At 59.1% G+C, this 56,145-nt stretch carries 53 protein-coding genes, 1 pseudogene and 1 riboswitch (1 of these 55 only partly in view); of the genes and pseudogenes, 18 read left to right on the plus strand and 36 right to left on the minus strand.

Going from position 1 to position 56,145, the window contains the following annotated elements; all coding sequences use genetic code 11:
* Positions 1–505: glycine betaine ABC transporter substrate-binding protein (locus CKF42_RS05120; protein ID WP_304598453.1), on the minus strand; the 505-nt coding region annotated here is incomplete at its 3' end.
* A 304-nt stretch (positions 506–809) separates the two neighbouring features.
* Here CKF42_RS05120 and CKF42_RS05125 point away from each other — a divergent pair.
* The gene (locus tag CKF42_RS05125; protein ID WP_111207696.1) at positions 810–2,285 is read left to right on the plus strand and encodes an MFS transporter; all 1,476 of its coding nucleotides are present in this window, start codon (positions 810–812) and stop codon (positions 2,283–2,285) included.
* Between the two features lie 55 nt (positions 2,286–2,340).
* Here the strand turns inward: CKF42_RS05125 and idi are convergent, their stop codons facing one another.
* The 3 genes from idi to CKF42_RS05140 form a co-directional block, all read right to left on the minus strand.
* Positions 2,341–2,883, minus strand: coding sequence for an isopentenyl-diphosphate Delta-isomerase (idi, locus tag CKF42_RS05130; RefSeq protein WP_009091282.1), 543 nt, complete (start codon positions 2,881–2,883; stop codon positions 2,341–2,343).
* A 146-nt stretch (positions 2,884–3,029) separates the two neighbouring features.
* Positions 3,030–4,925, minus strand: a complete 1,896-nt coding sequence (locus CKF42_RS05135) for a methyl-accepting chemotaxis protein (protein ID WP_046101475.1) — start codon at positions 4,923–4,925, stop codon at positions 3,030–3,032.
* 191 nt (positions 4,926–5,116) lie between these two features.
* Positions 5,117–6,226: a suppressor of fused domain protein gene (locus CKF42_RS05140; protein ID WP_009091285.1), complete on the minus strand. Its 1,110-nt coding sequence runs from the start codon at positions 6,224–6,226 to the stop codon at positions 5,117–5,119.
* A 217-nt stretch (positions 6,227–6,443) separates the two neighbouring features.
* Between CKF42_RS05140 and CKF42_RS05145 the strand changes: the two genes are divergently transcribed.
* Positions 6,444–6,893: an NUDIX hydrolase gene (locus CKF42_RS05145; protein WP_111207697.1), complete on the plus strand. Its 450-nt coding sequence runs from the start codon at positions 6,444–6,446 to the stop codon at positions 6,891–6,893.
* Between the two features lie 76 nt (positions 6,894–6,969).
* On the opposite strand, the gene CKF42_RS05150 is transcribed toward CKF42_RS05145, so the two are convergent.
* The 6 genes and pseudogenes from CKF42_RS05150 to CKF42_RS21495 form a co-directional block, all read right to left on the minus strand.
* Positions 6,970–7,428 carry a GNAT family N-acetyltransferase gene (locus CKF42_RS05150; RefSeq protein WP_111207698.1) on the minus strand — a complete coding sequence of 153 codons (459 nt, stop codon included), beginning with the start codon at positions 7,426–7,428 and terminating at the stop codon, positions 6,970–6,972.
* Between the two features lie 48 nt (positions 7,429–7,476).
* Entirely contained in the window at positions 7,477–8,751 is a 1,275-nt protein-coding gene (locus tag CKF42_RS05155; RefSeq protein ID WP_111207699.1) for an MFS transporter, read from the minus strand.
* Positions 8,726–9,796, minus strand: coding sequence for an amidohydrolase (locus tag CKF42_RS05160; protein ID WP_111207700.1), 1,071 nt, complete (start codon positions 9,794–9,796; stop codon positions 8,726–8,728). The genes CKF42_RS05155 and CKF42_RS05160 overlap by 26 nt, the downstream gene beginning before the upstream one ends.
* Positions 9,797–10,187: 391 nt before the next feature.
* Positions 10,188–10,658, minus strand: coding sequence for an OsmC family protein (locus CKF42_RS05165; RefSeq protein ID WP_111207701.1), 471 nt, complete (start codon positions 10,656–10,658; stop codon positions 10,188–10,190).
* 131 nt (positions 10,659–10,789) lie between these two features.
* Entirely contained in the window at positions 10,790–11,017 is a 228-nt protein-coding gene (locus CKF42_RS05170; protein ID WP_046101469.1) for a hypothetical protein, read from the minus strand.
* Between the two features lie 16 nt (positions 11,018–11,033).
* Positions 11,034–11,168 (minus strand): annotated as a pseudogene (locus CKF42_RS21495) (suppressor of fused domain protein); the annotation flags it as partial.
* An 80-nt stretch (positions 11,169–11,248) separates the two neighbouring features.
* On the opposite strand from CKF42_RS21495, the gene CKF42_RS05175 reads away from it, so the two are divergent.
* On the plus strand, positions 11,249–12,055 hold the full coding sequence (locus CKF42_RS05175; protein WP_111207702.1) for a DUF4225 domain-containing protein: 807 nt from the start codon (positions 11,249–11,251) through the stop codon (positions 12,053–12,055).
* Between the two features lie 2 nt (positions 12,056–12,057).
* On the opposite strand, the gene CKF42_RS05180 is transcribed toward CKF42_RS05175, so the two are convergent.
* From CKF42_RS05180 to bglX, 3 genes are all read right to left on the minus strand, one after another.
* Complete coding sequence (locus tag CKF42_RS05180) at positions 12,058–12,372, minus strand: hypothetical protein (protein WP_111207703.1); 315 nt, start codon at positions 12,370–12,372, stop codon at positions 12,058–12,060.
* 247 nt (positions 12,373–12,619) lie between these two features.
* Positions 12,620–13,495, minus strand: a complete 876-nt coding sequence (locus CKF42_RS05185) for an oxygenase MpaB family protein (protein ID WP_111207704.1) — start codon at positions 13,493–13,495, stop codon at positions 12,620–12,622.
* An 88-nt stretch (positions 13,496–13,583) separates the two neighbouring features.
* Entirely contained in the window at positions 13,584–15,881 is a 2,298-nt protein-coding gene (gene bglX / locus CKF42_RS05190) for a beta-glucosidase BglX (RefSeq protein WP_009091300.1), read from the minus strand.
* A 156-nt stretch (positions 15,882–16,037) separates the two neighbouring features.
* Here bglX and dld point away from each other — a divergent pair, with 156 nt between their 5' ends.
* Both dld and CKF42_RS05200 read left to right on the plus strand, forming a co-directional pair.
* Positions 16,038–17,741: a D-lactate dehydrogenase gene (gene dld, locus CKF42_RS05195; protein WP_046101465.1), complete on the plus strand. Its 1,704-nt coding sequence runs from the start codon at positions 16,038–16,040 to the stop codon at positions 17,739–17,741.
* Positions 17,742–18,026: 285 nt separating this feature from the next.
* On the plus strand, positions 18,027–18,521 hold the full coding sequence (locus CKF42_RS05200; protein ID WP_233501028.1) for a carbohydate-binding domain-containing protein: 495 nt from the start codon (positions 18,027–18,029) through the stop codon (positions 18,519–18,521).
* 17 nt (positions 18,522–18,538) lie between these two features.
* Here the strand turns inward: CKF42_RS05200 and CKF42_RS05205 are convergent, their stop codons facing one another.
* The 3 genes from CKF42_RS05205 to CKF42_RS05215 form a co-directional block, all read right to left on the minus strand.
* Positions 18,539–20,980, minus strand: coding sequence for a DUF3772 domain-containing protein (locus CKF42_RS05205; protein WP_009091303.1), 2,442 nt, complete (start codon positions 20,978–20,980; stop codon positions 18,539–18,541).
* A 215-nt stretch (positions 20,981–21,195) separates the two neighbouring features.
* Positions 21,196–22,143: a D-alanyl-D-alanine endopeptidase gene (gene pbpG / locus CKF42_RS05210; protein WP_009091304.1), complete on the minus strand. Its 948-nt coding sequence runs from the start codon at positions 22,141–22,143 to the stop codon at positions 21,196–21,198.
* Between the two features lie 177 nt (positions 22,144–22,320).
* Positions 22,321–22,908 carry a Yip1 family protein gene (locus tag CKF42_RS05215; protein WP_009091306.1) on the minus strand — a complete coding sequence of 196 codons (588 nt, stop codon included), beginning with the start codon at positions 22,906–22,908 and terminating at the stop codon, positions 22,321–22,323.
* 204 nt (positions 22,909–23,112) lie between these two features.
* Here CKF42_RS05215 and CKF42_RS05220 point away from each other — a divergent pair, with 204 nt between their 5' ends.
* The 4 genes from CKF42_RS05220 to CKF42_RS05235 all read left to right on the plus strand — a co-directional run bounded on the left by CKF42_RS05220 (position 23,113) and on the right by CKF42_RS05235 (position 28,675).
* Positions 23,113–23,691: a DedA family protein gene (locus CKF42_RS05220; RefSeq protein WP_009091308.1), complete on the plus strand. Its 579-nt coding sequence runs from the start codon at positions 23,113–23,115 to the stop codon at positions 23,689–23,691.
* A gap of 76 nt (positions 23,692–23,767) precedes the next feature.
* Positions 23,768–25,582 (plus strand): glycoside hydrolase family 15 protein, encoded by a 1,815-nt coding sequence (locus tag CKF42_RS05225; protein WP_009091310.1) that lies wholly within the window; start codon positions 23,768–23,770, stop codon positions 25,580–25,582.
* A gap of 197 nt (positions 25,583–25,779) precedes the next feature.
* Positions 25,780–26,889 carry a L,D-transpeptidase family protein gene (locus CKF42_RS05230; protein WP_009091312.1) on the plus strand — a complete coding sequence of 370 codons (1,110 nt, stop codon included), beginning with the start codon at positions 25,780–25,782 and terminating at the stop codon, positions 26,887–26,889.
* 187 nt (positions 26,890–27,076) lie between these two features.
* Positions 27,077–28,675 carry an inorganic phosphate transporter gene (locus CKF42_RS05235; protein ID WP_111207705.1) on the plus strand — a complete coding sequence of 533 codons (1,599 nt, stop codon included), beginning with the start codon at positions 27,077–27,079 and terminating at the stop codon, positions 28,673–28,675.
* Positions 28,676–28,687: 12 nt separating this feature from the next.
* Here the strand turns inward: CKF42_RS05235 and CKF42_RS05240 are convergent, their stop codons facing one another.
* The 4 genes from CKF42_RS05240 to CKF42_RS05255 all read right to left on the minus strand — a co-directional run bounded on the left by CKF42_RS05240 (position 28,688) and on the right by CKF42_RS05255 (position 32,874).
* Positions 28,688–29,878, minus strand: coding sequence for an MFS transporter (locus CKF42_RS05240; RefSeq protein ID WP_111207706.1), 1,191 nt, complete (start codon positions 29,876–29,878; stop codon positions 28,688–28,690).
* A 70-nt stretch (positions 29,879–29,948) separates the two neighbouring features.
* Complete coding sequence (gene dusC / locus CKF42_RS05245; protein WP_111207707.1) at positions 29,949–30,899, minus strand: tRNA dihydrouridine(16) synthase DusC; 951 nt, start codon at positions 30,897–30,899, stop codon at positions 29,949–29,951.
* A 2-nt stretch (positions 30,900–30,901) separates the two neighbouring features.
* The gene (rhlE, locus tag CKF42_RS05250) at positions 30,902–32,263 is read right to left on the minus strand and encodes an ATP-dependent RNA helicase RhlE (protein WP_111207708.1); all 1,362 of its coding nucleotides are present in this window, start codon (positions 32,261–32,263) and stop codon (positions 30,902–30,904) included.
* A 218-nt stretch (positions 32,264–32,481) separates the two neighbouring features.
* Complete coding sequence (locus CKF42_RS05255; RefSeq protein ID WP_111207709.1) at positions 32,482–32,874, minus strand: YbhQ family protein; 393 nt, start codon at positions 32,872–32,874, stop codon at positions 32,482–32,484.
* Between the two features lie 179 nt (positions 32,875–33,053).
* Here CKF42_RS05255 and CKF42_RS05260 point away from each other — a divergent pair, with 179 nt between their 5' ends.
* Genes CKF42_RS05260 through CKF42_RS05270 form a run of 3 tightly spaced genes read left to right on the plus strand, consistent with a single transcriptional unit; the run spans position 33,054 to position 36,024 of the window.
* Positions 33,054–33,815: an endonuclease/exonuclease/phosphatase family protein gene (locus CKF42_RS05260; RefSeq protein WP_009091319.1), complete on the plus strand. Its 762-nt coding sequence runs from the start codon at positions 33,054–33,056 to the stop codon at positions 33,813–33,815.
* On the plus strand, positions 33,812–35,056 hold the full coding sequence (gene clsB / locus CKF42_RS05265; RefSeq protein WP_058958320.1) for a cardiolipin synthase ClsB: 1,245 nt from the start codon (positions 33,812–33,814) through the stop codon (positions 35,054–35,056). Before CKF42_RS05260 ends, clsB begins: the two co-directional genes overlap by 4 nt.
* Positions 35,056–36,024 carry a lysylphosphatidylglycerol synthase domain-containing protein gene (locus CKF42_RS05270; protein ID WP_009091322.1) on the plus strand — a complete coding sequence of 323 codons (969 nt, stop codon included), beginning with the start codon at positions 35,056–35,058 and terminating at the stop codon, positions 36,022–36,024. The genes clsB and CKF42_RS05270 overlap by 1 nt, the downstream gene beginning before the upstream one ends.
* A gap of 84 nt (positions 36,025–36,108) precedes the next feature.
* Here the strand turns inward: CKF42_RS05270 and CKF42_RS05275 are convergent, their stop codons facing one another.
* Positions 36,109–36,816: a Bax inhibitor-1/YccA family protein gene (locus CKF42_RS05275; protein WP_046101458.1), complete on the minus strand. Its 708-nt coding sequence runs from the start codon at positions 36,814–36,816 to the stop codon at positions 36,109–36,111.
* Positions 36,817–36,919: 103 nt separating this feature from the next.
* On the minus strand, positions 36,920–38,014 hold the full coding sequence (locus CKF42_RS05280; RefSeq protein WP_058958322.1) for a DUF1615 domain-containing protein: 1,095 nt from the start codon (positions 38,012–38,014) through the stop codon (positions 36,920–36,922).
* A 106-nt stretch (positions 38,015–38,120) separates the two neighbouring features.
* On the opposite strand from CKF42_RS05280, the gene CKF42_RS05285 reads away from it, so the two are divergent.
* Positions 38,121–38,906 (plus strand): OBAP family protein, encoded by a 786-nt coding sequence (locus CKF42_RS05285; protein WP_046101456.1) that lies wholly within the window; start codon positions 38,121–38,123, stop codon positions 38,904–38,906.
* Positions 38,907–38,913: 7 nt separating this feature from the next.
* Here CKF42_RS05285 and moaE read toward each other — a convergent pair whose 3' ends face one another.
* The 5 genes from moaE to moaA form a co-directional block, all read right to left on the minus strand.
* Complete coding sequence (gene moaE / locus CKF42_RS05290; protein WP_009091326.1) at positions 38,914–39,366, minus strand: molybdopterin synthase catalytic subunit MoaE; 453 nt, start codon at positions 39,364–39,366, stop codon at positions 38,914–38,916.
* 1 nt (position 39,367) lies between these two features.
* Entirely contained in the window at positions 39,368–39,613 is a 246-nt protein-coding gene (gene moaD, locus CKF42_RS05295; protein ID WP_111207710.1) for a molybdopterin synthase sulfur carrier subunit, read from the minus strand.
* On the minus strand, positions 39,606–40,091 hold the full coding sequence (moaC, locus tag CKF42_RS05300) for a cyclic pyranopterin monophosphate synthase MoaC (RefSeq protein WP_111207711.1): 486 nt from the start codon (positions 40,089–40,091) through the stop codon (positions 39,606–39,608). Before moaC ends, moaD begins: the two co-directional genes overlap by 8 nt.
* Positions 40,092–40,093: 2 nt before the next feature.
* On the minus strand, positions 40,094–40,609 hold the full coding sequence (moaB, locus tag CKF42_RS05305; protein WP_111207712.1) for a molybdenum cofactor biosynthesis protein B: 516 nt from the start codon (positions 40,607–40,609) through the stop codon (positions 40,094–40,096).
* Between the two features lie 14 nt (positions 40,610–40,623).
* The gene (moaA, locus tag CKF42_RS05310) at positions 40,624–41,610 is read right to left on the minus strand and encodes a GTP 3',8-cyclase MoaA (protein WP_111207713.1); all 987 of its coding nucleotides are present in this window, start codon (positions 41,608–41,610) and stop codon (positions 40,624–40,626) included.
* Positions 41,600–41,733: riboswitch (molybdenum cofactor riboswitch) on the minus strand. It overlaps the preceding gene by 11 nt.
* A gap of 204 nt (positions 41,734–41,937) precedes the next feature.
* Here moaA and yvcK point away from each other — a divergent pair.
* The gene (gene yvcK, locus CKF42_RS05315) at positions 41,938–42,861 is read left to right on the plus strand and encodes a uridine diphosphate-N-acetylglucosamine-binding protein YvcK (RefSeq protein WP_009091333.1); all 924 of its coding nucleotides are present in this window, start codon (positions 41,938–41,940) and stop codon (positions 42,859–42,861) included.
* Here the strand turns inward: yvcK and uvrB are convergent.
* Entirely contained in the window at positions 42,845–44,866 is a 2,022-nt protein-coding gene (uvrB, locus tag CKF42_RS05320) for an excinuclease ABC subunit UvrB (protein WP_009091335.1), read from the minus strand. The two genes, yvcK and uvrB, sit on opposite strands and share 17 nt — an antisense overlap.
* An 893-nt stretch (positions 44,867–45,759) precedes the next feature.
* Here uvrB and CKF42_RS05330 point away from each other — a divergent pair.
* Positions 45,760–46,482 carry an ABC transporter ATP-binding protein gene (locus CKF42_RS05330; protein WP_009091339.1) on the plus strand — a complete coding sequence of 241 codons (723 nt, stop codon included), beginning with the start codon at positions 45,760–45,762 and terminating at the stop codon, positions 46,480–46,482.
* 63 nt (positions 46,483–46,545) lie between these two features.
* Here CKF42_RS05330 and bioD read toward each other — a convergent pair whose 3' ends face one another.
* From bioD to bioB, 4 genes are read right to left on the minus strand one after another with little or no spacing between them, the layout of a single operon-like run.
* The gene (gene bioD, locus CKF42_RS05335) at positions 46,546–47,217 is read right to left on the minus strand and encodes a dethiobiotin synthase (protein ID WP_046101450.1); all 672 of its coding nucleotides are present in this window, start codon (positions 47,215–47,217) and stop codon (positions 46,546–46,548) included.
* A complete protein-coding gene (bioC, locus tag CKF42_RS05340; protein ID WP_009091341.1) occupies positions 47,214–47,969 on the minus strand; it encodes a malonyl-ACP O-methyltransferase BioC in 756 nt (251 codons plus the stop codon). Before bioC ends, bioD begins: the two co-directional genes overlap by 4 nt.
* On the minus strand, positions 47,953–49,104 hold the full coding sequence (gene bioF / locus CKF42_RS05345; protein WP_111207714.1) for an 8-amino-7-oxononanoate synthase: 1,152 nt from the start codon (positions 49,102–49,104) through the stop codon (positions 47,953–47,955). The genes bioC and bioF overlap by 17 nt, the downstream gene beginning before the upstream one ends.
* Positions 49,104–50,135, minus strand: a complete 1,032-nt coding sequence (gene bioB / locus CKF42_RS05350; RefSeq protein WP_111207715.1) for a biotin synthase BioB — start codon at positions 50,133–50,135, stop codon at positions 49,104–49,106. The genes bioF and bioB overlap by 1 nt, the downstream gene beginning before the upstream one ends.
* A gap of 85 nt (positions 50,136–50,220) precedes the next feature.
* On the opposite strand from bioB, the gene bioA reads away from it, so the two are divergent.
* Positions 50,221–51,525 (plus strand): adenosylmethionine--8-amino-7-oxononanoate transaminase, encoded by a 1,305-nt coding sequence (gene bioA / locus CKF42_RS05355; RefSeq protein ID WP_111207716.1) that lies wholly within the window; start codon positions 50,221–50,223, stop codon positions 51,523–51,525.
* Positions 51,526–51,599: 74 nt separating this feature from the next.
* Positions 51,600–52,076, plus strand: a complete 477-nt coding sequence (locus CKF42_RS05360; RefSeq protein ID WP_009091345.1) for a kinase inhibitor — start codon at positions 51,600–51,602, stop codon at positions 52,074–52,076.
* Positions 52,077–52,212: 136 nt separating this feature from the next.
* Here CKF42_RS05360 and pgl read toward each other — a convergent pair whose 3' ends face one another.
* Positions 52,213–53,214 carry a 6-phosphogluconolactonase gene (pgl, locus tag CKF42_RS05365; protein WP_111207717.1) on the minus strand — a complete coding sequence of 334 codons (1,002 nt, stop codon included), beginning with the start codon at positions 53,212–53,214 and terminating at the stop codon, positions 52,213–52,215.
* A gap of 155 nt (positions 53,215–53,369) precedes the next feature.
* On the opposite strand from pgl, the gene CKF42_RS05370 reads away from it, so the two are divergent.
* A complete protein-coding gene (locus CKF42_RS05370) occupies positions 53,370–54,188 on the plus strand; it encodes a pyridoxal phosphatase (protein WP_111207718.1) in 819 nt (272 codons plus the stop codon).
* On the opposite strand, the gene modC is transcribed toward CKF42_RS05370, so the two are convergent.
* The 3 genes in view from modC to modA are tightly spaced (each overlapping or abutting the next) and all read right to left on the minus strand, a layout consistent with a single transcriptional unit that may run on beyond the window.
* Positions 54,189–55,247, minus strand: coding sequence for a molybdenum ABC transporter ATP-binding protein ModC (modC, locus tag CKF42_RS05375; protein WP_046101443.1), 1,059 nt, complete (start codon positions 55,245–55,247; stop codon positions 54,189–54,191). It abuts the gene before it with no gap.
* The gene (modB, locus tag CKF42_RS05380; RefSeq protein WP_111207719.1) at positions 55,247–55,936 is read right to left on the minus strand and encodes a molybdate ABC transporter permease subunit; all 690 of its coding nucleotides are present in this window, start codon (positions 55,934–55,936) and stop codon (positions 55,247–55,249) included. The genes modC and modB overlap by 1 nt, the downstream gene beginning before the upstream one ends.
* Positions 55,933–56,145 carry the 3' portion of a molybdate ABC transporter substrate-binding protein gene (gene modA / locus CKF42_RS05385; RefSeq protein WP_111207720.1) on the minus strand. The gene runs 561 nt beyond the window's last position, so 213 of the gene's 774 nt are visible here — the last part of the coding sequence; the start codon falls outside the window, past its right edge; the stop codon is at positions 55,933–55,935. Before modA ends, modB begins: the two co-directional genes overlap by 4 nt.

The following is a 56,145-nucleotide window of genomic DNA, read 5'->3' on the forward strand; positions in this document are numbered from 1 at the left end:
CAATAAACTCTGCCGACGCCGCCAGTTTGAAGGTCCCGCCCTTTTTCAGCCAGGCACTGAGGTCGGCCAGAGAGGTAAGCTGATTCTTTTCGGCCAGATCTTTTCGCACAGCGATGGTCCAGGTGTTGTTAGCCGGTGCCGGTGTCAGCCAGACCAGATGGTTTTTCTCCGCATCGAGCTTTTTCACTTTTTCATAGCCCTGGGCGGCATTCTTCCAGGCGCTGTCTTTTTCATCGTTAAAGAAAAACGCGCCGTTGCCGGTATATTCCGGATAGATATCCAGTTCGCCCGCCGTGATCGCGCCACGCACCACCTGAGTGGTGCCGAGCTGGATTTTATTCACGGTTTTCACGCCATGCTTTTCCAGCACCTGAAGAATCACATTTCCCAGCAGCGAGCCTTCCGTATCAATTTTTGAGCCGACCCGCACCGGATCGGCTGCCTGTGCTACCCCGATGCTGAGCAGTAAGGCGCTGACGCCGATCCAACCCCGAATTCTGACCATGACCTTTTCCTTATCGCATTATCGCGTGTTGTTATAGCGTGATGTTTTCGCGAGGCGTCAATGGTGCGCCTGAGCGATCAGACTGCTCTCCTGCTTTGTGAGTCGATGCTGGCAGGGCGCGAAGCGGTAAATTCTCTGCCTTAAAAGCGTAGCCTGGCGCGGCGGTGATGCCGCTGACTTTCTCGCAAGCTGATAACGATTTGAGATTATAAAATAATTTTATATAACTCAAATGAATTTACGTCTGGGCGTCTAAACGGCTATTCTCGAAAATCTGTTTTTATAATAAAAGACGCATAACATCATGTCCGACCTGACTTCTTCTGCCCATGTGGCGACTGCCGGGCGTTCGCCCGCCGGGGAAACGCAATGGATTCGCAGCGCCGCTGACGTCTCCCGTTTAGTGAACAGCGGCGACAGCGCCCGCAATAATGCCCGCATCGTGGTGGCGATTGCGCTGGGAGGCGTGTTTCTTGACGCCTACGATCTGGGTGCGCTGGCTTTTGGCATCAAAGATGTGACGCGCGAATTTCATCTTACGCCGACCGGCACCGGCATGATCGCCTCCGCGATTACCTTCGGGGCGATCGTGGGTGCGCTGCTCGGCGGCTACCTCACCGATAAGATTGGCCGCTATCGGGTCTTTATGGCCGATATGTTCTTTTTCGTCGTCGCGGCTATCGCCTGTGCTTTTGCTCCCAATGAGTATGTGCTGGGTGCAGCGCGCTTTGTGATGGGCCTGGGTGTCGGCATCGATCTGCCGGTGGCGATGGCCTTCCTGGCGGAGTTTTCGAAGCTGCGCGGTAAGGGGAATAAAGCCGCCAGCGTGGCGATGTGGTGCCCGACCTGGTACGCAGCGATCAGTATCTCATATCTGCTGGTGCTGCTGCTCTATGCGGTATTGCCGGAGAGCCATACCGACTGGCTGTGGCGGCTGATCCTGGGGTTTGGAGCCGTGCCGGCGATAGTCATTATCGCTATCCGCAGTCGTTACATGAGTGAGTCGCCGGTCTGGGCGGCCAATCAGGGCGACCTGAAAGGAGCGGCGGCGATCTTACGCAGCGCATGGAATATCAACGCGCAGGTGGCACCCGATGCCGCGCTGACGCCGGTTACGCCGGTGCGCAGGGCGAGCTGGCGCAACTATGGTGCGCTGCTGCAGGGCGTCTACCGCCGCCGCACGTTGCTGGCGACCATTACCTCTATCGCCTCATCCTTTGCTTATAACGCCGTCGCATTTGGCCTGCCGGTGATCATCACCAGCTTTTTTGCCCAGTCGATGCTGACCACGATTCTGGTGTCGCTGGCGCTGAATCTGCTGTTCGCCTTTGTGGGCGGGCTGCTGGCGGTGCGTCTGGTGCCGCGTCTGGGTGCCTGGAAGATGTCGGTGGCGGGTTACAGTTGTCAGTGTGTGGCGCTGCTCGGGCTGGCGCTGATTGGTCGCCCGGAAGGGGGGCAGGAAGCGGCTGTCGCGATCGGGATGCTGGCGCTGTTCCTGTTTGGTCAGGGATTCGGGCCCGGCTCGCACACCATGACCTTTGCGTCACTCAGCTACCCTACGTCGCTGCGGGGTGTGGGCGTCGGCTTCAATCAGACGCTGATGCGCGGCAGTTCGACCGTTTCACTGTTTCTGTTCCCGGTGCTGGTTGCGGCGCTCGGCACCGGCGTGTTCTGGGTGATCTTCCTGGCCCCGCTGGCCGGACTGCTGGCCCTGCTGGCCATCCGCTGGGAACCATCGGGTTATGATGTGGATGCAGAGGATTTTGAGCTGCCGCGATAATCCGCGCTGCGGGCGTGGACAGAGCGCAGGAAAACCGCACCTCAGTGCGGTTTTTTTATGCCGTAACGGCCGGGAAAGGAAACTGCTCCAGATAGTCCGGGATACGCGGGAAGGTATGCAAAAACCACGGCGTGAACTGCTCTGGCTGCTGCTGCATCTGCTCTTCAATCAACGCCATCGGGCGATAATCGAAGGCGTCCGCTTCCTGCGGATTGAGCTGCGGCAGGCTGTCGCAGACGGCAAAAAAGACGTGACCATATTCATGCTCGGTCAGGCCATTACTCAGCTTCAGGTTGTAGCTCAGCTCAAACACCGGCGTCAGCGTCACCACCATGCCCATCTCTTCGCGCAGGCGGCGTTCAGCGGCGTCACGGGTCGATTCATGAGGATACGGATGCCCGCAGCAGGTATTACTCCACAAGCCACCACAGTGATATTTATCGCTGGCGCGCCGCTGCAGTAACAGCTCCTGCCGGGAATTGAAGACGTAGACCGTCACCGCGCGGTGCAGTAGTCCTTTTTCATGCACTTCCAGCTTTTCCATTTTGCCGGTGGGACGATCGAGGTGGTCAACGAGGATAACTTCAATAGCAGACATGGCGTTTCCTTGAGATTATTCTCAACTATTCTGGCACAAGATTCGCGGTTTGGGCGTAACAGAAAGGAATTTTTACCCTTATCGGGCAGAGGTAAGCGGATGACGCCAGACGAAAATCAGGCCAGCAACGCTGGCCTGAGGAAGAATTACAGCCGGAAGCTCTGCACCACCTGCTCAAGCTGGGTACTCTGCGCCTCCATCGCCTGAGCCGCAGCAGAAACCTGCTCCACCAGAACGGCGTTCTGCTGGGTAGTGCCATCCAGCTGCGTAATCGCCACGTTAACCTGCTCGATCCCCATGCTCTGTTCGCGGCTGGCTGACATGATCTCGCTCATCAGCGTCGTTACGCTGCTGACGCCCTGCATCAGCTCATCCATCGTCTGACCCGCCTGCTCTACCAGCGCGCTGCCGGTATCAATGTTCGCCACGGACTCTTCAATTAACTTTTTAATCTCACGCGCCGAATTGGCTGAGCGCTGCGCCAGGTTGCGCACTTCTGACGCCACCACCGCAAAACCGCGCCCCTGCTCACCGGCACGGGCTGCCTCGACGGCGGCGTTCAGCGCCAGGATATTGGTCTGGAATGCGATGCTGTCGATCACGCTGATGATGTCGACCACTTTACGTGACGAATGGTGGATCTCGCCCATGGTGGTGACGACCTGACGCACCACTTCTGAACCGCGTGCGGCAACCTGCGAGGCATCGCCCGCCAGCTGGTTGGCGTGAGTGGCGTTATCGGCGTTCTGACGCACGGTGCCGGTCAGCTGCTCCATCGACGCCGCCGTTTCCACAATCGAGCTGGCCTGATCTTCAGTGCGCGAAGAGAGATTGGCGTTGCCGCTGGCGATCTCGCGCGACGCGGCAGTGATCGCCAGCGCGCTGTCGCCCACCTGCTGGATTAACCCCTGCAGATAGCTGATGAACTGGTTAAAGCTCTGCGCAACGGCGTTGAACTCCGGGCTGTTGCTGGCGGGCAGACGCTGGGTCAGGTCCGCGCCGCCGGTCGACAGCGCTTCGATGTTGCTGTTCAGCACGCTGAGACGCTTCATCATGGCGCGGACAAAGCCCAGCGACACCAGCAGCAGGATCACCGCCAGCGGAATCTGCACCAGGCCCAGACGCGTCAGCATGTTATGCGACTGCGCTTTCAGCAGGCTGGTCGGCAGGCTGCTGGCGAGAAACCATGGGCTGCCGGGAATGGCCTGCAGAAACAGCGTCTGCTCGCCTTCGCTGCTGTCATAGGTGGTTTCCAGTGGCTGGGTGCCCGCCCCGCTCAGCAGCGCTTTCAGGGGCGCTGCCATCGGCGTCTGCACATCGGCCAGGTTCTCCAGCTTCGGCGCGGCATTCACCAGCGCACCGTTACCGACAACTTTGCCATCCGCTTCGACGATCAGCACGTTGCCCTGAATGGTTTCGCCCATCTGCTTCGCCAGCTGGTTAAAGAATCCCAGCGTCACGTCGATGGTTGCCACCCCCCAGACGGTTCCGTTGCGGTAGATCGCCATGGCACAGTTGGTTCGCGGCTGTGGGCTGGCGGCATCCTGATAGGCTTTTGCCCAGGCGCACTGCCCTTTCGGGGCGGCCAGGCCATCCTTGTACCAGGGTTGCTCCCAGTATTTGTCGGCGGCATCGGAGTTCCAGTAGGTATTGACCTGCAGTTCGTTGCTGGCATTGCGGGCAAAGAAGCTGCTGTTTTTCTCTTTGGCGGGATCGCGACGATTTGGCAACGGCCAGATGCCGCCGCCGAAGACATTACTGTCCTGATACTGGTTAACCAGCGTCGGTAACAGGGTGTCAATGGTGGCGCTGTCCATGACGGAGGCCGCTTCGGTAATCGCACGCTGCTGAGCCTGAACACGGTTCATCTGCTCGACAATACCGGAGGCCAGTGAATCGACCTGATAACGCACCAGACGGCTTTCGCTGTCGACCAGCTGCGGTGCGACAAACTGATTGATGACCCAAACTGTAACGAGTAAAAGCGCAACAAAGAACGCGATCATTGTTGCGGTAAAGCGGGATTGTGTTGTTTTAAACATCTTTGTTCCCCTGAACCTGGTATGGCGCGATTGCCTGATCCGGGTTAACGGCTCGCTTACGGGGAACTTGAGGTGAGCGGGATCACAGAATTAATAAATGTTTAATTTTTGTGAAAATTTAATTTCATTGAGGGATTATCACCTCCCCGGCCCGAGCCGGGGAAGGGGCGGAGAGGCCTGTTTTGCCTGGCCTAGCCTTCTGAATCGACAACCTCCTGACGCGGACGGAAGATGTGGTTACTGCCGCCAGCGGTTAACAATTCCCGTAACTTCTGACCGCCATGCTCATCCGCCTGGGCGAACTGCCGCTCGGCTTCGGTGATCGGCGTGGTCCAGAGCAGTGTGGGACGATCGCCATCGCGCTTGGGCAGTTTAAACTGTGCCGGTTCGCTGGCCAGCTCATTTGCCAGCAGGAAGCTCTCAAAGCCGACCGGCGCGACTTCTGATGCCAGCGTATGCCCCTCCCCCAGCCAGGTGAGGCGCGCCCACGGCAGATGCACAAACTCCGCCAGAGCACTCGCCATCTGCACCGCATTGCCTTCGGTCATGACCTCGCCATCCACCGCCATCCCCAGCTCGATACGGCGATACTGCGGTGCCAGCTCATCAAATAGGTAGTCGACCTGCGGCATCGGCCGGATGCTCATGCCAATGGTCAGGAAGTACCAGACGCCCTGATGCCAGTGCTGGGAGATCGCCATCGGCGGCCAGCTCCCCTGATCGATCGCGTAATATTTCACCGACTCGCCAAAGCGGCTCTGATAGCAGGCCATGAGATCCTGCTGAACCTTGTCCCACTCGCTGCCATCGTGCCATTCGCGCCAGAACTGACGCTGCTGCTCTGCACGGGCATAGTAGTCATTGGTCGAAGCCGAACCCAGCGGGGCCGTCAGCCGGTTCTTTTTGATGCAGCCCGCAGAGAAGCTGACCTGCTTATCCTGGTAAAGACTCCAGCCGGGGATCACCGCCAGCAGCTGACCGTAATACCAGAGCGCCGCGCCATCATCGCTCGGCTCCCAGAGAACCTGCAGCCCGGCGGGATTCAGTGCAGGCTCCGCTTCCAGGTTACGGCAATACTCGGCGCTGAGCAGCGGCGCAATGCCCTGCTCCATCGCCTCGCGATCTTCCTGCGCCGGTGCGGGCAGCAGGTTTCGCAGCCAGCAGCCGCGCACCGCATACTGACTGCGGAACAGGTCGGTGGGCCAGATGTAAAAATAGGCGGTGCGCGCATCCTGTTCGACAATAGCGGTGAGGGTGCGCTGCTGATTGTGGACTTCAGCAATCAGGGATTTGTACGTCATAGTGCCTCGACAAAGCCTGGAGGAATCCATTTTCCCCGAGAATAGAGCAGGATCGTGACTGCTGCACGCGGAGACAAGGGTAATAGTCTCAAAGTGGCCTGCGATCACTATTTACACCCGGGATAAATAATCCTGCCATTGTCGGGCGATTAAGACGCTCATTTATGTTCAGATAGCAGGAAAAGTTCGTTTACCGCGTTTTCAGCAAGGAGGTCTTATGCGTCGTCGTCCCTCATCCCGCCTGATTGTTCTGTCACCGGAAAAGCATGTTCTGCTGTTTTATTTTTCTCGTCACGATGATGCGTTAAGTGGCCGATCATACTGGGCGACACCTGGCGGTGGGCTTGAATCGCAGGAAACCTTTGAGCAGGCCGCGCTACGGGAGTTGCGGGAAGAAACCGGGCTGATTCGCCACTCAGCAGGCGCGGCTTTCGCGTCCCGAACATTTCCGATGACGCTGCCCGATGGAGAGACCGTGCTCGCTGAAGAGCGCTTCTTTCTCATTCGTGCGGAAGAGACAGAGATTGATTGTTCAGGGTGGAGTCAACATGAAAAGCGCGTCATACAGCATTACCACTGGTGGACAGCAGAAGAGCTCAGAGACACCGCCGACACCATTTTTCCCCATGATTTGCTAAGCGACATCCTTTCCGGCGATCGGGTATGAGCAGCAGCAGCATCAGCAACATCAGAGGCTGCCATGGCGTTAGCGTAAGCCAGCGCGCTTGAGTGGCGAGATGGCCTTATAAAAGTCGTTTGCGCATAAACAGACTTAACGGGTCGGGCATATAGGGTGGGAACGCCTCGCATAGTGCGTACCCGCATCGGCGATAGAGTGCGATAGCCGGTTGCTGATGAATCCCGGTTTCAAGCCGCAGTTCGCGCGAACGGTTTTCTGAAGCTATCGTCTCGATGGCGGCGATGATCTGCTCGCCGAGCTTCCTGCCCCGGTAGGCCGGCCGGATATAAACCCGCTTGATCTCTGCAAAGCCCGCCTCCTGAAAGAGTAAGGCCCCACACCCTGCCGGCAAGCCCTGCTCATCACGAACGATGATGCACTTCAGCTGCTCATCACCGACGGTTGAGAGATCCAGACAGTGATTGCTTTCTGCCGGATAGAGTTCGCGCTGAAAAGCATCAAGTTCGCCGACCAGGCGCACCAGGTCGCTATCTCCTTTATCGACTTCTGAAATGCTGAACATCTGTTCTCCCCGTCAAAGGTCGCTTCCGGAACGACTCTGCCCGTTGATTTACTTCAGCTTAACGCCTTTTGTTTCTGGTGCCATCCAGACCACAATCATCGCGGCGACGAAGGCCAGCACGGTGGTGGCCAGCCCGGCGGTGAAGCCGCCAATGCTGGCCACATAGCCGATGAGCAGCGGCGCGATAAAGCCGCCCAGACGCCCCCCGTTGTAAGCCAGGCCCATCAGAAAGCCGCGTGACTGGGTGTCGCCAATAATCTCGGCCAGGAAGGGGCCGGAACCGGCGAAAATACCGTTAACCCCGAAACCGGCCATAAAGATGGCCACCATGAGAATCAGCGGCTGCGTCGTCACCAGATATAATCCGACCGCGACCGCACCGATCAGGAGATAGAGCAGAAACATCGGCCGGCGTCCCCATTTATCGGCCATGAGTGAGAACACCAGGAAGCCCGCAATCGCACCGGTCTGCAGGGCCAGCACAAACTTCAGGCTGTGAAGAAAATCGAGATGCTTTACTTCACGAAGGTAAGTGGGCGTCCAGGTGAAGACCCCCCAGAACAGATACTGAATGAAGAAGATAAAGGTAAACGCCAGCAGCAACCCTTTGATGTTCGTGTTGCCGGCGCTGGCCTTTTTAGTCTGCCGCTGTGCGCGTTCCTGCTGGCGCGCCAGCCATACCGGCGATTCGGGCGTAATGTACGCAATAACCATCATGATAAAAACCGGTAAGGCGCCAATCATGAACAGGTAGCGCCATCCCCCGTGTTCCAGCCCCCCGGTCATTGCCGTGACCAGTGCCGTCAGGCCAATCGCCAGGATTGCGCCCACCGGTAGCCCCATCTGCATCAGTGCGCCGCCACGCGCACGGCGCTCCGGACGCCAGGTTTCAGCGATGAGCGCCGCGCCTGATGTCCACATCCCGCCCATCCCGAGCGCACCGCAGAATCGCAGCAAGGTAAAGATCTGCTGATTGTGGGAAAACGCCAGCAGACCGGAGAAAAGCGAATAGATGGCGATGCAGATCAGGGCCGTTCTTACGCGTCCGATTTTATCGGCCACCAGCCCGAACAGGATGCCGCCAATAATCTGCCCGCCAGCCGTGGCGCTGATAAACACGCCAAGTTCCGTTTTGCCGAGGCCAAATACCACGCCCAGCACGGGTAAGAGCAGAGAGAGCAAAAAAGAGTCGTAGCTTTCAAATGTCCACCCTAACCCGCCCAGCGCCAGGGTCCTTTTTTCAGCCGAGGAATAGGAGAGCACTGAACCGGAGGCGTCCGCATCGAGAGGATGCGCCTCATGCACTTTTGATTTCATATTCATCCATATTCTCCAGGGAGGATAAGCGATAGGTTGATGCCGCGGTGCGCCAGAAGAGATGCGCCTGTTCGGCCGCAGAAGCCTGCTCCGCCAGCCTTTTGCAGGCATTCCAGAACACACCGTAACTGAACATGCCTTTGTCGACCGGGAAGTTGCTGGCAAACATGCAGCGCTGCACGCCAAATGCCTCAACCAGCGTTTCAAACAGCGGTTGCCAGGCCCGGGAGAGCGTCAGGGAGTCAGGTGGTGTGTCGTGTTGTGCAAAGGGATAGCCCATGACCGTCATGCCAAAACCGCTGATTTTGATGCGCACGTTGGGCAGCGCCGCTAGGGCGATAATCCCCTTTTTCCACGCCTGAAAAACGGCATCCTGTTTACCGGCATAAGGCCCCGTTCCAATCGGTCCGCCGCAGTGATCCACAATCACCAACAGATCGGGCTGCGCGCGGGCCAGTCCGGCAATTTCATCGAGCTGAGTGTGATAAACCCAGACATCCAGCGAAAGTCCGTTGCGGGCAAGGCAGGCTGCTCCGCGCCGGAATGCGTCACTGGCCGCCAGACCGGCAGGCGGCGTGACGGGACTGGAGCTGACGCGGGGATCAGGATGCCAGGCCAGCGGATTCCGCATCCCGCGCAGTCGTCCTCCCGATCGCGCCAGCATGAGTTCCACGACGGGCAGCAGGTCGTCCCCAGCCAGCAGGCTGGCACCGCCAACGATGGCTTCACAACCTGCGGCTTCGCCATAGTGACCGCTTTCAAACATCGCGGCACAACCGCCTGCAAACTCGACCTCTCCGACGGGTCTGAACGCTTCAGGCCCGTGACGGCGCAGCATGGAGCGGCACTGAACATACACCGTCGAGAGAACCCGGTGACCGGACTGTTCGATATCCTGGCTGAGCTCCGGTGCCAGGTAGCGGCCTGACTGGCGATCCCACAAATGATGATGCGCATCCACGACCGGAAGTCCGGGCATCAGCGCCTCTTCATGATGACGCGCAAGCCACGCTTCCCGAACGGGCAGATGCGGTGCATTAACAATCTCCATAACGTCCTCTTAACCTTCTGATTAAAATCAGATCCCGACATTTTTTCGCGTGGCGGACAGGTGAACAGACCCGAACCGCATTGTTTTGCCTGATAAAACTCAGTTTTACTGAATAAATTCACTATAGGCTCAGCGGATAAAGTTCAGCCAGCAAAAAAAGGAGGCGCTTAATGTAAATACGATGTTAATCACAAATATTTTACTTTCAGGACACGCCGCGCTTCAGAGCCAGCTGTTGCTCAGCGGCGGTGCACTGATGACCGGGAACGGGAGAGAGGATGCGGTTCAGGGACGCCCCGTTTCGGAAGACGGGAAAGAGAGCGATGAAGAAAAGTCGCGGTGTGAAATCAGTAAAAACCGCGACGTTTCAGAACAGGCACAGATGCGTGTTCTACGCCTGACGGATGATAAATTCTGGTTCACAGGAGACAGGAAAATTCACCGATCTGGCGATAAAACAGACTTTATGGATCTTATGGTGAATAGCCGTGGCTGCATCAAGATTTGTCCCCTCTGCTACCGTGATCGTCGGTCTCAGCACCGCCGAAATAAAGCGCCCCGCCCCGCCTTTTGATATTTCACCTGTCGCTAAGGGAGAGTCTTCATAGCCGAGAACCGTGATCCCGGCATCGGAAGCCAGATGCAGATACCAGAGCATATGGCATGCCGAAAGAGAGGATATCAGGAGGTCTTCAGGATTCATTTTACTGGCGTCGCCACCCAGCAGGGGATCATTGGAGCAATGGATGACCTCTTTCCCGCTGATGGCGATATCCCACGTCCTTGCATACGCTTTATAACCCGACGTCCCCGTTCCCAGATTGCCGGTCCAGAAGATGCGCGATGTGTAGTGATGTTCCATTATTCTGACTCCTTTATTGAGGATAAAACGGGGAAAACAGAGAGGGAGCTTCGGCTGTTTACTAAACCACACTCTGTCGGGTGATAAAATCAGCACAATGAAAACGCGTGCAGGTACGTGTACAACCCTGCTCAATGCTTTCTGAAAATACGTTTCAGCATCCATAAAAGCGCAACAGACATCAGGACAGAAACAACGATATTGGCTGTGAGTACAAAGTCGGGGATTGCCTCATCGCCATTGATATGAAAAACATCTGCAATGGCATAAAAGAACTCTACAGGCACGATGAGAGCAATAGCTTTTGATATGGCGATGACACAAAAAACAAAAATAAAAACAGGTAAAATAAAGCGCATTATCAGTACCCCTTTAATTTCGTAGCCAGCAGACGCACACCGCATACTGACTAAGGAACAGGTCGGTGAGCCAGATGTAAAAACAGGCGTTGCGCGCATCCTGTTCAATAATGACGGTCAGGGTACGCTGCTTATTATTACCCCTGCTGATGACCGACGGAGCAACCTGCCGCTGTTTACAGCTAATAATCAAAGAGTATTATCGAAGATGCGATGCATAGGGAGATAAAAATGGACGCAGTCTTGCTTGAAATGATGCGCTCGGGTGGGAGGAATAAAGCCTGGGCTGAAACAATGGTCAACCTTGAAGCCAGAAAGCTAATCAAAACAGCTAATAGGCTGTCTGCTTTCCATCTCAAGGATGGGCTTACCCGTATACAATTTGTTCAGGAAATAAAATCGGTTATCGACAAGCAGTTCACTGCTGCCCGTCAGGCTAAGTCTGATGAAGAATGCCTGGAGTGCGTCAGGAACCTCAGATCTGAAACAGAGAACCTTGAAGAGCAGGGGCGATTATTGCGTTCCAGGACAGCAGAACTCTACGCCAAAGTAGAATTTTTGCGTGAAAACAACAAAATTGTGGGTTACTTGATTTCCGCTGTTCGTGTCGTGATTTCAGGTTTTGCTGTTGTCGGCGGTGGTTTGATGATCTCGACAATGACACCTGTCGGCGTACTGGCTGGTGCCGTTCTCGTTGTGGACGGGCTTAATGGCCTGTCCAAAGAACTTATTACCAGCCTGTCTGACGTGCAAACAGAAGGTATGTTTGCCGATGGTGTAATGCAGGCTGCGAAATTCATGGGATTTAAAGCAGAGTCAGGACTGGCTTTTTACAATATGGCAACGCTTTCAGCCAGTATTTACAGCGTCTGGGGGCTGGCGAGAAAGCCCGGCGCATGGCGACTATACAGATGGATGGCCCGTGATTACACTCGTGAAATTGACACCATAAGTCGCCCAAAGCTGACCATGAAAATAATCGGCTGGGGTGTAACAGCTAAGGTGACATTCGATTTACTCAGCGTAAGTAACCGATGACACTAAGCCTTTTTCAACCGCCAGTAGCGCCATGACTTCCAGGCCAGAACTGGCGGTTGAATAAACGTCACTAAGACTATCCCGATAAGCAGTGACAGGCCACCGCCTAAGATGTATGGCTTAGTTGAGAAACTGAGAAGAAATATAAATACGAGCGTGCAGGCGGAAACAATCCACAATAGCACTCTGAATCTGTTTTTTAAATCCACTACAGCCTCATCCAGCGTACCACCGTAGCTTTCAAGATTATTTTTGATTTTTTTCAAATCAGCATCAGTAAAGCCCGACTTCAACAGATCTGATTCACTAACTATCATAGTGCACTACCTTTCATCTTTAAAACGTGCAGTCATTCTAACGCAATTATATACGTGTTTGCTTCTCAAGCGGCAACTTGCTCTGTTGGCAAAAACGGACATTACTATCTTTACTATCAGTCAGAGGTGGCTAACGCCATTTAAATGACCGTCTGAACGAAAGCCTTTACTTAAAACTTTTTATTAACGACTACGGTTAGATGATCTTCTTATAAACGGCAATAACCCGCTTTTTCTGGTGAACCTCTCACCTTACCTCCCTCCCCATCCTCACCATCGCCCGATACCAGGCTCCTCTCTGAATCGACCAGCGCAACCCGACCGCAATCGCATTAATCTTTCGATCAATCATCGCCTGCTGAAAGCGCCCTGTCTCACGGCCGGACATCGCCTGCGCCCATGCTGGCATCAGCCCGTACCCCGACATCAGCATCACTTTCATCACCGGCTTCGCCTGCCAGCTCGGGGCTGGCGCATTCATCAGCAGTCGCGTCACTTCAGCGGTGCGCGCATCAAAGCGTAATTCCGGACGCATCTGCTGCAGATAATCCGCCACATCGACGACGCTTTTCGGCACCCGCTCCGCGCCCAGCGACTCAGCAATGAGCGCCGCTTCCTGATAGTACCGATCCTGTTCGGCGCGCGTGAGGTGGGGATTTTTGTAGCGCAGATGGGCCGCCAGGAAACGGCTGGTCTCCGCCACATGCACCCAGGTCAGCAGATGCGGATCGCTGGCGGCATAGGGTTTGCCTTCGCTGTCGACGCCGCTGACTTTAAGGTGAATGCGTTTCACCCGGTCGATCAGCGTCTGCGCATCCTGCTGATTACCGTAGGTGGTTACGGCGATGAACTGACTGGTACGCCGCAGCCTGCCCATCATATCTTCGCGGAAATTGGAGTGATCCCAGACGCCCGCCAGCGCCGCCGGATGCAGCATCTGCAACAGCAGCGCGCTGATCCCGCCGCACATCATGGAGGTGAAGTCGCCGTGAACGCGCCAGATTACGCTGTCCGGGCCAAACAGGCCGGGATCGCCAGGCGGCTGGGAGAGGTCAAACTCATTCATCGACAGGCCGTTAAGGCGAAAGACCTGCTGCTGAATACGGTCTCGCAGATTTATCATGGTGGCTCTGATAGTGAAATGACGCGGCGCGCCGTAGCAGGACGCTAACGACGCGCCGCACCCCCTTTCACAGGAGAAAGGCGGGCGGTTACAGATAGTTGAACTGCGCATCCTGAGTACGAACGGAATCGAGTCCAATCATCACGTTGAACTTGCCGGGCTCCGCCACATGCTGCATCTGCTGGTTCCAGAACTTCAGCGCATCGACGTCGATCTTAAAGGTCACGGTCTGAGACTCGCCCGCTTTCAGCATGATGCGTTTGAAACCACGCAGCTCCTGCACCGGACGGCTGATGGAGGCGACCGGATCGTTGAGATACATCTGCACCACCGTCGCACCGTCGCGCTGACCGCTGTTGGTCACCGTCACGCTGGCTTCGATGCTGCCGTTACGCGGCATGGTCGGCGACGACATTTTCACCGGAGACACGGTAAAGCGGGTGTAGCTCAGGCCGTAACCAAACGGATAGAGCGGGCCGTTAACCGCATCATAGTAGTGCGACGTATATTTGTTCGGCTTAGCAAAGTTGTAAGGCCGGCCAGTGGGCAGATGGTTATAGTAGATCGGAATCTGCCCCACGGAACGCGGGAAGGAGACCGGCAGCTTGCCCGACGGGTTATAGTCGCCAAACAGGACATCGGCGATGGCGTTACCGCCTTCCGTCCCGCTGAACCAGGTCTCCAGCATCGCATCGGCCATACGATCTTCATTCACCACCGACAATGCGCGTCCGTTCATCAGCACAATCACCAGCGGTTTGCCGGTGGCTTTCAGCGCGGCCAACAGCTTCTGCTGGCTCGGCGGGATCACCAGGTCGCTGCGGCTGGAGGCTTCGTGGGCCATACCCTGCGCTTCACCCACGGCGGCAACGATGACATCCGCCTGCTTCGCTTTGGCGACCGCGTCATCGATCATCTGCTGCGGTGAACGCGTGTCGATGGAAACCGCCGGTTCATAGAGGTTCAGGAAGTCCTGAATGCCCTTATTATCGGAAACGTTGGCGCCCTTCTCATAGAGCAGCGTCGCTTTGCCTTCGGTGGCGTTGCGCATCCCCTGCAGCAGCGAGACGGATTGTTTCGCCACGCCGGCCGCGGACCAGCTGCCCATAATGTCGCGCTGGCTGTCGGCCAGCGGCCCGATCAGCGCAATGGTGCCCGATTTCTTCAGTGGCAGCGTCTCCAGCCGGTTCTTCAGCAGCACGATACTCTTGCGCGCTACGTCGCGCGCTTCGGCGCGATGCAGACGGCTCTCCGCGTTGGTGTCCTGCGGGTCGCTCTCTTTCGGCCCTAAATGGCTGTAGGGATCGTTGAACAGCCCCATATCATATTTGACGTTGAGCACATGACGCGCCGCATCATCAATTTCGGCCATGCTGACTTCGCCGCGCTTCACCAGATCCGGCAGATATTTGCTGTAATACTCGTCGCTCATGCTCATGTCGACGCCCGACTTCAGGGCGATGCGCACCGCGTCCTGCGGATCGCTGGCGACGCCATGCTTAATCAGCTCTTTAATGGCGCCGTGGTCGCTGATGGTAATGCCTTTGAATTTCCACTGACCGCGCAGCAGATCCTTCAGCAGCCAGCTGTCCGCCGTCGCCGGTACGCCATTAATGGAGTTCAGCGCCACCATGACGCCGCCGCTGCCCGCATCCAGAGAGGCTTTATAAGGCGGCAGATAGTCCTGGAACATGCGCTGCGGACTCATATCCACCGTGTTGTAATCCCGGCCGCCTTCGACCGCGCCATAGAGCGCGAAATGCTTGACGCTGGTCATCACGCTGTAGCGATCGGCGGCGCTTTTACCCTGCATCGCCTGCACCATGCTGCGGCCCATCTCGCTGGTGAGATAAGTATCTTCACCAAACCCTTCCGAGCCCCGCCCCCAGCGCGGTTCACGGGTGACATCCACCATCGGTGCCCAGGTCATATTCAGGCCATCGTCGGCCGCCTCATAGGCGGACACGCGCCCGACCTCTTTCACCGCATCCAGATCCCAGCTCGACGCCAGCGCCAGGGGAATAGGAAAAATGGTGCGCTGGCCGTGGATGACGTCGAAGGCGAAAAAGAGCGGGATCTTCAGCCGGCTGAGCTGCATCGCCTGATCCTGCATGGCGCGGATATCCGGGCGGGTCACCGTGTTAAAGATCGCACCAACCTGACTCTTCTGAATCATGTCGCGAATCGCTTCTTTGGGATTATCCGGTCCGACGCTGATCAAACGCAGCTGACCGATCTTTTCGTCCAGCGTCATTTTTTTCAGCAGCTGGTTAACGAAGGCATCCCGCGCCTGTTCGGTCATCGGGTGGTGACCTGGCACGGTCTCAGCCAGTGCCGGTTGCATCGCGAGGGAAACAGCGAGACTAACAGAGTAAATCCATTTCATCAGGTTGGGTTCTCTTAAGTAACTGCGCAATATCGTATTAACAGGCGGCAGTGTGCCACAAGATGAGAATAGCAGGTAGCCTGCCGCTGTCACACTGCGAGGAGATGAGCGGACGTGCTACAGTTAAGGCGCACTGATAAGACAAGGGAATTGCTCATGATACCAACCTCTGCCCTGCTTTCTGACCTGCGCCGCCTCGTCGGCCCCTCTCATCTGCTGACTGAACCTGAACAGACCGCCCGCTATCGCAAAGGCTTTCGCTCCGGCGAAGGGGATGCGCTGGCCGTGGCGTTTCCCGGAACGCTGCTGGAGCTCTGGCGGGTTCTGCAAACGCTGGTCAGGGCGGATGTTATCATTCTGATGCAGGCGGCGAATACCGGCCTGACTGAAGGCTCGACGCCGCACGGCGACGACTACGACCGCCCGCTGGTGATTGTCAGCACCCTGCGGCTGGATAAGCTGCAGCTGATCGACAACGGCCAGCAGGTGCTGGCTTTCCCCGGCAGCACCCTCTATCAGCTGGAAAAAGCGCTGAAGCCACTGGGACGCGAACCGCACTCGGTGATCGGCTCCTCCTGCATCGGCGCGTCGGTCCTGGGCGGCATCTGCAATAACTCCGGCGGATCGCTGATCAAACGCGGTCCGGCCTACAGTGAAATGGCCCTGTTCGCCCGAATCGATGCGGAGGGCAAACTGCGGCTGGTGAACCATCTGGGCATTGAGTTAGGCAGCACGCCGGAAGAGATTCTGGGCCGGCTGGATGACGATCGCTGGCAGCCCGGTGATGTGCAGCACGATGGCCGCCACGCCTCTGACCACGAATATGCTGACCGGGTGCGTGACGTGAATGCCGATACGCCCGCCCGCTATAACGCCGATGCGCGCCGTCTGTTCGAAGCCTCGGGCTGTGCCGGCAAGCTGGCGGTGTTTGCCGTGCGACTGGACACCTTTGCCAGCGAACCCCAGCAGCAGGTGTTCTATATCGGCACCAACGAGCCTGGCGTCCTCACCGATATCCGCCGTCACATTCTGGCGCACTTCACCCATCTGCCGGTGGCGGGTGAATATATGCACCGCGACATCTATGACATTGCGGAGGTCTACGGCAAAGATACCTTCCTGATGATCGACAGGCTGGGCACCGACAAAATGCCGCTGTTCTTCACGCTGAAGGGGCGGGTCGATGCCTGGCTGAACAAACTCGCCTTCGTTAAACCGCACTTCACCGACCGCCTGATGCAGCGCCTGAGCCGGCTGTTCCCGGCGCATCTGCCCAAACGCATGAAGCAGTATCGCGACAGATATGAACATCATCTGATGCTGAAGATGTCTGGTGAAGGCGTTGCGGAAGCGCGTAACTACCTGCGCGACTACTTCCGTGAAGGCGGAGGCGAATTCTTTGAGTGTGAAGGCAAAGAGGGGGCGCACGCTTTTCTGCATCGGTTCGCGGCTGCAGGGGCGGCCGTGCGCTATCACGCGGTGCACGCTGACGAGGTCGAGGATATCCTGGCGCTGGATATCGCCCTGCGTCGCAACGATGCTGACTGGTTTGAAACGCTGCCTGAAGCGATCCGCGCTTCGCTGAGCCATCGCCTCTATTATGGTCACTTCTTCTGTCACGTCTTCCATCAGGATTACATCGTCAGAAAAGGTGTCGACGTGCACGCCCTGAAAGCGCAGATGCTGGAGATTCTGCAGGCGCGCGGCGCGGAATACCCCGCCGAGCACAATGTGGGCCATCTCTATCAGGCGAAACCTCAGCTGGCGGCCTTCTATCGCCAGCTCGATCCCACCAACAGCTTTAATCCCGGCATCGGCAAAACCAGCAAGCAAAAAGGCTGGGCCGTAAAGCAGCCGTAATCGGCTAACCGGCCCGCCTGCTCATCAGAGCCGGCGGGCTGATTAAGGCTATTCAGATAACATCCGCATTAAAAACAGTTAACCTCCTTTCTGATATTCTCCCTGATTATTTATAAAGCGATTCTGTTCTGCGTAATATCTCACAAAAGATTGCCCTGCCAATTGATCATCCGTCAGCCGGAAAATAGAGTGCCGTTGAAAAATAACAGAAAAAGAGAGAATGCCTTATTCAGGCAGCGCTAATCCTCACGGATAGCGCCCTATCCGTTTCAGCAGGGATGAATCATGATGTTAAAGCGATACCTTATGGCGCTCACGCTGCTGAGCCTTACATCCTCAGCTTACGGCAGCGCCTCAGTTCAGCGGGGAGTGAATCCAATCCGTCACTTCAGGCTCACCTGTCAGGTCAACGATAATCAGGCTGCCCTTCATGGCACCGACTGTGCCGCAGTGGGTGGCGACTTCGCCGCCTGCAATCGCGCCACCCTTACCCTGACCAACAACGGCCCGGCCCTGACGGACCGGCACTGGGCCCTCTACCTGAGCAACGTCCACCAGAGGCTGCGGGTCGATCATGACCAGTTCAGAATGACCCACCTTGTCGGCGGTTTAACCCGGCTGGAGCCGACAGAGAAGTTCACCGGCCTTGGCGCAGGCGAATCGGTGCAGGTTCCCGTCGTCCATGAATACTGGCAGCCGTTCGCGCACAATCGCCCGGACAGAGCAGAGGATCGCCTCCTCGCCTCGCTGCGCTCGAGGAACGACGATCAGGGCCGATAAAACCCGGCCCTTTTGCCTTAAACCAGCTTCTCTTCGGGTTCCGCATCCGGCTGCTGACGGCGTTCGATAATCATGGTCTGCGGTGTGGAAAGCAGGATGCCCTCTTTACGCAGGCGCGTCAGAATATCGAACAACAGATCGCTTTTGGCGCCGGAAATCTGGCGCTGTCCGGCCACGTTACCGGTCACGCTCAGCACAATGCCCTGCTGGGTCAGATCTTTAAACGAAACAGACGGCTCTGGGGTCTCCAGAATGCGTTCGTTTTCGTTGTAAACATCGAGCAGAATATCGCGCACTTTCACCGGATCGATGTTGAGCGGGAAGGTCAGAGTAATTGTCACCACCCCCTGCGCATTGCCCATCGTGGCGTTGCGCACGTTCTGCGAGATAAACTGCGAGTTCGGCACGATGACCGTGGATTTGTCACCCAGCTGGATCTCGGTGGCACGCACGTTAATCCGGCGGATATCCCCTTCGATGCCGCTGATGGTCACCAGATCGCCCACCTTCACCGGCCGCTCGGTTAGCAGAATCAGACCCGAAATAAAGTTCTTCACGATCTCCTGCAGGCCGAAACCGATACCGACCGACAGCGCACTGACGATCCAGGCCAGCTTGTTCCACTGCAGCCCCATGATCGACAGGGTCAGCAGGATGATCAGCACGTAACCGATGTTGCTGAACAGCGTCACCAGCGACACCCGCATCCCCACGTCCATGGTGGTTTTTGGCAGGAAGTCGGTGTCGAGCCAGCGGCGCACCGAGCGCAGCACATAGATGCCGACAATCAGGCAGATCAGCGCATTAACCATGTGTGCCGGAACGATATTCAGGGACTCCAGCCCTTTCCCGCCCCAGAACTCAATCACCTTCTGCAGCAGCTCAATCGGCGTTGATGAGGCAAACGTCCCGTTGACTAGCGCCAGCGCCACAAACAGCACCAGGATGGTCTTACCAATCGCCGTCAGCAACGTGGCGGTTTGCTGCAGATGACGCTCATTGATGTTGAGCGAACTCTGAATGCGGCGGCCGGTTGCGTTGCTGGTCGAAAAGAGACTCTCACAGCCATCGTTGAGCAGATGGCTCAGGAAGTAGAAGGAGCCAAACAGCAGGCCACACCAGATCACCTCATAACTCAGGAAGCGTGCCAGCGTGACATAACCGACCAGCAGCGAGATCAGGATCGCGAGCGCGGTCAGGGTCAGCCCCAGCTGGATCAGCCCGACCAGCGTAGAGCGGGCTTCCGGCGGCGTGCCTGCCAGCGTCATGCGACGACGAACGCGGTTGGTTCGCATGCTGATGGCCAGCGCGGTACTGCCTATCAGCAGCGCCGTCAGGCCGTTGGCGAAAATGGTGGTATTCAGACTGGTGCCGACGCTGTAGTTAAAGGCCTCCACCGTCTGGAAGATAAACACCAGCACCGCGGTAATGGGCGGGAACGGTTTGAGCGCCAGCGCCACTTCATTGGAGATGGTGGGCAAACGCCAGCTCGGCCGCCGCGTAGAGAGAAACGCACGCCCCAGTCCGGCGATCAGGCCACAAAAGACGCTGAGCTGAACCAGCCGGTCGACAAAGTCCTGCACATTTTCCGAGACCTCATCGCGGCGGGTAAACGCCAGAGCGATAAAGTTAAAGGTGAGTACCACCGCCACCAGCGTGGTCAGGGCAATCGCGGCCGCCAGGAAGCTGCGGCGCAGTTTGCCTTCCGGCATTTTATGAATGCTGACCCAGGCGAGAAACTCCTCGCTGTAGCGACGACCTACCGTCATCACCAGCAGCGCCGCCAGCAGCCAGAGCGTACTGCCTATCCGCCAGCCCGGCTCCCAGGAGAGCGCCGCGGTGTCCTGCAGCTCCTGCAGAAACTCGCCGATCTTCTCACCGTCCAGGTCCTGGCTGTTGGTCAGGGGAGACCAGAAACGCGCACCGAGAATGGTACCGGAGTTGAGCGCCAGCTGACTTTTCAGCTGGTCACGGCGCAGGTTAACAATCTGCGACGACAGCGTTAAGGCACCATTTTTAATGCCCTCTGCCTGCTTGATCTGGTCGTCGAGTTTGCTTTTCTGACTCTCCAGCGCGTTTCGCTTGCGCGTCACCTCCGGCGTCTCTTTTACCCCGCTGTCAGCTTTGGGGGCCGGACCCAGCACCTGCAACTGCGCTTCCAGCTGCTGGCGATCGGGGATCAGCGCCTGACCCAGCGTGTCGGCATTGCCGGAAAGCTCCAGCGCCATCTCATTCAGCTGATTCAGTTTGTTTTCGCCCGCGTCGCCTGACACCTGGCTCTTAATCTTATCGAGGATCTTCTGCATTTTCGGCAGTTCAACCGAAGCATTCAGCTTCGGCTGGGCATCCTGTTCCTGTTCCTGTGCCGCCGCGGTGATATCATCCGCCGCCTGCGTCACCGCCGGGGCAAACGCCACCAGCGTCAGCATTAACCATGCAAAAAAGGATCTTATAAACATATGAGTAAAATTCCGGCAGCTTATATCAGGCGATCGTCCCTCGCCAGTCGCGCGTAGTGTAGGACTTTGCAAGGGATGGCAATATAGGAATAACGGGTATTTTTCGGGCTAATTCCGGGCAGACCGCGCGCGTTACGCCGCTGCCCGGCTCGCCCGGCGCGTCTGCTCAGACAGCAGACAACGCCGGGTAACACAGCAGACGTTCTCTGCTCTCTTTACTCCACGCCGGCACTGCTGTCCCCGTTGCTGGCGACCTGGCCCGACTTCTGCTTTTTGTACGCCAGCGCAGCCGCAGGCACCGGCGCGGCTTTGCCGGTCTCGATCCAGCTACGCAGACGGTTGGCATCCGCGAAATGGGTATATTTGCCGAAGGCATCCAGCACCACCAGCGCCACCGGACGATTGTTGATCATGGTGCGCATCACCAGGCAGTGCCCCGCCTCGTCGGTGTACCCGGTCTTGGTCAGCTGGATATGCCAGTCATTTTTGTAGACCAGATGGTTGGTGTTTCGGAACGGCAGTGCATAGCTCGGATGGGCAAACACGGCCGTCTCTTCTTTGGTGGTGCTGAGTGCGCCGAGCAGCGGATATTCGCGCGTCGCCTTAAGTAATTTGACCAGATCCTGGGCGCTGGAGACGTTTTGCGTCGACAGGCCGGTCGGCTCCACGTAGCGGGTCTGTTTCATGCCCAGCGACCGCGCTTTGGCATTCATCGCCCGGATAAAGGCGTTGTATCCGCCCGGATAGGCATGAGCCAGGCTGGCGGCAGCGCGGTTCTCCGAGGACATCAGCGCCAGCAGCAGCATGTTGCGGCGGCTGATCTGGCTGTTGAGCTTCACGCGTGAGAAGACGCCACGCATTTCCGGCGTCTGGCTGATATCGACGGTTAACATCTCGTTCATCGGCAGGTGCGCATCCAGTACCACCATCGCCGTCATCAGCTTGGTGATAGAGGCAATCGGCCTGACCCGATCCGGGTGACTGGAGAAGAGCACTTTATTATTGGTGAGGTCGACAATCATCGCACTGCCAGAGGCAATCTGCGGCTGAGCAATAGGCGTAAGCTGCGACAGGGAGGTGGTCGCCTGAGCCGGAAGTGAAACAATCTGCCCGGAAACGAGCAGTGCCAGCGAAAGCAGGCTGGAACGAATTTTTGCAGACATCGTAGAAAAACCCGGTTGGTGTTATGTACTGTGCCAGAGAGACACAGGCCGCCCGCCTCAGTCACGTCGGCGCGCGGGCTGGCAGCAGCATCATACGCGGAAGGTTAAGAAATTTCCTGGGGAGAGTGTATCCGGGCGTAAAAAGAAAACTGCCGCCAGGCCGGCGGCAGCGGTTGTCTAGAACAGGCGGGGACCATATCCCCACAGCACCACGGTCAGGGCCAGTAACACTTCAAACACCAGCACGCCGATCGCCAGGGTAGAACCGGAGAAGCGCAGGCTCTCTTCACGATCGATGTTCAGAAACAGCGGAATGCCGATATAGAGCAGGTAGCCGGTGTAGAGCAGCGCCAGCGCACCCGCCAGCACGCAGAGCCAGACCAGCGGATAGAGCGCCACCAGCCCGCTGAGAAACAGCGGTGTCGCCACATAACCCGCGAAGACGGTACAGCGCTGCACGCCGGGCCGCTGCGGATAATCACGTGCCATCCAGTGGATCACCCGCCCCATCACCGCGACGCCACCGAGAATAATCAGATAGAACAGGATCCCGAGCCCAAGCCCGGTCGCCAGATTAAGTTGCACATATCGCCCCTCGCCCAGGTTCCACCCCAGCTGAGTGGTCCCGATGAAGGCGCAGATCACCGGGATCGCCGCCATCAGCAGAACATGGTGGGTATAGTGGTGCGATACACTCTCATTCTCTTGCTTAATGTCACGCATTTCCTGATTCGGATGCGCCAGAAGTCCCCAGACATGGTTCATACAGTCACTCCTCTGATGCAGTGGGCCGCCCGATGAGCATGCGTCTTTGGGGGCAGCGTCTTCTCAAGTATAAACGGCAGCAAAACTTTCGTGGCGACCGGACAAAAAAACAGCAGAAATAAACGCACCCGCGCGGCCCGGGCGGAAGCGAAGCCAATTCGCGTATAGACTTGAAGAAACAGCCACCGAACAGGGAGTGTCACTTTGCATCTGGATATCAACGCATTAATTACGCAGTACGGTTATCTGGCACTGTTGATTGGCTGTATTGCCGAGGGGGAGACATTTACCTTACTGGGCGGCGTGGCTGCCCATGAAGGGCTGCTGCACTATGCGGGCGTGGTGCTGGCTGCGATGGGCGGCGGGATCATCGGCGACCAGCTGCTCTACTGGGTTGGCCGCCGCTGGGGAACACGCATCCTGCGCCGCTTTAAAAAGCATCAGGATAAGGTGGTGAAGGCGAACCGCCTGATTAAACGCCGTCCTAGCCTGTTTGTGATCGGCGTGCGCTTTATGTATGGCTTTCGCCTGATTGGTCCCATCATCATCGGGGCCAGCCGCCTCAATCCGATGAAATTTTTTATCCTCAATATCATCGGTGCGGCCATCTGGGCGCTGATCTTTGTCACGCTGGGCTATTTTGCGGGCGGCATTATCGCGCCGTGGCTGCATAAACTCGATCAGCATCTGAAACATCTGCTCTGGCTGGTGGGTGCGGTGGTGTTCGCCTTTGTCCTGCGCTGGGTGATCCGGCGCTGGCATAACCGTCGGGCCGATCAATAAGCGCTGACAGCTCTCCAAACGAAGCCGCATCGGCATGCTCAGCTATAGTTAACAGCACACTGACAGGGAGATGAGCATGAGTAAGGTAAAACGTAAGATTGAAGAGCACGGCGTCATTGGCGATCTCCGCACCTGTGCACTGGTGGCGAATGACGGGACGATTGATTATCTCTGCTGGCCTGAACTCGACAGCCCGTCGGTCTTCTCTGCCCTGCTCGACAGCGACGATGCCGGCCTCTTCTCCCTCTCGCCGGACTGGCCCGATGCGCGCCGTCAGCAGCTCTACCTGCCCGACACCAATATTCTGCAGACCCGCTGGCTGGATGAGCAGGGGGTCGCAGAAATTACCGACTATATGCCGATTTGCGATGACAGGGAGAAGCTGCCGCGCCTGATCCGGCGGGTCAAAATGGTACGCGGCAGCGCGACCTTTACCCTGCGCTGTTCACCACGTCACGACTACGCCCGGGCGCAGACGCGCGCGGAGGCCCATCACGGCTGTATCGATTTTCATGCCGAAGGTCAGCCCTCGCTGCGCCTCGCCGCCAGCGTCGTCATGACGCTGGAGGATGAGAGCGCGACCGCCGTCTTTACCCTGCAGCCGGGCGAACATGCGCAGTTTGAATTTGGCAGCGTCGACGATGCGCATATCGAAGCGCTGGCGACCGAACACTGCTTTGAAGATACCCTCAACTACTGGCGCCGCTGGAGCGCAAAGAGCACCTATCAGGGACGCTGGCGTGAAATGGTGCAGCGCTCCGCGCTGGTGCTGAAGCTGCTCACCTCCCATCAGTATGGCTCCATTGCGGCGGCGGCAACCTTTGGACTGCCCGAAGAGCTGGGCGGTGAACGCAACTGGGACTACCGCGCCTCCTGGATCCGCGACGCCTCATTCAGTATGTATGCCCTGATGCGGCTGGGCTATACCGATGAAGCCAAACACTTTACGGAGTGGGTGGGCCGCTGCGTCGAGAACAGCCATCACGACGAGATGCGCCTGCAAGTGATGTACCGGCTGGACAGCGGCACCGAACTGCATGAGATGGAGCTGCTCAACCTCTCCGGCTACGGCGATTCCCGGCCGGTGCGCATCGGCAACGATGCCTGGCAGCAGACCCAGCTCGACATCTATGGCGAGCTGATGGATGCGATCTATCTGGCCAATAAATATGGCGAGGCGATCTCTCAGCGCGGCTGGGAGCACGTAGTGAAGATGATCGACTGGCTGAGCGAGAACTGGGATCAGCCCGATGCCGGGATCTGGGAGATGCGTGGTGAACCGGAACATTTCCTGCATTCCCGTCTGATGTGCTGGGTGGCGATGGACCGCGCGCTGCGTCTGGGCATGAAGCGATCGCTGCCGATGCCCTATCAGCGCTGGGATGAGGCGCGGCGTAAGATCCGCGAAGATATCTGGGCCAATTTCTGGAACGAGGAGCGCGGGCACTTCACCTCCACACGTCACGGCGACTATCTCGACGCCTCCATGCTGCTGATGCCGCTGGTGCGCTTTGTCGGTGCCACTGACCCGGACTGGCTCTCTACGCTGGACGCGATCAAAAAGGACCTGGTCAGCGATGGCATGGTGCGGCGTTACAATATTCATGAAACCCCGGCCGATGGCCTGCAGGGAGGGGAAGGCTCTTTCGGTGCCTGTTCCTTCTGGTATGTAGAGTGCCTGGCACGCGCAGGCCGGATACAGGAGGCGCATTTTGAGTTTGAGAAGCTGCTGAGCTACGCCAATCCGCTGGGTCTTTACGCCGAGGAGTTTGACAGCCACGGCCATGCGCTGGGCAATACGCCGCAGGCGCTGACGCACCTGGCGTTAATCAGCGCCGCCTTTTTCCTGAACCGGAAACTCAGCGGCGAACAGACCCAGTGGCAGCCTTAGTCATCGCGGTTTTCAGCGCCCTCTTTTCCCGAAAGGCGCTCATCTCTGCACGGTTTTAGGTAAAGTATTACTGTCAGGTTAAAATCCTGATTCACAACATCAGATCAATGAACATATAATGCGCAGCAGGTCACATTGGCCGGCATGAATTCGATACTTTGACCAGCCTGAAACAGGGCGATAAAGACTTGTAAAATATGAAAATGATTCGCGCTTTCGCTTCAATCGCACTGGCTCTGGCGGCGTTCAGCCAGTCAGCCTTTGCTGTGGTTTACCCGTTACCGCCGGCTAACAGCCGTCTGATCGGGGAAAATATTGAAATTACCGTTCCTGAAGACAGCAAATTGCCGCTGGAAGCTTTTGCGGCGCAGTATCAGATGGGCCTCAGCAACATGCTGGAAGCCAATCCGGGCGTTGACGTTTATCTGCCGAAAGCCGGCAGCAAAATGATTATCCCACAGCAGCTGATCCTGCCTGACGCCCCGCGCGAAGGCATTGTGATCAACAGCGCCGAGATGCGTCTTTACTACTATCCGAAAGGCAGCAAAACCGTGGTTGTCCTGCCGATTGGTATCGGTGAGCTCGGTAAAGATACCCCGATCAACTGGACCACGGCGGTTGAACGTAAAAAAGATGGCCCGACCTGGACGCCAACCAAAGGGATGCACGCCGACTACGCCGCTCGCGGTGAAACGCTGCCTGCCGTCTTCCCGGCTGGCCCGGACAACCCGATGGGCCTCTATGCACTCTACATCGGTCGTCTCTATGCGATTCACGGCACCAACGCTAACTTTGGTATCGGCCTGCGCGTGAGCCACGGCTGTGTGCGTCTGCGTGCGGATGACATCAAGTGGCTCTATCAGAATGTGCCAGTCGGCACCCGCGTTCAGTTCGTTGACCAGCCGGTGAAAGCCTCGGTTGAGCCAGACGGTTCACGTTACCTTGAAGTGCATAACCCGCTGTCGACCACCGAAGAGCAGTTCAACTCCCGTGAGCTGGTGCCGATCACGCTGACTCAGGCCGTGACCAAAGTGCTGGCTGATGGCAGCATCAATCAGGATCAGGTTAACGCCGCGATTCAGGGCCGAACCGGTATGCCGGTAAAAGTGAACGGTGTGGAGAACAACGTTCAGACTGCGCCTGTTCAGGTGCCGGAAAACTCACAGGCCGCCCCTCAGGAGCAGCCAATGACTCCGGTGACGCCTCAGGGTGCCAGCAGTGATGCTGCGCAGCCTCAGCAGCCTGCGACAGAAGCGGCCCCGGTGACCCCGGCCGCCCCGGCTGCCGCAACGAATAACAATTCGTAACGGACCGCCTGTTGTCAGAAGCCAGCGCCTGTCGCTGGCTTTTTTATTGCCCGCGCTACACCGCCCGACCCGCCCTCTCCGGCTAAATTCCCTGCCTGCCCATCATTTTTCTGTCATAGAAAGCGCGTATCACACAGCGATAACCCGGTGCAAATCAGCATCCGCTATCCGCCACATGAGGTACACCATGAGCGAAAACAGTCTCCCCTCATCCGTCCGGGGCCGCCCCGATTTCAGTGGCAAAGGCAGTCGCTTCAGTAAACCGCTGTTTTTTATTCTGCTGGTCGCGGGTCTCGCGTTCGCCGGTCTCAACCTGATCAGTGACGTTGAAGAGACCAACATGCCGGTCACCAGCCTCCTGCCCTTCTTTATGCTGGGCCTGGCGCTGCTGATTGCGCTCGGCTTTGAGTTCGTCAATGGCTTTCACGACACCGCCAATGCCGTCGCCACGGTGATCTATACCCATTCGCTGACGCCCGGCGTCGCCGTGGTCTGGTCCGGTTTCTGTAATTTTATGGGCGTGCTGCTCTCCAGCGGGGTGGTGGCGTTTGGCATTATTTCGCTGCTGCCGGTGGAGCTGATCCTGCAGGCCAGCAGCGGCAACGGCTTCGCGATGGTCTATGCACTGCTCTTTTCCGCCATTATCTGGAATCTCGGCACCTGGTATTTTGGCCTGCCCTCCTCCTCCTCCCACACCCTGATTGGCTCCATCATCGGCGTCGGCGTCGCCAACGCGATGCTGCACGGGCGCAACGGCCTGAGCGGCGTGGACTGGGATCAGGCGCTGAAGGTGGGCTATGCCCTGCTGCTCTCGCCGGTGGTGGGTTTCGTCTGTGCCGGGCTGCTGCTGTGGGTCATGAAACGTTTTATCCGCAATCGCCAGCTTTACCGTGCGCCACAGAGCGATCAGCCGCCGCCGGTCTGGATCCGCGGCCTGCTGATCCTGACCTGTACCGGCGTCTCCTTTGCACACGGCTCTAACGACGGGCAGAAAGGGATGGGGCTGATTATGCTGATCCTGGTCGGCACCATGCCGATCGCCTACGCCCTGAACCGATCGCTGCCCGCCGACCAGATCCCGCGCGTGGCGGCGCTGACCGAAGTCACCGCGCATCAGCTGCGCCAGCTGCAACCGGCGGCGGCACACCCTCCGGCGGCCCGCGACGTGCTGACCGGTTTTGTCGGCAGCAACCGGATGAACAGCGAGGTGTTACCGGCGCTGGCGATGACGCTCAATGAAGTGGGTGATGAGATTCGCCGCTATGGCTCGATGGATAACATCCCCGCCCAGGCGGTGACCAACACCCGCAACCAGATGTATCTGGCATCAGAGTCGATCAAGCATCTGCAGACCGCAAAGGTCACGCTGCCGCAGGAGACGGAACGCAATCTGAAAGCCGTGAAAAGCGAACTCGACAGCGCCACCCGCTTTATTCCGATGTGGGTAAAAGTGGTGGTGGCGATTGCGCTGGGGCTTGGCACGATGGTGGGCTGGCGCCGGATTGTGGTCACGGTGGGAGAACGCATCGGCAAAACCCATCTCAGCTATGCGCAGGGCGCCAGTGCCGAGCTGGTGGCGATGGCGACCATTGGCGCGGCAGACGGTTTCGGTTTGCCGGTTTCCACCACCCATGTGCTCTCCTCGGGCGTGGCGGGCACCATGGCGGCCAATCGCTCCGGCCTCCAGCTTGCCACGCTGCGCAACCTGGCCGTTGCCTGGGTCTTAACCCTGCCGGTCTCCGTTCTGCTCTCCGCCCTGCTCTACTGGCTGTTTACCCGTTTCTGATGACCCGGCGGCTCACCCGCTGGTGAGCCGCTGCTGAGCGCAGAGCCGCAGGGTAATCAGCAGCGCACCCAGGACCATGACCGCCGCCGCGAGGTAGACCGACTGCATGCCCCAGTGTCCGATAAAGAGTCCCGCCACCGGGCCGGTTAAGCCCAGCCCCAGATCGAGAAAGGCGGAGTAGGTGCCGAGCGCCGATCCCTGATCCTGACGCTCAACCCGCTTAACGGCTTCCACCCCCAGGGCCGGAAAGACCAGCGAAAAACCGCTGCCGGTCAGAAACGCCCCTGCCCCCACCAGCCAGGCGCTGTCCGCCTGCCAGATCAGCAGCAGTCCCACACACTCCAGCAGAAACGAGAACAGCGAGACGCGCAGTCCGCCAAAGCGGGTGATAAAGCGCCCGAAGCCGAGACGCACCAGCACAAAGCCCAGGCTGAACAGCGTCAGCGCATAGGCCGCGCCCTGCCAGTTGCGGCTGGCAAAGTAGAGGGTAATGAAGGTGGCAATCACGCCAAAGCCGATGGTGCCGAAGCCCAGCGCCAGACCGTAGAGCCAGACGCGGGAAAAGACGCGATGAAACGGAATGCGCTCGCCCAGGCTGACGGTGACGGCGGGTTTGCGGCTCGCCATCAGATAGCCAGCTATCCCCATCACCGCAATCAGGCCAGCAAAGCCGCTCATGCCGAACTGACCGTTGAGCATCACGCCCAGCGGTGCGCCCACCGCCATCGCCAGATAGGTGGCGACGCCGTTCCAGGAGATCACGCGGGCGGTCTGCAGCGGCCCGACGATGTTCATGCCCCACAGGGTGGAGCCGGTGCTGCTGAAGCTTTCGCCCACCCCAAGAAACAGCCGTCCGACAGCCAGCAGCGTCAGGCTCAGCCATGGCCAGCTGCTCAGCAGGGCGGCGACGATGGTCAGCACCCCGCTCATGCCGCAGCAGAGCAGCCCCAGCATCACCACGCGTTTAGGGCCAAGCCGGTCGGCCAGACGGCCCGACTGAGGACGGCTGAGCAGCGTCGCGAAATACTGAATACTGATAATCAGCCCGGCGATGAATGAGCTGAAGCCGAGGTGATTTTTGACAAAGCCAGGCAGCACAGCCAGCGGCAAGCCGACGGAGAGATAGCAGAAGAAGGTGAAAACGATAACGGAAAGGATACGTTTGTTGAGCTGGCTGTTGCTCAACACGGCGGTGTCAGACATAGCAGAGTTGCGGTGAAGGAAATTTGGCTCACTATACCGTCAGGCCGCTAAGGGGTCGCCTGATTTTTTATCACAAACCATGAACCGTCGCGTGACGATCGATCGCCTGTGCAATATCGTCCGACGATTTTAACGCCCGGATTTCGCTGAACAGGCCATCCGCTTCTGCATACGCTTTGCGCAGATAGCCAAGCCACTGTTTGATGCGCGCGACGTGATAGAGTCCGGTGTCACCCTGCTTTTCCAGCCGGCTATATTTCTGCAACAGGCGCACCACCTCAGGCCAGGCCATTGGCGGCTCGTTATATTTGACCACCCGGCTCAGGTTAGGGATGTTCAGCGCACCGCGGCCAATCATCACCGCATCGCAGCCGGTGACCGCCATACAGTTCTGCGCGCTCTGCCAGTCCCAGATTTCACCGTTAGCAATCACCGGAATGCGCAGCCGCTGACGAATCTCGCCAATCGCCTGCCAGTTGATCGCCTCGGCACGATAGCCCTCTTCCTTGGTTCGTCCATGCACCACCAGCTCACTGGCTCCCGCCTGCTGTACAGCATCGGCGATCTCCAGACTGCGGGCGCTGGAATCCCAGCCGAGCCGCACTTTCACCGTGACCGGTAAGTCAGCAGGCACCGCTTCACGCATCGCTTTCGCGCCGCGATAGATCAGATCGGGATCTTTAAGCAGGGTCGCCCCGCCTCCGCTTCCGTTGACCAGCTTAGAGGGACAACCGCAGTTGAGATCCACCCCCCAGGAGCCCAGCGCCACCGCACGGGCGGCGTTCTCGGCTAACCATTCGGGATGCTGCCCCAGCAGCTGCATCCGCACCCGCGTGCCGGAAGGCGTGCGGCTGTTGTTATGCAGCTCGGGGCAGAGACGATAAAAGGATTTTACCGGCAGCAGCTGATCGACCACGCGCAAAAACTCGGTGATGCAGAGATCGTAGTCGTTCACTTCCGATAACAGCTGGCGCACCAGCGAATCAAGCACGCCCTCCATCGGCGCCAGTAAAACCCTCATACTCAGACGTTCCCGGTGCGCTTCGGTGCCGGACGACGCGGTCGGGAAGCGGGCTTGTCGCCCTGAGGCGCAGGCTGTCCCTGACGACGAGGCTGAGAACGCTTGTCGCCGGATGAACGTGGTGCACCTGCACCCTGTCCGCCCTGACCACGACCGCGCGCGCCGCCTGCACCGCCGCGCGACTGCTGCTGGCGACCGTTGATGATAGGCTCTGCTTTGATGCTCGGATCGGGTTCATAACCCGGAATCGCCAGGCGCGGGATTTCACGCTTCAGCAGGCGTTCGATATCACGCAGCAGTTTATGCTCATCGACGCAGACCAGTGACAGTGCCGCACCGGTGGCCGCCGCACGGCCGGTACGGCCAATACGGTGCACATAATCTTCGGCGACGTTGGGCAGCTCATAGTTGACCACGTGTGGCAGCTCTTCGATATCCAGGCCACGCGCCGCGATATCGGTCGCTACCAGCACGCGGATCCCGCCAGATTTAAAGTCAGCCAGCGCACGGGTACGGGCACCCTGGCTCTTGTTGCCGTGGATCGCGGCGGCGGTGATGCCATCTTTGCCCAGCTGCTCGGCAAGGTGGTTAGCGCCATGCTTGGTTCGGGTAAAGACCAGCACCTGCTGCCAGTTCCCTTCGCCAATCAGCTGCGACAGCAGTTCCCGCTTGCGCTTCTTATCCACGAAATGCACCTGCTGAGCAACCTGTTCAGAGGCGGTGTTGCGGCGCGCCACTTCCACCATTTCCGGGTTGGTCAGCAGTTTTTCAGCCAGGCCTTTGATCTCATCAGAGAAGGTGGCCGAGAAGAGCAGGTTCTGACGCTTAGCCGGCAGGCGCGCCAGCACGCGACGGATGTCGTGGATAAAGCCCATATCGAGCATACGGTCCGCTTCATCCAGCACCAGAATTTCGACCTTAGAGAGGTCAACCGCATTCTGATGCGCCAGATCCAGCAGACGACCCGGTGTCGCCACCAGCACGTCGACGCCGCCACGCAGTTTAACCATCTGCGGATTGATGCTGACGCCACCAAACACCACCATCGACCGCAGCGGGAGATATTTGCTGTAGTCACTGACGTTTTCGCCGACCTGCGCCGCGAGTTCGCGGGTCGGGGTCAGGATCAGGGCGCGCACCGGGCGACGGCCGCGCACCGGCGTGGTGGTCGCAGAGAGTTTTTCAAGCAAAGGTAAGGTAAAGCCGGCCGTCTTGCCGGTGCCGGTCTGGGCGCTCGCCAGCAGATCGCGGCCTGCCAGCACCACAGGAATCGCCTGGCGCTGGATAGGTGTAGGTTCGCTGTAGCCTTGTTCGGCGACCGCGCGCAAAATATCGGCACTCAGGCCGAGAGAGTCAAAAGACATTACGTGATTTACTCCGGTCCGCTCTGTCCGTGATTCACGGTGTAGTTTTCAGAGGGATAGTGACGGCAGCTGGGGCTGACGCGTGAAAAGGGCACAAACTACGATGCGTAAGCGGGCGAGTGTAGCAGCTTTAGAGCAAGTGTGCGAGATAGCTCACATTTACACACACATCTTCCCTGCCCCATAAACAGGAAGGCCACCTTTCGGTGGCCTTCAACTTAGCTACGTTTTTTTTCGATGCGCCGTGGCGGTTCTTTCGCCAGCAGCGACACCAGCGCCGGACCCAGCAACATCACCACGCCGAGGCACGCCAGCAGCAGGTTGTTGTGGTAGATCCGCGACACCAGGAACAGTGTAATCATGGCAGCGCCAAAGTAGTAAGTGGTGGTCGCTTCTTCAAGATAATCGCCAAGGGTCCGTAAACGGGCGATGCGCTGTGTTGCCAGCATGGCAACAAAAACCAGTGCGTAGACGGCCACCAGCGTGCTGCAGACATCGACCAGGGCCTTGTGCTTCCAGCCCCAGATCAGCGCAGCGATCACCAGCAGATGCATAGCGATATGCATGTACGTCTGACCCGTGATGATTTGAATACGATTAGACCATTTCATTCAGTTCTCCTGGCAGACCCAACAGGTCGCCCAAGTGCTACCGGCACAAGCCGGAAACGGTTTCCTCAATGTAAAACAATTTTCGGATAACGCCTTAATTATCGCCCTCTCTCACCACCCATTTGTGACAAAGACTACACTTTGATTCTGGTGATGATGAAAAGGAGTGCGTCGCGAGTATGCCACAAAACACGCAAGGATTTTCAATAAAAGTCCTGACGATCAATACACACAAGGGTTTTGCCCCGTTTAATCGCCGCTTCATCCTGCCGGAATTACGCGAAGCCGTTCGCGCAACGTCGGCGGATGTGGTCCTTCTGCAGGAGGTGATGGGCACGCATGCCATCCATCCGCTTAACCATGACGCGTGGCCCGAGGCGCCACACTATGAGTTTCTGGCCGACACCATGTGGAACGATTTCGCCTACGGGCGCAATGCGGTCTACCCGGAAGGACATCACGGCAATGCCGTGCTGTCGCGCTTTCCGATTGCAGAGTATGAGAACCGGGATATCTCGGTGGCGGGCAGTGAGAATCGCGGCATGCTGCACTGTCAGATCGCCCTGCCCGAGCCGCATGGCACGCTGCACGTTATCTGCGTGCACCTTGGCCTGAAGGCCTCGCACCGCCGCGCGCAGATGAAGATGATATGTGAAATGGTCACCTCGCTGCCGCCCGACGCGCCGGTTGTGGTGGCGGGTGATTTTAACGACTGGCAACGACGCGCTAACGCGATCTTAAAACAGGGCGCAGGCCTGAAAGAGGTATTCAGCATGAAAACCGGACGCCCGGCGCGCACCTTCCCGGCGCGCTTCCCGATTCTGCGGCTCGACCGCATCTATGTGCGCAATGCCACCGTCACTCATCCGTGGGCGCTGCCGCGTAAGCCGTGGTCCCATCTCTCCGACCATGCGCCGCTGGCCGTGGAGATTCACCTATGAATTTCAGCTGGCAGGAAGGCAACCGGCTGCTGTTGCTGGAAAATGGTGAGGCGTTTTTCCCGCGCGTCTTTGGTGCGATACAGCGGGCCGAGCGCACGGTGCTGATTGAAACCTTTATTCTGTTTGAGGATGAGGTCGGCAATGCCCTGCATCGCGAACTGCTGGCGGCGGCCCAGCGCGGGGTACGGGTTGAAATCATGGTGGATGGCTACGGCTCCGCCGAACTCTCCGACACCTTTGTGAACAGCCTGACCAGCGCGGGCGTGCGCTTCATCTACTACGATCCGCGCCCGCTGGTGATGGGCATGCGTACTAACGTGTTCCGCCGCCTGCACCGCAAAACCGTGGTGGTGGATGACGTGGTGGCCTTTGTGGGCGGCATCAACTTCTCTGCCGAGCACAACACCGACTACGGCCCCGAGGCCAAGCAGGATTATGCGGTGCAGGTCAAAGGACCAGTGGTGGGCGACATCGCCCGCTATCTGCAGCAGGCGATTGGCAGTGAACAGCCTACCCGCCGCTGGTGGGGGTCGCGGTCTCACCGTCCGGCGGTCAATGCCAGGCCCGGCGATGCCCAGGTGCTCTATGTCTATCGCGACAATGACGAACATCGCGACGACATCGAAATGCACTACCTTGAGATGCTGCGCGAGGCGAAGCGGGATGTGATTATCGCTAACGCCTACTTCTTTCCCGGCTACCGGCTGTTGCGTGAGATGCGCAACGCGGCGCAGCGCGGCGTCAGGGTGCGGCTGATTGTGCAGGGCGAGCCGGATATGCCAATTGTGAAAGTGGGCGCGGAGTTGCTCTACAACTATCTGGTCGATGGCGGGGTTGAAGTCTATGAATATATCCGTCGTCCGCTGCACGGCAAGATCGCGGTGAAGGACGATCAGTGGGCTACCGTCGGCTCCAGCAATCTCGACCCGCTCAGCCTGTCACTCAACCTGGAAGCCAACCTGATCATTCACGACCGGCCGTTTAACCAGACGCTGCGTGACAACCTTGAAGCGCTGCTGGCAAATGATTGTCAGCGGGTGCAGGAGGATCGTCTGCCCCCACGCAACTGGTGGCAGCTCAGCAAAAGCGTGGTGGTCTTCCACTTCCTGCGCCATTTCCCGGCTATTGCGGGCTGGTTACCGGCGCACACACCGCGGCTGGCCCAGGTGGCTGCCCCGGTGCAGCCCGAGATGGAGACACAGGATCGCGTAGAAGCCGACAACCAGGGAGCAAAATCCTGATGGCAAAAAAACATCCACGCTGGCAACTGGCAAAAAAGATCCTCACCGTGCTGTTCTTTATCGCGGTGGTGGTGCTGCTGGTGGTTTATGCCCGCAAAGTGAACTGGGAAGATGTTTATGACGTCATCGTTAACTATAACCGCTTTGTGGTGCTGACCGCCGCCGGACTGGTGGTGCTGAGTTACCTGGTCTACGGCTGCTATGACCTCATCGGGCGCGCCTACTGCGGACATAAGCTGGCGAAGCGGCAGGTCATGCTGGTGTCATTTATCTGTTACGCCTTTAACCTGACGCTGAGCACCTGGGTCGGCGGTGTGGCGATGCGCTACCGGCTCTACTCCCGTCTGGGACTCGACAGCGCCACCATCACACGCATCTTCTCCCTGAGCATCGCCACCAACTGGCTGGGCTACATTCTGCTGGCTGGCGTGGTGTTCAGTGCGGGCATGGTCTCCATCCCCAGCGGCTGGTTTATCGGTGAGACTACCCTGCGGCTGATCGGTGTGGTGCTGCTGGTGCTGGTGGCGATCTACCTCTGGGCCTGTGCCTTCTCGAAGCAGCGACGCTGGACGGTCAAAGGGCAGACGCTGCAGCTCCCCTCGCTGCGTATGGCGCTGCTGCAGTTTGGCGTATCCTGCGCTAACTGGATGGTGATGGGGGCGATTATCTGGCTACTGCTGGGACGCGATGTCGGCTATCCGATGGTGCTGGGCGTGCTGCTGATCAGCAGTATTGCCGGGGTGATCATTCATATTCCGGCGGGGATTGGCGTGCTGGAGGCGGTCTTCCTGGCACTGCTCAGCGGTCAGCACGCGTCGCATGGCACCATTATCGCGGCGCTGCTCGCCTATCGCGTCCTCTATTTCATCCTGCCGCTACTGCTGGCGCTGGTGCTCTATCTGGTTCTGGAGAGCCGGGCGAAGCATCTGCGCCAGAAGAACGAGCAGAAGCTTCAGAAGTCATCATAAAACGGGGGAGGCGCAACCGGTGCGCCTCCCCCTTTACATCTCAGCCGTTCAGCGCGGTGCTGGCCGCGAAACGGGTAGCCTGATTCAGCGACGGTTGCCCATAATCCGCAGCAGCATCAGGAAGAGATTGATGAAGTCCAGATAGAGCGTTAACGCCCCCATGATCGAGTAGCGACGCAGGTTTTCCGTGTCGCGCGCATCAATCTGCTCACCAATATTTTTCAGCTTCTGGGTGTCATAGGCGGTCAGGCCGACAAACACTACCACTCCGATGTAGGTAATCGCCCACATCAGCGCCGGGCTCTTCAGCCAGAAGTTCACCAGCGACGCCAGCAGGATGCCGATCAGCGCCATAAACAGCAGACTGCCAAACCGGCTCAGATCGCGTTTGGTGGTGTAGCCGTAGAAGCTCATCGCGCCAAACATCCCGGCGGCGACAAAGAAGGTGCTGGCGATGGAGGAGTAGGTGTAAACCAGGAAGATGCTGGCCATCGTGACGCCGGTCAGCGCCGAATAGAGCATAAACAGCCCGGTCGCCACCGCCCCGCTCAGGCGATGCACCATGCCTGACAGGAAGAACACCAGCGCCAGCTGCGCGATAATCAGCCCGAAGAAGGTGATCCGGTTGGCGAAGACCAGCTCCATGACCGCAGGCGTACGTGCAGCGAACCAGGAGACAAACGCCGTCAGCAGCAGACCACAGGTCATCCAGCCATACACCTGGGCCATGTAAGCCTGAAGCCCGCGCGAGGCGGGTTGAACGATAGAATCATGTCGTGGATATCGATCCATGATGCACCTCTTGATAAAGGGATGAGTAGTAAGACGCTCCACAGGGAGCCCTGTCAGATTTAAGTGTGGCACAGCTCAGCTCAACTGTGCCACAACATGCCGTTTAACGCCGCGACAGGCACTGCTGATAACGGCTGTCGACGCGCTGCGCAAACCACGCCGTCGTAAGATTGCGGGTAATTTTCGGGCTCTCCAGCTTAATGCCCGGCAGCATTTCACGCGGCAGCTTACGGCCCGCCATTTTATCCGCCAGGGTAAAGACCTGCTTCCAGAGTTCGCTGTCGCTGAACGACGCTTTCTCCCCTTTCTCCAGATCGCGTCGGATGGCGCTGTTGCTCATGTCGATCTGCTTCGACAGGGTGCGCACCGCCAGTTCGGTGCCGCCCGCCGCGTCTGAGCCATAGAGGATCAGATCGCCATCCAGCGCCAGCTTCATCCCGGTCGCCTTCGCCACCGCCGCCTGGAACGCCGCGTTGCGACTGGCGTACCAGCCCGCATTGAAGTCCGCGAAGCGGTAGAGCGGCTGGCTGTAGTCAGCCGGGTAGCCAAGCAGGTGCATTGTGCCGAAGTAGATCCCGCCGTGACGGGTAAAGACTTCACGCCGGATCGTGCCATCAACCGGCCACGGGTAGCCTTTGGCATGCGCCTCGGCAAAGGCAATGCTGACCTGCATCGGCCCGCCCGTGTGGATCGGATTGAGATTGCCAAACAGCGTCTGGCCCATCGGCACCATGTCGATCAGGTCATCAAAGATGGCGCTCAGCTCTTTTTCACTGCGCACTTTGTCGAGCCGCGCCGCGTAACTTTCGCCGGTCGGGGATTTAATCAGCAGCGCCGTGCGCACCAGAAAAGCCGGCACATGGACTTTGGCCGCCCGGCGATTGATCTCACCCCAGGCGATTTTAGGCAGGCCGGGCACGGCCGCCTCGGCGCTGAAGTTGCTCTCCTGATCCGCCACGGCGATCACCGCGCAGAGGTTGCTGGCGCTGGGATCGATCTGCTGGGTGCGGAAAGAGGTGTAGATATCATCGCTCCATGCCGCTTTGTTGCTGACATGCGACGGCAGCAGCCGCTGAATTTGTGCTTTCACATCCTCAGGCTGCCGGACCGGCGCCTCGGGGGTTTTCTTGCTGCTACAGCCCGCCAGCACCAGCGCGGCGACCAGTGTCAGACGTTGCAGAATCGGGGTGGATGACATGCCTGTCCTCAGAATGAACCAAAACCCTACTCTATCATCGCCAGCGTTTCACAGGCAGGCGGGAACTGAACTAAGGTTACCTTTTTTAACGTTAAAGGAACTTACGATGTTTAAACTCTGGCCTGTTGCGGCGTTCAGCCTGTTATTAACCGGCTGCGGCGCCAATAATACGCCTGCTCAGGTGCAGTCACCGGGCGCGCCCACCTCCTCCTCGCTGAAGCTGCTGGAGACCGGCGCCAGTGTGATGCAGTCACGACCGCCGATTGAGGCGATCAACACCTATCTGGATGGCTTCCATTTTTACAATGGTGACCAGAACGGTCAGATGGAGGCACACCACTACGTCACCGTGCTGAACGAGGATGTGATGCAGGCGGTGATCTATGACGGCAATACCCGCGACGCGCGGCTGATGGGGGTGGAGTACATCATCAGCGAACGGCTGTTCAACACCCTGCCCCCGGAGGAGAAGAAGCTGTGGCACAGCCACCAGTATGAGGTGAAGTCGGGCACGCTGATTGCGCCGGGCTTACCGGCCAGCGCCGATCACGCCCTGATGAAACGCATCGTGAATACCTACGGGAAAACCTGGCACACCTGGCATACCGATCGCGATAAAACGCTGCCGCTCGGCATTCCGGCACTGATGATGGGCTTTACGGCGGATGGTCAGATGGATTCCCGGCTGCTGGCCGACCGCGATCGCCGCTTCGACGTCGACAGCAAAGCGATTCGCGCCCAGCGCGCCGATATCGTGGCGCACCCGGCGGCGGCGGGTGCGAACGCGTGGCAGCAGGGCCAGGTGATCCAGCTGAAGCGGACGACGGGCGGCGGTGAGCACAGTCACGGCCAGACCCGCTTTGGCCCGGCGGAGCAGCTGAAGCAGCCGTAGTTCCGCGCTACTCCCAGCGCTGAGCGGCCTGGTGATCGCTGTCGCGGGCATCCACCCAGCGGTCACCCTGCTCTGTCGCTTCGCGTTTCCAGAAGGGCGCGCGCGTTTTCAGGTAATCCATGATGAATTCGGCGGCGGAAAAGGCGCTGCCGCGATGGGCGCTGGTGACGCCGACCAGCACGATTTCATCGCCGGGAAACAGCTCGCCGACGCGATGGATCACCGTGACGCGCTGCAGCGGCCAGCGTTCACGCGCCGCCGCCACGATCTCCTGCAGTGCTTTCTCGGTCATACCGGGATAGTGCTCCAGCGTCAGCGCCGCCACATCACTCCCCAGATTGTGGTTGCGGACTTTACCGGTAAAGGTCACCACCGCGCCATCTTCATCACAGGCGGCCAGCCAGCGATACGCTTCCGCCATGTCAAACGGCGCGGGGCCGACGCGAATCTGCGTGTCCATCTCAGCCTCCGGTTACGGGCGGGAAAAAGGCCACTTCATCACCGGCGCGCAGGGGATGCGTCATCGGCACCAGCGTCTGATTGACCGCCGCCAGCAGCTTACCCGACGCCAGCGCCAGCGCCCAGCGGTCGTCCCGTGCAGCGAGGGATGCGCGCAGTGCCGCCACGTCCGGATAGTCCGCGCTGACCTCCAGTGCGGCCGTGCCGGTCAGCTCGCGCACCTGGGCAAAAAACAGCACCTTAATCATGGGCCACCGCCTGAAAATCGCCGCTTTTGCCACCGCTCTTGCTGATTAAACGCAGCTGATCGATGACGATATCTTTCTGCACCGCTTTGCACATGTCGTAGATAGTCAGCGCGGCCACCGAAGCCGCGGTCAGCGCCTCCATCTCCACGCCGGTTTTGCCACTCAGGCGGCAGAGCGAGGTAATGCGGACCCGGCTGTGTGCCGGTTCTGCTTCGAGGTTCACTTCCACTTTGCTCAGCATCAGCGGATGGCAGAGCGGAATCAGCTCCCAGGTGCGTTTCGCCGCCTGGATACCGGCGATGCGGGCGGTAGCAAAGACATCCCCTTTATGGTGGCTGCCCTCAATAATCATCTGCAGCGTTTCCGGCTGCATCAGCACCAGCACTTCTGCCCGCGCTTCGCGCACGGTTTCAGCCTTGGCGGAGACATCCACCATGTGCGCTTCGCCCGCGGCGTTAATGTGTGTAAGTTGAGACATGCTTATTGTTTCTTCAGATGTGAGACAAAATTACAGGGCGCAGTGCGCGCATCAAGCTGGTCGGCAATAATGCGCTCCCAGGCGGTACGGCAGGCGCTGGTCGAACCCGGCACGGCCAGAATCAGCGTCTGATTCGCCAGACCGGCAATGGCGCGTGACTGCAGGGTCGACCCGCCAATCTCCTCATAGGAGATCATCCGGAACAGTTCGCCAAATCCCTCAATCTCGCGGTCAAACAGCGGCAGCAGCGCTTCCGGCGTGCTGTTCTTCAGGTTAAACCCGGTGCCGCCGTTCACGATCACCACCTGCACATCGTCACTGGCGATCCAGCGCGACACGGTGGCACGAATGCGATAGAGATTCTCCGGCACGATAGCGTGATCGACCACGCTATGGCCCGCTTCCGCCGCCGCGCTGCGCAGGTAGTCACCGGAGGTGTCGTTGCTGGCATCGCGACGATCGGAGACCGTCATCACCGCAATCTGCACCGCCTGAAATTCGCTGGCTGGTTTACCCATACTGCCTCCTGAAATTAGCCGCCAATGTAAGAGAGATTCTGTGTAATGCCGGTGTTGCCCTGATGGAGAAAATGGGTCTGCTTCTTCTGCCCCAGGCTGCTGGCAATGCGCGCCTGCAGTTCAGCCTGCTGGTCGTCCGACGCCAGCAGATCGCGCAGCGGAATGCCGCCGTCGCCAAACAGACAGAGGTGCAGATTGCCCTGCGCGGAGACGCGCAGACGGTTGCAGCTGGCACAGAAATCTTTGGCGTAGGGCATAATCAGGCCGATCTCGCCGACATAATCGGGATGGTAAAAAACCTGCGCCGGGCCGTCACTGCGTTCGCTTTCGCGACGCTGCCAGCCCTGAGCGATCAGCTGGTCGCGGATCACCGCACCGGAAACGTGCTGATCGCGGAACAGCGAACCGCCGTCACCGGTTTCCATCAGTTCGATAAAGCGCAGCTGAATCGGACGGGTGCGGATCCAGTCCAGGAAGGTGGCGAGATTGCGGCTGTTAAGATCGCGCATCAGCACGCTGTTGACTTTGACCTGGCGAAAACCGGCGTCAAAGGCGGCATCGATGCCGCTCATCACCTGGTGAAATTTATCCTGACCGGTAATGGCGTGAAACTGGCGGGCATCCAGACTGTCCACGCTGACGTTCAGCGCGGTTAAGCCTGCCTCGCGCCACTGCTTCACGTCACGCGCCAGCCGGTAGCCGTTAGTGGTCACCGCGATCTGTCGAATGGCGGCGTTTTCACGCACCGCGGCGATGATGTCAGTGAAATCACGGCGCAGCGACGGCTCACCCCCGGTCAGCCGCACTTTTTCCGTGCCGGCTGCCGCAAAGGCCCGCGTGACTCGGCGGATTTCATCCAGAGAGAGAAAGCTTTTGTTACGAATTCCCTGCGGCTTGTAGCCGTCCGGGAGACAGTAGGTACAGCGGAAATTACAGACATCCGTGACCGACAGGCGCAGGTAATAGAACTTACGCGCGTATGCATCAGTAAATTGTGACACCAGAACACCTTTCCAGATTGGGAGATGCAGTCATTTCTTCCTGCACCCTGGCAGCTCGATGGCTACGGCCTGAACCCCCTATCCGCAGACTTAGGCATTCAGGCTTGAGTGTACGCTGACCCGTTGATCAGCGCGGTAAACATGATGGTAGCGTGATTCACGCCACTCTTCCATTCGCTGTTTTCGCTATATATTCTTATACATATCGAATTTTCACCGCATTTTCGCGACAGGATACGTTAAAATGCCCGCCTGATTTTGACGTAAGTCATCCGCGCGGGCTTAGCGTTTAGAGCCTCGCCACGCGAAAGGAAAGTAAGGAGAAGTATGAATCGCACACTGGCCGATCTTGATCGCGTTGTGGCACTGGGCGGCGGACACGGTCTGGGCCGCGTGATGTCTGCCCTTTCCCCGCTGGGCTCGCGTCTCACCGGCATTGTCACCACCACCGACAACGGCGGTTCAACCGGCCGTATCCGCCGTTCCGAAGGCGGTATCGCCTGGGGGGATATGCGCAACTGCCTGAACCAGCTGATTACCGAACCCAGCGTCGCCTCTGCGATGTTTGAGTATCGTTTCGCCGGTAATGGCGAACTGGCCGGGCACAACCTGGGTAACCTGATGCTGCGCGCGCTGGATCATCTCAGCGTGCGCCCGCTGGAGGCGATCAACATCATCCGCAACCTGCTGAAGGTGGATGCCTTTTTAATCCCGATGTCGGAGCAGCCGGTGGATCTGGTGGCGATGGATGCGGAAGGCAACATGGTTTACGGCGAAACGGCGATTGATGAGATGAAGCAGCCGCCGCAGGAGCTGATGCTGCATCCCAATGTCCAGCCTACGCGGGAAGCGCTGCAGGCGATTGGTGAGGCAGATCTGATCCTGATCGGGCCGGGCAGCTTCTACACCAGCCTGATGCCGATCCTGCTGATGGATGAGATGGCGCAGGCGCTGCGGCGCACGCCCGCCACCATGGTCTTTATCGGCAATCTGGGCCGCGAGCTCAGCCCCGCCGCCGCCAGCCTGTCGGTGGCTGACAAACTGGCAATGATGGAGCGTTACATCGGCAAGCGGGTGATTGATGCGGTGGTGGTCAGCCCGGCGGTCGATACCCGGGGGATTGACGATCGGCTGATCGTCCGTGAACCGCTGGAGGCCGCCGACATTAAATATCGTCACGACCGCCAGCTGCTCAGGGTGGCGCTGGAACACGCCATTCAGGGTTTTAACGGCGCTATGAGGCCGCAATAAACAGCGTACGCAGCTCATGCAGCTGATCGCGCACGTTCGCCGCCTGCTCGAACTCCAGGTTCTGCGCATGCTGCTGCATCTGTCCCTCCAGCTCGTGGATCTTCTTCTGCAGCGCCTGAGGCGTTAAGGTCAGCAAATCGGCCTGAGCCTGCGCTTCGCCCGGGCGGGCCGGTCTGGCTTTGCCACGGGTTTTCACCACGTTGTTGCCGAGTTCCAGAATATCGGTGATCTTCTTGTTGAGGCCCTGCGGCACGATGCCATTCTTTTCATTGTGCAGCTGCTGTTTCTCACGGCGGCGTTCGGTCTCTTCAATAGCGCGCGCCATCGACGGCGTGATTTTATCGCCGTAGAGAATCGCCTTACCGTTGACGTTTCGTGCCGCACGACCGATGGTCTGGATCAGGGAACGTTCTGAACGCAGGAAGCCCTCTTTATCCGCATCCAGGATCGCGACCAGCGACACTTCCGGCATATCCAGCCCCTCACGCAGTAAGTTGATGCCCACCAGCACATCAAACTCACCCAGACGCAGGTCGCGGATGATCTCCATACGTTCCACCGTATCGATATCGGAGTGCAGATAGCGCACCTTCTCGCCATGCTCTGTCAGGTATTCGGTGAGATCTTCCGCCATGCGTTTGGTCAGCACCGTCACCAGGATACGTTCATTGGCCGCCACGCGCTGACGGATCTCCGACAGCAGATCGTCAACCTGGGTGCCGACCGGACGCACTTCGATGATCGGATCGAGCAGACCGGTCGGACGCACCACCTGATCGACCACTTCATTGCCCGATTTTTCCAGCTCATATTTACCCGGCGTCGCCGACACGTAGATGGTCTGGGGCGCCAGCGCCTCAAACTCTTCAAACTTCATCGGACGGTTATCCAGCGCCGACGGCAGACGGAAGCCATACTCCACCAGCGTCTCTTTACGTGCCCGGTCGCCTTTATACATGCCGCCAATCTGCGGAATGGTGACGTGGGACTCATCCACCACCAGCAGGCCATCGGCAGGCAGATAGTCAAACAGCGTCGGCGGCGCTTCGCCCGGCCCGCGTGCAGAGAGATAGCGCGAGTAGTTTTCGATGCCGGAGCAGTAGCCCAGCTCGCTCATCATCTCCAGATCAAACTGGGTACGCTGGGTGATACGCTGCTCTTCCAGCAGTTTGTTGTTCTCCAGCAGCACCCGCCGGCGATCCGCCAGCTCCACTTTGATCTCTTCCATCGCCTGCAGGATGCGCTCGCGCGGCGTGACGTAGTGGGTTTTAGGGTAGATGGTGAAGCGCGGCACCACCGACTCGATCTGGCCGGTCAGCGGGTCGAACAGCGACAGCCGCTCAACCTCTTCGTCAAACAGCTCTACGCGCAGCGCAATGTCATCCGACTCCGCCGGGAAGATATCGATCACCTCGCCGCGCACCCGGAAGGTCCCGCGCTGGAACGCCTGGTCGTTTCGGGTGTATTGCAACTCTGAGAGACGACGCAGAATACTGCGCTGATCGATGATCATGCCGCGGGTCAGGTGCAGCATCATTTTCAGATAGAGATCGGGGTCGCCCAGACCGTAGATCGCGGAGACGGACGCCACCACGATCACATCCCGCCGCTCCAGCAGCGCCTTGGTGGCCGACAGACGCATCTGTTCGATGTGCTCATTCACCGAGGCATCTTTTTCGATAAAGGTGTCGGAGCTGGGCACATAGGCTTCAGGCTGATAGTAGTCGTAGTAAGAGACGAAGAACTCCACGGCGTTATCCGGGAAAAACTCTTTCATTTCGCCATAAAGCTGGGCGGCCAGCGTCTTATTGGGCGCCAGCACCATGGTCGGACGGTTGAGGTCGGCAATCACGTTGGCGACGGTAAAGGTTTTACCGGAGCCGGTTACCCCTAATAAGGTCTGATGGGCCAGTCCATCCTCCAGTCCCTCTTCCAGGCGACGGATCGCCTCAGGCTGATCGCCTGAAGGTTTAAAGGCAGAGTTTAATTTAAAGGCTTTGCTCATGAATGCATTTCCTGCTGGAGAAGTCGGCGGGCAGGCACTTATTTTACTCGGCTATGGTGATTTTGCCAGAAAATAATACTGGATATAAAAACAGTAATGGTGCAATGTTAACCCCGTTGCGGTTCCGCTCCCCTCTCTGGCGCGCGATGAAAATCCAGGCGAAGCGTGTTGCGCAAGGTTATCCCCAGGCAGAGATCGGATTTAACATTTGTCAATAGAGCGTCACAAAATTACAGTCTGGTTACCTGACAGAGAAATCGCAGGCTTGTTTTTTAATAAAATACTGATTTTACTGGCTTTAGCTTATGAGGCCAAGATCTCGTCATTATGTTACCAGGCCCCGTATTTCCTCGCTTCCAACTGGTTTTCATTACCTAATGCACAAGGTTATCCACAGGAATAGTGGATAAGTGATGGCAGCCCCGCCGCCATCAGCTGTGTATAGTTTTTCCCTGCCCTTCTGACACCGCGAAAATAATTTTTTTTCCGTTAAATTTCGCGCCCGCGGCTGGCGGAATAGTCTGCATTTTTAATCCTTCCCCCCGCTGGCCAGGCAAATTTCCGGGCGCCGACTAGAATTCTTAATCAGATTCGTTGCCTTCTCAGAGCACGCCTGCACCAGGAACAGCGCCGCCAGGCACTGCAAAAGTGCAGGTGCGTAATGACCGTGGGGAATTGATAAGTTTTTCTCACCTTTCCTTCCCCGAAAGCAGGCACAGCAGCAGAAAACAGGGCCGTTTTAAGATCTGGCCTGGGAATTGCAGGACTCTCTGGCACCAACGCGCACCAGGCGCACTGAGCTGCAACGGCGACAGGGCCGCTGCTGATGACTTGTTTGCCAGACGACAGAGAGCGGAAGCATTCAGGCTAATGATCGGGAAGGAGAGTGTCAGATGCTGAGTTTACGTTCGGTGAATCAATTTTACGGTCAGAACCACATTCTCTGGGATGTGGACCTCGATCTGGCGCCTGGCACCTGCACCGGCGTTCTGGGCCGGCCTGGCATGGGCAAAACCACGCTGGTGAACTGCATCATGGGCAGACTGCCTATCAACAGCGGCTCTATCTCCTGGAAGGAAGATGGCTCCCCGCCGGAAGATCTGCTGCTGCAACCGGCTGAACAGCGGGCACAGATGGGGATCGGCTACGTGCCGCAGGGCCGCCATATTTTTACCCAGATGAGCGTGGAAGATAACCTGCTGATCGCCCTGCTGGCGGGTGCCAGTCAGCACGATCGCCATCGCGCCATTCCTGAAATGGTCTTCGATCTCTTTCCGGCACTCTATTCGCTGCGCCAGCAGCGCAGCGGCGATCTGCCTGTCGATCAGCAGCAACAGCTGGCCCTGGCGCGTGCGCTGGTGCTGCAACCTAAACTGCTGATTCTCGATGAACCCACCGACGGCATGTCACCGTGGCTGGAGGAGGAGATGGGCAATCTGATCCGGCGGCTTAACCTCGACTACGGGCTGACCATTCTCCTGCTGGAGCAGCGCCTGTCGCTGATCCGCCGCGTGGCAGACTACTTTCTGCTGCTGCATCGCGGTCGCAATGTGGCGCACGGCAGCATGGCGCAGCTTGACGACTACACCGTCGATAAATGGCTGACGGTGGCCTGAGGCAAAACCGGTTGCGGCGGGCAGAGCCGCCGCTGGCCGCAGTGACTGCCGGGCCGGGTCCGCTTATTCAGGCAGCGTCAGGTAGTGTCCACAGGCAGCCTGCTGCGCCTCATCCGTGAGATAGGGGATCGTGCCCAGACAGGGGGCAGGCAGGCGCTGTTTCAGGCTGGCGAGATAGTGCTGATAGCGTTTGCCCGGTGGCTCGATGGTATTCGCGATCCAGCCTGCCAGGGGCAGCCCGCGCGCCCGTACCGCCTCTGCGGTGAGCAGCGCATGGTTGATGCAGCCCAGCTTAATCCCCACCACCAGAATCACCGGCAGCTGTTCGCTGACTACCCAGTCCGCATAGGTGTGCGTCTCCGACAGCGGGGTGTACCAGCCCCCGGCCCCCTCGACCAGAATCCAGTCCGCCAGCGGCTCCAGTGCCGCCAGACCGGCCGACAGCGCCAGATGGGTAATCGGCCTGCCCTCTTCCGCGCTGACGATGTGCGGCGATGTCGGTTCCATAAAGGCCAGCGGATTGACCTGCTGGTACGTTAACGCGACGCTGCTGTAACGCTGCAGGGCCAGCGCATCGCTGTTGCGGATGCCCTCCGGCGTCATCTCACAGCCCGACGCCACCGGCTTATAGCCCGCACAGCGGAAGCCTGCGGCGGCGGCGGCCTGCAACAGCGCGCCGCTGGCGACCGTTTTGCCGACTTCGGTGTCGGTGCCGGTGATAAACAGGCGTTTCATGATGCACTTACTCCATAAATTAAATGATAACTCAGGCGGTAGCCGTGCCGATCGCGCGGCCAGTGCGCCTCTAACCGGCTGAGGCGTTGCCGGGTTAACACCTGGCCGTCACGCCCCTGATGCAGATGGGTCGCGCCAATGCCCTTCAGTGAGCGCATGGCGCTGAGCGCATCGGGAAAATGGATCGTCACCCGCTCCGAGGTGCAGCGCAGCGGCCAGGCATGGCAGGCGGCGGCAATCTGCGCCTCGCTGAGAAAGCGATTGGCATGCGGCAGTGCGTCCAGATGTGACCAGGCTTCATGCACCTCCTGCAGCGAATCGTCCCCCAGGGTGGAAAAGAGCAGCGTGCCGCCGGGCCGCAGCACCCGCCGGAACTGGGCCAGCGCCTGCGGCAGATCGTCACTCCACTGCACCGCCAGGTTGCTCCAGACCAGGTCAAAGCTGTTGTCCGCCAGCGGCAGCGCATCAATGTCCCCCGCCAGATAGTGCTGCGCCGCGTCGTTGCGGCGTGCCTGTTGCAGCATCTGCGGGGAGAGATCCAGCGCCGTAACCTGTTTGCCGCGCGCGCGCCAGAGCCGGCTGTACCAGCCGGTGCCACAACCGGCATCCAGCAGGTGCAGACCGCTGTCGACCGGGGCGTGTGCCAGCAGGGCATCGCCGCTCAGACGCTGCAGGGCGGCATGCGCATCGTAGTGGCTCGCCGCCCGGCCAAAAGCGCGTGCGACCGCCTGTTTGTCAACCTGCAGCGTCATGCAGTGCCTCCAGTAGCCGATCGATATCCTCAGGGCGATGTGCCGCCGTCAGGGTGATGCGCAGCCGGGCGGTACCCGGTGGCACGGTAGGCGGCCGGATAGCGCTCACCCAGCAGCCCGCCTCAGCCAGCCGCGCAGAGAGCGCCACCGCCTCGCTGTTTTCACCCACCAGCAGGGGCTGAATCGCACTCTCTGAATCCATCAGCTGCCACGGCAGCGACGCCGCGCCGCGCCGGAAATGGCGGATATTCTGCTGCAGGCGCTGGCGCAGCGCCTCGCCCTGCTGAACTTCATGCAGCGCCGCCTGCAGCGCAAAAGCCTGGGCCGCGGGCATGGCGGTGGAGTAGATCAGATGACGGCTGAACTGCAGAAAGTAGTCGGCGGTGTCGGCATCGCACAGCAGGGCCGCGCCGCTGACGCCAAAGGCTTTGCCGAAGGTGATCACCTGCAGTTCCGGCCGGACGCCATGCTGCCAGCAGCTGCCGCGCCCCTGCTCACCCACCACGCCAATGCCGTGCGCATCATCCACCAGCAGCCAGCCTCCGGCCTGACGCGTCTGCTGCGCCAGTGCGGCCAGCGGCGCGCTGTCGCCATCCATGCTGAAGATCCCCTCGGTCACCACCAGCGTCTCCCCCTCACAGGGTGAGGCGAGCCGCGCCGCCAGACTCTCCGGCGCGTTGTGGCTGAACCGGCGCAGCTGCGCCGGGCTGTGGCTGGCCGCGTCGAGCAGTGAGGCGTGGCTGAGCTTATCAGCCAGGATGCGATCGTTTTTCTCCCCCAGCAGATGGATCACCGCCTGGTTGGCCGCGAAACCGGAGATAAAGAGCAGCGCACGCTCATAGCCGAGCCAGTCGGCCAGTTGCGCCTCCAGATCGGCATGCTGCCGGTGATAACCGGTCACGTGTCCTGAGGCCCCCGCGCCCGCGCCGGTCAGCGCCGCCCCCTGCTGCCAGGCCGCGATTACCGCCGGATGGCGGGTCAGGCCGAGATAATCATTGCTGGAGAAGTGGTGATAGCAGCGACCGCCGCTGTGCAGCGTGCGGGTCGTCTGTTCGTCAATAATCCGTCGCTGCCGCCAGCCGTCGGCCGCACGACGCTGATCCAGCGCCTGCCGGAATCGTTGCTGCCAGCTCATTACAGCGCCGCGTTATAGAACTGTTTCGTGTCCGCATGGAACAGCTGCTCGCTGAGATGCTCTTCCTGCTGCTGATCGCCGTGCTGCGTGTGCGTATGCTCCGGGTTCAGCCCCAGTTTGCGGAACAGCACCCGATCGGTATCCTCTTCCGGGTTTGGCGTGGTCAGCAGTTTGCAGCCATAGAAAATGGAGTTCGCCCCGGCCATAAAGCACATCGCCTGGGTCTGTTCGTTCATCTGCTCCCGGCCTGCTGAGAGACGCACATGGGAGGTCGGCATCATGATGCGCGCCACCGCGATGGTGCGGATAAAATCGAACGGTTCCACATCGTCGTTATCCGCCAGCGGTGTGCCTTTCACCTTCACCAGCATGTTGATCGGCACGCTCTCGGGTGGCGTCGGCAGATTGGCTAACTGCACCAGCAGACCGGCGCGATCGTTCACGGTTTCCCCAAGGCCGACGATCCCGCCTGAACAGACTTTGATCCCGGCGTCGCGCACTTTGCCCAGCGTATCCAGGCGCTCCTGATAACTGCGGGTGGTGATGATGGAGCCGTAAAACTCCGGCGAGGTGTCGAGGTTGTGGTTGTAGAAATCGAGCCCCGCGCCCGCCAGTCGCTGCGCCTGCTGCTCGCTGAGGGTGCCCAGCGTCATGCAGGTTTCCATTCCCATCGCCTTGACGCCTTCAACCATCTTTTCCAGATAGGGCATATCGCGCTCGTGCGGATTTTTCCACGCGGCACCCATGCAGAAGCGGGTCGAACCCGCGGCTTTGGCCTGACGGGCGGAGGTCAGCACCTCTTCCACTTCCATCAGGCGTTCCGACTCCAGACCGGTCTTGTAGCGCGCACTCTGCGGGCAATATTTACAATCCTCCGGGCAAGCACCGGTTTTGATCGACAGCAGGGTACTGACCTGCACCTGACGCGGGTCGAAGTGCTGACGGTGCACCTGCTGCGCTTTAAACATCAGTTCAAGAAAGGGTTCATCAAACAGCGCTTGCGCCTGTGCAATTGTCCAGCGTTGAGCCATTACTTACTCCAAAAAGGGTGTCATCCCGACAGAAAGCAGGGGTATACTTGTAAACTATATTTTTTTATTTTGGTTTACAACTCCGATGACCCTCACCGCGTTCACCTCTGAAGATGCCCGTTTTGACCGCCAGCATATCTGGCACCCCTACACCTCCATGCAGGATCCCCTGCCCTGCTACCCCGTGGTGGCCGCCCACGGGGTTACGCTGCAACTCGCCGATGGCCGTGAGCTGGTGGATGGCATGTCCTCCTGGTGGGCCGCGATCCACGGCTACAACCATCCGCGTCTGAACCAGGCGCTGACCGCGCAGGTTGCACAGATGTCCCACGTCATGTTTGGTGGCATCACCCACCCGGCAGCGGTGGCGCTCTGCCGCCAGCTGGTGGCGATGACGCCTGAGGCGCTGGAGTGCGTCTTCCTGGCGGACTCCGGTTCGGTGGCGGTGGAAGTGTCGATGAAGATGGCGCTGCAATACTGGCTGGGCCGCGGTGAAACGCGCCAGACCTTTCTGACGCTGAAGCGCGGCTATCACGGCGATACCTTTGCGGCGATGTCGGTGTGCGATCCTGAGAACTCCATGCACAGCCTGTGGCGCGGCTATCTGCCGGAACATCGCTTTGCAGCGGCACCGGCCTGCGGCTTTGACGATGCGTGGCAGAGCCAGGACTTTGAGGATTTTGCCCGGCTGATTGAGACACACCATCAGCAGCTGGCGGCGGTAATCCTGGAGCCGATTGTGCAGGGCGCTGGCGGCATGCGTTTTTATCATCCGCGCTACCTGCAGCAGGTGCGGGAGGCGTGCGACCACTACGGCGTGCTGCTGATTGCCGATGAGATCGCCACCGGATTCGGCCGCACCGGCAAGCTCTTTGCCTGCGAGCACGCGGGCATCACCCCGGATATTCTCTGCGTCGGCAAGGCGCTCACCGGCGGCATGATGACCCTGGCGGCCACCCTGACCACTCGCGAGGTGGCGGACACCATCAGCCGCAGTGCGGCAGGCTGTTTCATGCATGGCCCGACCTTCATGGGCAATCCGCTGGCCTGCGCGGTCGCGTCGGAGAGCCTGAAGATGCTGGCGGAAGGAGAGTGGCAATGCCAGGTGGCAAACATCGAACGGCAGCTGCGGGCGGAACTGCTGCCGCTGCGCCACTCGCCGCAGGTGGCCGACGTGCGCGTGCTGGGCGCGATTGGCGTGGTGGAAACGCATCAGGCGGTCAACATGGCGGCGCTGCAGCAGTTCTTTGTGGAACAGGGGGTCTGGATCCGCCCGTTTGGCCGCTTAATCTACCTGATGCCGCCCTACATCATCACGCCACCGGCGTTAAGCCGGCTGACTGCTGCGATTGCCGGCGCGCTGGAGCATCCGCACCATTTTGTCTCCTGAGCAGGCTGACCGCTGGCACTGGCTGCGCTTTTGGTTATGATGAAAGGCTATTCATCGACAGTTAAGGAGATGTGATGCGCGTTTTTAGTCAGGATTTTAATGACGGCGAGAAGATGCCTGAGAAGCATGTTTTCAACGGCATGGGTTATCACGGCGAGAATATCTCTCCGCATCTGGCCTGGGAAGCGGCACCGGCGGGCACCAAAAGTTTTGTGGTGACCTGCTACGATCCGGATGCCCCGACCGGGTCCGGCTGGTGGCACTGGGTCGTGGCGAACATCCCGGCCAGCACCACCTCCCTGCCGCAGGGTGCCGGTTCCGGTAAAGCGGAGCTGCCTGCAGGCGCCGTGCAGACCCGAACCGATTTCGGTCAGGCGGGTTACGGTGGCGCAGCACCGCCGCAGGGCGAAACCCATCGCTACATTTTCACCGTGCATGCGCTGGATGTGGAGACGATTGAAGTGGATGAAGGCGCCAGTGGCGCGATGGTCGGCTTTAATGTGCATTTCCACGCTCTGGCGAGCGCCTCGCTGACCGCGAACTATCAGTAACAGAGAACGCTTCCCTCTTCTGACCGTGTTCCCTGCATGCTCTGAGCGGATTCATTGCGGTCAGAGGCACCCGGATTTGCGTTTTTCCGCCCTCTGAATGCCTCTCCTGCTCAGGAGAGGCGTTTTTCAGGAGGAGTTACGCCTGCAGCGGATGGATCACGACCCACATCGGACCCTGGCCCACGGCATAACGCCCCAGCGGCTCTAACAGCCCTTTCGGTTCATTAATGGCATAGACTTCAATGTGATGCGACTTCTGCCCCGCCGCCACCAGATAGCGTCCGCTGTGGTCGATATTAAAGCCGCGCGGCTGCGTTTCGGTCGGCTGGAACCCTTCCAGCGTCAGCTCATCACCCAGTTCGCTGACGCTGAAGATCGCCAGCGTGCTGCTGGTGCGATCGCAGGCATAGAGGAAACGACCATCCGGCGTCAGGTGAATATCGGCTGCCCAGCGCGTGCCGCTGAAGTCCGGCGGCATCATGTCCAGCGTCTGCACGCTCTCGGCTTCTCCCCCGCCCTGATTTAACGCCCAGACCTCAACCGTGCTGTCGAGTTCGTTCACGCAGTAGGCGTACTGCCCACCCGGATGGAACTGCATGTGACGCGGACCGGCACCCTCGACCGTCGTCACCTGCGCCTGCTCACGCGGCGTCAGCTGACCGTCTGCGCCCAGCGCAAACAGACAGATGCGATCCTGCTTCAGGGCCGGCACGTAGAGCGTCTTATTGTCATTGTCGATGTTGGCGGAGTGACAGCCCTCCAGTCCGTTAATCACCTGCAGCGGCGCCTGCGGAATGCCATCCTCACCAATCGGGCTGACGCTGACGCAGGCATCGTTATAGGAGCCACAGAAGAGGAATTTCCCCTGATGATCGGTGGAGATGTGGGTCGGACTGCCGGGCAGCGGCGCCTGGCCCGCTTCCGTCAGCGTGCCGTCTGCGGCAATACGGAATGCCAGCACGCGAAAATTAGGACGAACACCGACATAGAGAAAATCGCGCTTCGGACTCACCACCATCGGCTGAACCTGGCCGGCGACATCGGTCACCTGAAGCAACGTCAGCCCACCCTCATCATTCATCTGCCAGACGTGGATCTGCTGGCTCTCGGGACTGGCGGTGTAGACAACTTGTTTCATGCATTCTCCTTTTTTGCTGCCTGATCATGAACTGTCAATCACTGTAGCGCGTTTTATTGCCGGACGCTGGAATCATTTGTGCCCTGTTTTTTGTCTCCGGGCCGCGGTCAGGTGTAGACTTTAGCCCTCGCAAACCCGGATGAATGGAAGGATTAATGAGCTACCGTGTAATTGCCCTCGACCTCGACGGCACACTGCTGACCCCCGCCAAAACGATTCTGCCGCAGTCCATCGAGGCGCTGAACCAGGCACGCCAGGCGGGTATTCACGTCGTTATCGTGACCGGACGCCATCACTGCGCCATCCATCCTTTTTATCAGGCGTTACAGCTGGAGACACCTGCGATCTGCTGCAATGGCACCTATCTGTACGATTATCAGGCGAAAAAGGTGCTGGCGTCCGACCCGCTCGATCCGCAACTCGCCCTCGAGGTGATCGACAGGCTGAACGCGCAGCGGATTCACGGCCTGCTCTATGTGGATGATGCCATGCTCTATCAGACCGCAACCGGACACGTGACGCGCACCCTGAAGTGGGCCGAATCACTCCCTGCCCACCAGCGCCCGCTGTTTCGTCAGGTGCCTGACCTCGCTCAGGCGGCGCGCGATGCCGGTTCGATCTGGAAGTTTGCGCTGTCGCATACCCACATTCCGGAACTACAGCAGTTCGCCAGCCAGGTGGAAACGGAGCTGGGGCTGGCCTGCGAATGGTCGTGGCACGATCAGGTGGATATCGCTCGCGGCGGCAACAGCAAAGGCAAACGACTGGCGCAGTGGGTTGAATCACAGGGCCTGAGCATGTCGGATGTGATCGCCTTCGGTGACAACTACAACGATCTCAGCATGCTGGAAACGGCCGGACTGGGGGTGGCGATGGGCAACGCCGACGAGGCGATTAAAGCACGGGCGAAGAAGGTGATCGGCACGAACCTTGAAACCGCCATTGCCGATACCCTCCATCAGTACGTGTTGTAATCAGGGCGTCACCGAGACGCTTTTAATCTGGGCATAGAGCCATTGATCGGGCCGGATGCCCAGCTCATCCCGCGCCCACGGCGTGATGCGGGCCCAGAGTTCGCTGATGCCGATGCGCAGCTTCACCTCAACCTGATCGCCGACCTCCACCAGCTCCACCACCTGCGCGGGCAGAATGTTGCGGATGGAGCTGTGCTGGGGTGGCTGCAGCGCCAGCGAAACGTCGGCCGAGGCGATGCGAATGCGCAGCGGGGTCTTCACCGGCTGATTTACCCGGCTGACCCAGATATGCTGATCGCCCAGCGACAGCGCGGTCATCGGGTAGTCGGGATGCTGCTCCAGCACCTGCACCCGCAGCACGCTGGTCAGTTCACTCATCGGCAGCCAGGGACGCATCGCGCTGCTGCTCCAGACCCGCTCCAGCGGTCCAAAGGCTTTAACCCGCCCTGCATCCAGCACCAGCACGTTATCGGCCAGCTGCAGGATCTCCTCCAGGCTGTGCGAAACGTAGAGCATCGGAATATCGACCTGCTTCGCCAGCTTTTGCAGATAAGGCATCAGTTCGCGTTTGCGCGGCAGATCCAGTGACGCCAGCGGCTCATCCAGCAGCAGCATATCCGGTGCGGTCAGCAGCGCACGGCCAATGGCGACCCGCTGCTTCTCGCCGCCCGACAGCGACAGCGGAAAGCGTGGCAGCAGCGCCTCCAGCCCCAGCAGTGACACCAGGGTGTCGAACTGCGCTTTCATCGCGGGCGCCATGCCATATTGCAGGTTGCCGCGCACCCGGTAGTGGGGAAAGAGCCGGGCATCCTGAAAGACATAGCCAATACGCCGCTTTTCCGGCGGCAGCGATATCCCCTGCTCCGCATCGAACAGCAGCCGGTCATTCAGCGCTATCCGTCCGCGCTGGGGCTGAGTCAGGCCGCTGATTGCGTTGATCAGCGAGGTTTTACCGGCCCCGGAGACGCCGAAGATGGCCGTGATCCCGCTGGCCGGGATCTGCAGGTCGACCTCTAAGTGATGATCGCCCTGCTGCTGCATAAAATTGAGTGACAGCATCAGCTTCCCATCCGCTTACGACCGGCACGGGCCAGCCATTCCGACGCCAGCAGCGACGCCAGCGCCAGTACAATGGCGATCACGCAGAGGCGCGCCGCCGCCCCTTCTGCACCCGGCGTCTCGATCAGGGTAAACATCGCCAGCGGCAGGGTGCGGGTCTCGCCCGGTATATTGGAGACAAAGGTGATGGTCGCGCCAAACTCACCCAGCGAGCGGGCAAAGGCGAGCACCGTCCCGACGATCACGCCTGGCAGGGTCAGCGGCAGCGTAATGGTGAAGAACACCCGCCAGCGTCCGGCCCCCAGTGTGCGCGCCGCCTGCTCCAGCCGGCTGTCGACCGCCTCCAGCGCCAGCCGGATGGCGCGCACCATCAGCGGAAAAGCGATCACCGCGGAGGCCAGTGCGGCCCCCCGCCAGCTGAAGGCGAAGCTGAAACCGAACCAGTCATAGAGCTTTTCGCCGATGATGCCGCGCCGGCCCAGGGTAATCAGCAGCAGATACCCCACCACCACCGGCGGCAGCACCAGCGGCAGATGGATCAGGCTGTCGAGCAGCGCTTTGCCGGGAAAACGGCAGCGCACCAGAACCCAGGCCATCAGGATGCCAAACGGCAGGCTGCCGAGCACGGCAATGCCAGAGACTTTGAGGCTGAGCAGTACCGCCTGCCATTCGGGATCGCTGAGTATCATTTCGTCGGTGTGAATCCGTAGTGTCTGAAGATAGCCGCCGCTTCCGGCCCTTTCAGGTAGTCATAAAACGCCTTAACGGCGGCGCGGTTGTGATCGTTAACGATCGCCATGGGATATTCCACCGGTTTGTAGCTGCTGGCCGGGAAATGCCCCACGACCTGCACTTTTTCGCTGGCCACGGCGTCGGAGCCATACACTATGCCATACGG

The organism is Pantoea sp. ARC270 (genome assembly GCF_003236725.1).
GTDB lineage: Bacteria > Pseudomonadota > Gammaproteobacteria > Enterobacterales > Enterobacteriaceae > Pantoea > Pantoea anthophila.

Bases quoted from the DNA above. Each gene is read 5' to 3' on its own strand.
- CKF42_RS05125 (WP_111207696.1), top strand. From the start codon at position 810: ATGTCCGACCTGACTTCTTCTGCCCATGTGGCGACTGCCGGGCGTTCG.
- idi (WP_009091282.1), bottom strand. From the start codon at position 2,883: ATGTCTGCTATTGAAGTTATCCTCGTTGACCACCTCGATCGTCCCACC.
- CKF42_RS05135 (WP_046101475.1), bottom strand. From the start codon at position 4,925: ATGTTTAAAACAACACAATCCCGCTTTACCGCAACAATGATCGCGTTC.
- CKF42_RS05140 (WP_009091285.1), bottom strand. From the start codon at position 6,226: ATGACGTACAAATCCCTGATTGCTGAAGTCCACAATCAGCAGCGCACC.
- CKF42_RS05145 (WP_111207697.1), top strand. From the start codon at position 6,444: ATGCGTCGTCGTCCCTCATCCCGCCTGATTGTTCTGTCACCGGAAAAG.
- CKF42_RS05150 (WP_111207698.1), bottom strand. From the start codon at position 7,428: ATGTTCAGCATTTCAGAAGTCGATAAAGGAGATAGCGACCTGGTGCGC.
- CKF42_RS05155 (WP_111207699.1), bottom strand. From the start codon at position 8,751: ATGAATATGAAATCAAAAGTGCATGAGGCGCATCCTCTCGATGCGGAC.
- CKF42_RS05160 (WP_111207700.1), bottom strand. From the start codon at position 9,796: ATGGAGATTGTTAATGCACCGCATCTGCCCGTTCGGGAAGCGTGGCTT.
- CKF42_RS05165 (WP_111207701.1), bottom strand. From the start codon at position 10,658: ATGGAACATCACTACACATCGCGCATCTTCTGGACCGGCAATCTGGGA.
- CKF42_RS05170 (WP_046101469.1), bottom strand. From the start codon at position 11,017: ATGCGCTTTATTTTACCTGTTTTTATTTTTGTTTTTTGTGTCATCGCC.
- CKF42_RS05175 (WP_111207702.1), top strand. From the start codon at position 11,249: ATGGACGCAGTCTTGCTTGAAATGATGCGCTCGGGTGGGAGGAATAAA.
- CKF42_RS05180 (WP_111207703.1), bottom strand. From the start codon at position 12,372: ATGATAGTTAGTGAATCAGATCTGTTGAAGTCGGGCTTTACTGATGCT.
- CKF42_RS05185 (WP_111207704.1), bottom strand. From the start codon at position 13,495: ATGATAAATCTGCGAGACCGTATTCAGCAGCAGGTCTTTCGCCTTAAC.
- bglX (WP_009091300.1), bottom strand. From the start codon at position 15,881: ATGAAATGGATTTACTCTGTTAGTCTCGCTGTTTCCCTCGCGATGCAA.
- dld (WP_046101465.1), top strand. From the start codon at position 16,038: ATGATACCAACCTCTGCCCTGCTTTCTGACCTGCGCCGCCTCGTCGGC.
- CKF42_RS05200 (WP_233501028.1), top strand. From the start codon at position 18,027: ATGATGTTAAAGCGATACCTTATGGCGCTCACGCTGCTGAGCCTTACA.
- CKF42_RS05205 (WP_009091303.1), bottom strand. From the start codon at position 20,980: ATGTTTATAAGATCCTTTTTTGCATGGTTAATGCTGACGCTGGTGGCG.
- pbpG (WP_009091304.1), bottom strand. From the start codon at position 22,143: ATGTCTGCAAAAATTCGTTCCAGCCTGCTTTCGCTGGCACTGCTCGTT.
- CKF42_RS05215 (WP_009091306.1), bottom strand. From the start codon at position 22,908: ATGAACCATGTCTGGGGACTTCTGGCGCATCCGAATCAGGAAATGCGT.
- CKF42_RS05225 (WP_009091310.1), top strand. From the start codon at position 23,768: ATGAGTAAGGTAAAACGTAAGATTGAAGAGCACGGCGTCATTGGCGAT.
- CKF42_RS05230 (WP_009091312.1), top strand. From the start codon at position 25,780: ATGAAAATGATTCGCGCTTTCGCTTCAATCGCACTGGCTCTGGCGGCG.
- CKF42_RS05235 (WP_111207705.1), top strand. From the start codon at position 27,077: ATGAGCGAAAACAGTCTCCCCTCATCCGTCCGGGGCCGCCCCGATTTC.
- CKF42_RS05240 (WP_111207706.1), bottom strand. From the start codon at position 29,878: ATGTCTGACACCGCCGTGTTGAGCAACAGCCAGCTCAACAAACGTATC.
- dusC (WP_111207707.1), bottom strand. From the start codon at position 30,899: ATGAGGGTTTTACTGGCGCCGATGGAGGGCGTGCTTGATTCGCTGGTG.
- rhlE (WP_111207708.1), bottom strand. From the start codon at position 32,263: ATGTCTTTTGACTCTCTCGGCCTGAGTGCCGATATTTTGCGCGCGGTC.
- CKF42_RS05255 (WP_111207709.1), bottom strand. From the start codon at position 32,874: ATGAAATGGTCTAATCGTATTCAAATCATCACGGGTCAGACGTACATG.
- CKF42_RS05260 (WP_009091319.1), top strand. From the start codon at position 33,054: ATGCCACAAAACACGCAAGGATTTTCAATAAAAGTCCTGACGATCAAT.
- clsB (WP_058958320.1), top strand. From the start codon at position 33,812: ATGAATTTCAGCTGGCAGGAAGGCAACCGGCTGCTGTTGCTGGAAAAT.
- CKF42_RS05270 (WP_009091322.1), top strand. From the start codon at position 35,056: ATGGCAAAAAAACATCCACGCTGGCAACTGGCAAAAAAGATCCTCACC.
- CKF42_RS05275 (WP_046101458.1), bottom strand. From the start codon at position 36,816: ATGGATCGATATCCACGACATGATTCTATCGTTCAACCCGCCTCGCGC.
- CKF42_RS05280 (WP_058958322.1), bottom strand. From the start codon at position 38,014: ATGTCATCCACCCCGATTCTGCAACGTCTGACACTGGTCGCCGCGCTG.
- CKF42_RS05285 (WP_046101456.1), top strand. From the start codon at position 38,121: ATGTTTAAACTCTGGCCTGTTGCGGCGTTCAGCCTGTTATTAACCGGC.
- moaE (WP_009091326.1), bottom strand. From the start codon at position 39,366: ATGGACACGCAGATTCGCGTCGGCCCCGCGCCGTTTGACATGGCGGAA.
- moaD (WP_111207710.1), bottom strand. From the start codon at position 39,613: ATGATTAAGGTGCTGTTTTTTGCCCAGGTGCGCGAGCTGACCGGCACG.
- moaC (WP_111207711.1), bottom strand. From the start codon at position 40,091: ATGTCTCAACTTACACACATTAACGCCGCGGGCGAAGCGCACATGGTG.
- moaB (WP_111207712.1), bottom strand. From the start codon at position 40,609: ATGGGTAAACCAGCCAGCGAATTTCAGGCGGTGCAGATTGCGGTGATG.
- yvcK (WP_009091333.1), top strand. From the start codon at position 41,938: ATGAATCGCACACTGGCCGATCTTGATCGCGTTGTGGCACTGGGCGGC.
- uvrB (WP_009091335.1), bottom strand. From the start codon at position 44,866: ATGAGCAAAGCCTTTAAATTAAACTCTGCCTTTAAACCTTCAGGCGAT.
- CKF42_RS05330 (WP_009091339.1), top strand. From the start codon at position 45,760: ATGCTGAGTTTACGTTCGGTGAATCAATTTTACGGTCAGAACCACATT.
- bioD (WP_046101450.1), bottom strand. From the start codon at position 47,217: ATGAAACGCCTGTTTATCACCGGCACCGACACCGAAGTCGGCAAAACG.
- bioC (WP_009091341.1), bottom strand. From the start codon at position 47,969: ATGACGCTGCAGGTTGACAAACAGGCGGTCGCACGCGCTTTTGGCCGG.
- bioF (WP_111207714.1), bottom strand. From the start codon at position 49,104: ATGAGCTGGCAGCAACGATTCCGGCAGGCGCTGGATCAGCGTCGTGCG.
- bioB (WP_111207715.1), bottom strand. From the start codon at position 50,135: ATGGCTCAACGCTGGACAATTGCACAGGCGCAAGCGCTGTTTGATGAA.
- bioA (WP_111207716.1), top strand. From the start codon at position 50,221: ATGACCCTCACCGCGTTCACCTCTGAAGATGCCCGTTTTGACCGCCAG.
- CKF42_RS05360 (WP_009091345.1), top strand. From the start codon at position 51,600: ATGCGCGTTTTTAGTCAGGATTTTAATGACGGCGAGAAGATGCCTGAG.
- pgl (WP_111207717.1), bottom strand. From the start codon at position 53,214: ATGAAACAAGTTGTCTACACCGCCAGTCCCGAGAGCCAGCAGATCCAC.
- CKF42_RS05370 (WP_111207718.1), top strand. From the start codon at position 53,370: ATGAGCTACCGTGTAATTGCCCTCGACCTCGACGGCACACTGCTGACC.
- modC (WP_046101443.1), bottom strand. From the start codon at position 55,247: ATGCTGTCACTCAATTTTATGCAGCAGCAGGGCGATCATCACTTAGAG.
- modB (WP_111207719.1), bottom strand. From the start codon at position 55,936: ATGATACTCAGCGATCCCGAATGGCAGGCGGTACTGCTCAGCCTCAAA.